59 protein-coding genes and 1 pseudogene (1 of these 60 running past the window's edge) are annotated in these 55,571 nt (G+C 63.5%); 15 read left to right on the top strand and 45 right to left on the bottom strand.

What is annotated here, in order from left to right; genetic code table 11:
- Positions 1–507, top strand: partial view of a M20 aminoacylase family protein gene (locus RUH75_RS10985; protein WP_313805740.1) — the 3' end only. The gene continues 639 nt to the left of window position 1, outside the view; the window shows 507 of its 1,146 coding nt (coding positions 640–1,146); its start codon lies off the left edge, out of view; the stop codon is at positions 505–507.
- 159 nt (positions 508–666) lie between these two features.
- Here RUH75_RS10985 and RUH75_RS10980 read toward each other — a convergent pair whose 3' ends face one another.
- The 6 genes from RUH75_RS10980 to RUH75_RS10955 all read right to left on the bottom strand — a co-directional run bounded on the left by RUH75_RS10980 (position 667) and on the right by RUH75_RS10955 (position 5,534).
- Positions 667–1,374, bottom strand: a complete 708-nt coding sequence (locus RUH75_RS10980) for a copper resistance protein B (protein WP_313805738.1) — start codon at positions 1,372–1,374, stop codon at positions 667–669.
- Between the two features lie 137 nt (positions 1,375–1,511).
- The gene (locus RUH75_RS10975) at positions 1,512–2,426 is read right to left on the bottom strand and encodes a copper resistance protein B (protein WP_313805736.1); all 915 of its coding nucleotides are present in this window, start codon (positions 2,424–2,426) and stop codon (positions 1,512–1,514) included.
- Positions 2,423–4,168: a copper resistance system multicopper oxidase gene (locus tag RUH75_RS10970; protein WP_313805734.1), complete on the bottom strand. Its 1,746-nt coding sequence runs from the start codon at positions 4,166–4,168 to the stop codon at positions 2,423–2,425. Before RUH75_RS10970 ends, RUH75_RS10975 begins: the two co-directional genes overlap by 4 nt.
- 62 nt (positions 4,169–4,230) lie before the next feature.
- On the bottom strand, positions 4,231–4,800 hold the full coding sequence (locus tag RUH75_RS10965) for an RNA polymerase sigma factor (protein WP_313805732.1): 570 nt from the start codon (positions 4,798–4,800) through the stop codon (positions 4,231–4,233).
- Entirely contained in the window at positions 4,797–5,252 is a 456-nt protein-coding gene (locus RUH75_RS10960) for a periplasmic heavy metal sensor (RefSeq protein WP_313805730.1), read from the bottom strand. Before RUH75_RS10960 ends, RUH75_RS10965 begins: the two co-directional genes overlap by 4 nt.
- A 3-nt stretch (positions 5,253–5,255) precedes the next feature.
- The gene (locus RUH75_RS10955; protein ID WP_313805728.1) at positions 5,256–5,534 is read right to left on the bottom strand and encodes a hypothetical protein; all 279 of its coding nucleotides are present in this window, start codon (positions 5,532–5,534) and stop codon (positions 5,256–5,258) included.
- Positions 5,535–5,675: 141 nt separating this feature from the next.
- Between RUH75_RS10955 and copC the strand changes: the two genes are divergently transcribed.
- Together copC and copD are read left to right on the top strand one after the other, a co-directional pair.
- Positions 5,676–6,050 carry a copper homeostasis periplasmic binding protein CopC gene (copC, locus tag RUH75_RS10950; protein WP_313805726.1) on the top strand — a complete coding sequence of 125 codons (375 nt, stop codon included), beginning with the start codon at positions 5,676–5,678 and terminating at the stop codon, positions 6,048–6,050.
- Positions 6,051–6,054: 4 nt separating this feature from the next.
- Complete coding sequence (copD, locus tag RUH75_RS10945) at positions 6,055–6,912, top strand: copper homeostasis membrane protein CopD (protein ID WP_313805724.1); 858 nt, start codon at positions 6,055–6,057, stop codon at positions 6,910–6,912.
- 15 nt (positions 6,913–6,927) lie between these two features.
- Here copD and RUH75_RS10940 read toward each other — a convergent pair whose 3' ends face one another.
- Positions 6,928–7,926, bottom strand: a complete 999-nt coding sequence (locus tag RUH75_RS10940) for a D-glycerate dehydrogenase (protein ID WP_313805722.1) — start codon at positions 7,924–7,926, stop codon at positions 6,928–6,930.
- A 123-nt stretch (positions 7,927–8,049) separates the two neighbouring features.
- On the opposite strand from RUH75_RS10940, the gene RUH75_RS10935 reads away from it, so the two are divergent.
- A complete protein-coding gene (locus tag RUH75_RS10935) occupies positions 8,050–8,514 on the top strand; it encodes an SH3 domain-containing protein (protein ID WP_313805754.1) in 465 nt (154 codons plus the stop codon).
- Position 8,515: 1 nt separating this feature from the next.
- Here the strand turns inward: RUH75_RS10935 and RUH75_RS10930 are convergent, their stop codons facing one another.
- The gene (locus RUH75_RS10930) at positions 8,516–10,021 is read right to left on the bottom strand and encodes a peptide MFS transporter (RefSeq protein WP_313805720.1); all 1,506 of its coding nucleotides are present in this window, start codon (positions 10,019–10,021) and stop codon (positions 8,516–8,518) included.
- A 112-nt stretch (positions 10,022–10,133) separates the two neighbouring features.
- Between RUH75_RS10930 and RUH75_RS10925 the strand changes: the two genes are divergently transcribed.
- Together RUH75_RS10925 and RUH75_RS10920 are read left to right on the top strand one after the other, a co-directional pair.
- On the top strand, positions 10,134–10,712 hold the full coding sequence (locus tag RUH75_RS10925) for a nitroreductase (protein WP_313805752.1): 579 nt from the start codon (positions 10,134–10,136) through the stop codon (positions 10,710–10,712).
- 72 nt (positions 10,713–10,784) lie between these two features.
- The gene (locus tag RUH75_RS10920) at positions 10,785–11,129 is read left to right on the top strand and encodes a GntR family transcriptional regulator (RefSeq protein WP_313805718.1); all 345 of its coding nucleotides are present in this window, start codon (positions 10,785–10,787) and stop codon (positions 11,127–11,129) included.
- A gap of 61 nt (positions 11,130–11,190) precedes the next feature.
- On the opposite strand, the gene prsR is transcribed toward RUH75_RS10920, so the two are convergent.
- The 7 genes from prsR to RUH75_RS10885 form a co-directional block, all read right to left on the bottom strand.
- Positions 11,191–12,555: a PEP-CTERM-box response regulator transcription factor gene (gene prsR / locus RUH75_RS10915; RefSeq protein ID WP_313805715.1), complete on the bottom strand. Its 1,365-nt coding sequence runs from the start codon at positions 12,553–12,555 to the stop codon at positions 11,191–11,193.
- On the bottom strand, positions 12,555–14,624 hold the full coding sequence (gene prsK, locus RUH75_RS10910; protein WP_313805713.1) for an XrtA/PEP-CTERM system histidine kinase PrsK: 2,070 nt from the start codon (positions 14,622–14,624) through the stop codon (positions 12,555–12,557). Before prsK ends, prsR begins: the two co-directional genes overlap by 1 nt.
- 10 nt (positions 14,625–14,634) lie before the next feature.
- Positions 14,635–16,023 (bottom strand): TIGR03013 family XrtA/PEP-CTERM system glycosyltransferase, encoded by a 1,389-nt coding sequence (locus tag RUH75_RS10905; protein WP_313805711.1) that lies wholly within the window; start codon positions 16,021–16,023, stop codon positions 14,635–14,637.
- A gap of 149 nt (positions 16,024–16,172) precedes the next feature.
- Positions 16,173–16,445, bottom strand: a complete 273-nt coding sequence (locus tag RUH75_RS10900) for a hypothetical protein (protein WP_313805709.1) — start codon at positions 16,443–16,445, stop codon at positions 16,173–16,175.
- 48 nt (positions 16,446–16,493) lie between these two features.
- Positions 16,494–17,150 carry a sigma-70 family RNA polymerase sigma factor gene (locus RUH75_RS10895; protein WP_313805707.1) on the bottom strand — a complete coding sequence of 219 codons (657 nt, stop codon included), beginning with the start codon at positions 17,148–17,150 and terminating at the stop codon, positions 16,494–16,496.
- A 115-nt stretch (positions 17,151–17,265) separates the two neighbouring features.
- Positions 17,266–17,400 (bottom strand): hypothetical protein, encoded by a 135-nt coding sequence (locus RUH75_RS10890; protein ID WP_313805705.1) that lies wholly within the window; start codon positions 17,398–17,400, stop codon positions 17,266–17,268.
- 149 nt (positions 17,401–17,549) lie between these two features.
- Positions 17,550–18,344: a response regulator gene (locus RUH75_RS10885; RefSeq protein ID WP_313805703.1), complete on the bottom strand. Its 795-nt coding sequence runs from the start codon at positions 18,342–18,344 to the stop codon at positions 17,550–17,552.
- A gap of 99 nt (positions 18,345–18,443) precedes the next feature.
- Between RUH75_RS10885 and RUH75_RS10880 the strand changes: the two genes are divergently transcribed.
- The 3 genes from RUH75_RS10880 to RUH75_RS10870 all read left to right on the top strand — a co-directional run bounded on the left by RUH75_RS10880 (position 18,444) and on the right by RUH75_RS10870 (position 20,660).
- The gene (locus RUH75_RS10880) at positions 18,444–18,614 is read left to right on the top strand and encodes a hypothetical protein (protein WP_313805701.1); all 171 of its coding nucleotides are present in this window, start codon (positions 18,444–18,446) and stop codon (positions 18,612–18,614) included.
- 36 nt (positions 18,615–18,650) lie between these two features.
- Complete coding sequence (locus RUH75_RS10875; protein ID WP_313805699.1) at positions 18,651–18,905, top strand: NepR family anti-sigma factor; 255 nt, start codon at positions 18,651–18,653, stop codon at positions 18,903–18,905.
- A 246-nt stretch (positions 18,906–19,151) separates the two neighbouring features.
- Complete coding sequence (locus RUH75_RS10870; protein WP_313805750.1) at positions 19,152–20,660, top strand: sensor histidine kinase; 1,509 nt, start codon at positions 19,152–19,154, stop codon at positions 20,658–20,660.
- A gap of 48 nt (positions 20,661–20,708) precedes the next feature.
- On the opposite strand, the gene tgt is transcribed toward RUH75_RS10870, so the two are convergent.
- Together tgt and RUH75_RS10860 are read right to left on the bottom strand one after the other, a co-directional pair.
- On the bottom strand, positions 20,709–21,839 hold the full coding sequence (tgt, locus tag RUH75_RS10865; RefSeq protein WP_313805697.1) for a tRNA guanosine(34) transglycosylase Tgt: 1,131 nt from the start codon (positions 21,837–21,839) through the stop codon (positions 20,709–20,711).
- 53 nt (positions 21,840–21,892) lie between these two features.
- Positions 21,893–22,072, bottom strand: a complete 180-nt coding sequence (locus RUH75_RS10860) for a hypothetical protein (protein WP_313805695.1) — start codon at positions 22,070–22,072, stop codon at positions 21,893–21,895.
- 276 nt (positions 22,073–22,348) lie between these two features.
- Between RUH75_RS10860 and RUH75_RS10855 the strand changes: the two genes are divergently transcribed.
- Complete coding sequence (locus RUH75_RS10855) at positions 22,349–23,269, top strand: crotonase/enoyl-CoA hydratase family protein (protein ID WP_409592346.1); 921 nt, start codon at positions 22,349–22,351, stop codon at positions 23,267–23,269.
- Positions 23,270–23,290: 21 nt separating this feature from the next.
- Here the strand turns inward: RUH75_RS10855 and RUH75_RS10850 are convergent, their stop codons facing one another.
- Complete coding sequence (locus RUH75_RS10850; protein ID WP_313805691.1) at positions 23,291–25,258, bottom strand: putative bifunctional diguanylate cyclase/phosphodiesterase; 1,968 nt, start codon at positions 25,256–25,258, stop codon at positions 23,291–23,293.
- 190 nt (positions 25,259–25,448) lie between these two features.
- Between RUH75_RS10850 and RUH75_RS10845 the strand changes: the two genes are divergently transcribed.
- On the top strand, positions 25,449–26,129 hold the full coding sequence (locus tag RUH75_RS10845) for a GNAT family N-acetyltransferase (RefSeq protein ID WP_313805689.1): 681 nt from the start codon (positions 25,449–25,451) through the stop codon (positions 26,127–26,129).
- 55 nt (positions 26,130–26,184) lie between these two features.
- On the opposite strand, the gene RUH75_RS10840 is transcribed toward RUH75_RS10845, so the two are convergent.
- The 27 genes and pseudogenes from RUH75_RS10840 to tkt form a co-directional block, all read right to left on the bottom strand.
- Complete coding sequence (locus tag RUH75_RS10840) at positions 26,185–26,445, bottom strand: DUF1467 family protein (RefSeq protein WP_313805687.1); 261 nt, start codon at positions 26,443–26,445, stop codon at positions 26,185–26,187.
- Positions 26,446–26,456: 11 nt separating this feature from the next.
- Positions 26,457–28,094 carry a ribonuclease J gene (locus RUH75_RS10835; protein ID WP_313805685.1) on the bottom strand — a complete coding sequence of 546 codons (1,638 nt, stop codon included), beginning with the start codon at positions 28,092–28,094 and terminating at the stop codon, positions 26,457–26,459.
- A complete protein-coding gene (locus tag RUH75_RS10830) occupies positions 28,091–28,873 on the bottom strand; it encodes a type III pantothenate kinase (protein ID WP_313805683.1) in 783 nt (260 codons plus the stop codon). Before RUH75_RS10830 ends, RUH75_RS10835 begins: the two co-directional genes overlap by 4 nt.
- Before the next feature lie 16 nt (positions 28,874–28,889).
- Positions 28,890–29,597: a biotin--[acetyl-CoA-carboxylase] ligase gene (locus RUH75_RS10825; protein WP_313805748.1), complete on the bottom strand. Its 708-nt coding sequence runs from the start codon at positions 29,595–29,597 to the stop codon at positions 28,890–28,892.
- Positions 29,594–31,030 carry an NADH-quinone oxidoreductase subunit NuoN gene (nuoN, locus tag RUH75_RS10820; protein ID WP_313805681.1) on the bottom strand — a complete coding sequence of 479 codons (1,437 nt, stop codon included), beginning with the start codon at positions 31,028–31,030 and terminating at the stop codon, positions 29,594–29,596. The genes RUH75_RS10825 and nuoN overlap by 4 nt, the downstream gene beginning before the upstream one ends.
- Complete coding sequence (locus tag RUH75_RS10815; protein ID WP_313805679.1) at positions 31,030–32,601, bottom strand: NADH-quinone oxidoreductase subunit M; 1,572 nt, start codon at positions 32,599–32,601, stop codon at positions 31,030–31,032. The genes nuoN and RUH75_RS10815 overlap by 1 nt, the downstream gene beginning before the upstream one ends.
- Positions 32,601–34,646 (bottom strand): NADH-quinone oxidoreductase subunit L, encoded by a 2,046-nt coding sequence (gene nuoL / locus RUH75_RS10810; protein ID WP_313805677.1) that lies wholly within the window; start codon positions 34,644–34,646, stop codon positions 32,601–32,603. The genes RUH75_RS10815 and nuoL overlap by 1 nt, the downstream gene beginning before the upstream one ends.
- Before the next feature lie 8 nt (positions 34,647–34,654).
- Positions 34,655–34,960 (bottom strand): NADH-quinone oxidoreductase subunit NuoK, encoded by a 306-nt coding sequence (gene nuoK / locus RUH75_RS10805; protein WP_046764479.1) that lies wholly within the window; start codon positions 34,958–34,960, stop codon positions 34,655–34,657.
- Entirely contained in the window at positions 34,957–35,583 is a 627-nt protein-coding gene (locus tag RUH75_RS10800; protein WP_313805674.1) for an NADH-quinone oxidoreductase subunit J, read from the bottom strand. Before RUH75_RS10800 ends, nuoK begins: the two co-directional genes overlap by 4 nt.
- Positions 35,584–35,613: 30 nt before the next feature.
- A complete protein-coding gene (gene nuoI, locus RUH75_RS10795) occupies positions 35,614–36,099 on the bottom strand; it encodes an NADH-quinone oxidoreductase subunit NuoI (protein WP_037463273.1) in 486 nt (161 codons plus the stop codon).
- Entirely contained in the window at positions 36,096–37,145 is a 1,050-nt protein-coding gene (nuoH, locus tag RUH75_RS10790; RefSeq protein WP_313805669.1) for an NADH-quinone oxidoreductase subunit NuoH, read from the bottom strand. Before nuoH ends, nuoI begins: the two co-directional genes overlap by 4 nt.
- On the bottom strand, positions 37,142–39,148 hold the full coding sequence (gene nuoG, locus RUH75_RS10785; protein ID WP_313805667.1) for an NADH-quinone oxidoreductase subunit NuoG: 2,007 nt from the start codon (positions 39,146–39,148) through the stop codon (positions 37,142–37,144). The genes nuoH and nuoG overlap by 4 nt, the downstream gene beginning before the upstream one ends.
- A gap of 2 nt (positions 39,149–39,150) precedes the next feature.
- Positions 39,151–40,467: an NADH-quinone oxidoreductase subunit NuoF gene (gene nuoF / locus RUH75_RS10780; protein WP_313805665.1), complete on the bottom strand. Its 1,317-nt coding sequence runs from the start codon at positions 40,465–40,467 to the stop codon at positions 39,151–39,153.
- Positions 40,464–41,132 (bottom strand): NADH-quinone oxidoreductase subunit NuoE, encoded by a 669-nt coding sequence (gene nuoE, locus RUH75_RS10775; protein ID WP_313805663.1) that lies wholly within the window; start codon positions 41,130–41,132, stop codon positions 40,464–40,466. The genes nuoF and nuoE overlap by 4 nt, the downstream gene beginning before the upstream one ends.
- Positions 41,132–42,367 (bottom strand): NADH-quinone oxidoreductase subunit D, encoded by a 1,236-nt coding sequence (locus tag RUH75_RS10770; RefSeq protein ID WP_313805661.1) that lies wholly within the window; start codon positions 42,365–42,367, stop codon positions 41,132–41,134. The genes nuoE and RUH75_RS10770 overlap by 1 nt, the downstream gene beginning before the upstream one ends.
- An 11-nt stretch (positions 42,368–42,378) precedes the next feature.
- Positions 42,379–42,990: pseudogene (locus RUH75_RS10765) on the bottom strand (NADH-quinone oxidoreductase subunit C); the annotation flags it as partial.
- A gap of 1 nt (position 42,991) precedes the next feature.
- Positions 42,992–43,546 carry a NuoB/complex I 20 kDa subunit family protein gene (locus RUH75_RS10760; RefSeq protein WP_409592345.1) on the bottom strand — a complete coding sequence of 185 codons (555 nt, stop codon included), beginning with the start codon at positions 43,544–43,546 and terminating at the stop codon, positions 42,992–42,994.
- A complete protein-coding gene (locus RUH75_RS10755; RefSeq protein ID WP_025549542.1) occupies positions 43,537–43,911 on the bottom strand; it encodes an NADH-quinone oxidoreductase subunit A in 375 nt (124 codons plus the stop codon). The genes RUH75_RS10760 and RUH75_RS10755 overlap by 10 nt, the downstream gene beginning before the upstream one ends.
- A 124-nt stretch (positions 43,912–44,035) precedes the next feature.
- On the bottom strand, positions 44,036–44,848 hold the full coding sequence (locus RUH75_RS10750; RefSeq protein ID WP_313805656.1) for an inositol monophosphatase family protein: 813 nt from the start codon (positions 44,846–44,848) through the stop codon (positions 44,036–44,038).
- 180 nt (positions 44,849–45,028) lie between these two features.
- Positions 45,029–45,592: an elongation factor P gene (efp, locus tag RUH75_RS10745; RefSeq protein ID WP_313805654.1), complete on the bottom strand. Its 564-nt coding sequence runs from the start codon at positions 45,590–45,592 to the stop codon at positions 45,029–45,031.
- 101 nt (positions 45,593–45,693) lie between these two features.
- Positions 45,694–46,263 carry a M23 family metallopeptidase gene (locus tag RUH75_RS10740; protein WP_313805652.1) on the bottom strand — a complete coding sequence of 190 codons (570 nt, stop codon included), beginning with the start codon at positions 46,261–46,263 and terminating at the stop codon, positions 45,694–45,696.
- Positions 46,260–47,360 (bottom strand): L,D-transpeptidase family protein, encoded by a 1,101-nt coding sequence (locus tag RUH75_RS10735; RefSeq protein ID WP_313805650.1) that lies wholly within the window; start codon positions 47,358–47,360, stop codon positions 46,260–46,262. Before RUH75_RS10735 ends, RUH75_RS10740 begins: the two co-directional genes overlap by 4 nt.
- A gap of 66 nt (positions 47,361–47,426) precedes the next feature.
- Positions 47,427–48,113: a thiamine phosphate synthase gene (gene thiE / locus RUH75_RS10730; protein WP_313805648.1), complete on the bottom strand. Its 687-nt coding sequence runs from the start codon at positions 48,111–48,113 to the stop codon at positions 47,427–47,429.
- Positions 48,114–48,251: 138 nt separating this feature from the next.
- A complete protein-coding gene (locus RUH75_RS10725) occupies positions 48,252–49,148 on the bottom strand; it encodes a fructose bisphosphate aldolase (RefSeq protein ID WP_313805646.1) in 897 nt (298 codons plus the stop codon).
- A gap of 125 nt (positions 49,149–49,273) precedes the next feature.
- Positions 49,274–50,476 carry a phosphoglycerate kinase gene (locus RUH75_RS10720; protein WP_313805644.1) on the bottom strand — a complete coding sequence of 401 codons (1,203 nt, stop codon included), beginning with the start codon at positions 50,474–50,476 and terminating at the stop codon, positions 49,274–49,276.
- Positions 50,477–50,548: 72 nt separating this feature from the next.
- Positions 50,549–51,559, bottom strand: a complete 1,011-nt coding sequence (gene gap, locus RUH75_RS10715; protein WP_313805642.1) for a type I glyceraldehyde-3-phosphate dehydrogenase — start codon at positions 51,557–51,559, stop codon at positions 50,549–50,551.
- Positions 51,560–51,596: 37 nt separating this feature from the next.
- On the bottom strand, positions 51,597–53,561 hold the full coding sequence (gene tkt / locus RUH75_RS10710) for a transketolase (protein WP_313805640.1): 1,965 nt from the start codon (positions 53,559–53,561) through the stop codon (positions 51,597–51,599).
- A gap of 173 nt (positions 53,562–53,734) precedes the next feature.
- Between tkt and RUH75_RS10705 the strand changes: the two genes are divergently transcribed.
- The 4 genes from RUH75_RS10705 to RUH75_RS10690 all read left to right on the top strand — a co-directional run bounded on the left by RUH75_RS10705 (position 53,735) and on the right by RUH75_RS10690 (position 55,287).
- Positions 53,735–53,944, top strand: a complete 210-nt coding sequence (locus RUH75_RS10705) for a hypothetical protein (protein ID WP_313805638.1) — start codon at positions 53,735–53,737, stop codon at positions 53,942–53,944.
- On the top strand, positions 53,937–54,272 hold the full coding sequence (locus RUH75_RS10700) for a cell division protein ZapA (RefSeq protein WP_313805636.1): 336 nt from the start codon (positions 53,937–53,939) through the stop codon (positions 54,270–54,272). The genes RUH75_RS10705 and RUH75_RS10700 overlap by 8 nt, the downstream gene beginning before the upstream one ends.
- Before the next feature lie 197 nt (positions 54,273–54,469).
- A complete protein-coding gene (locus tag RUH75_RS10695; RefSeq protein ID WP_313805634.1) occupies positions 54,470–55,048 on the top strand; it encodes a 5-formyltetrahydrofolate cyclo-ligase in 579 nt (192 codons plus the stop codon).
- Positions 55,045–55,287, top strand: a complete 243-nt coding sequence (locus tag RUH75_RS10690) for a DUF2842 domain-containing protein (RefSeq protein WP_313805632.1) — start codon at positions 55,045–55,047, stop codon at positions 55,285–55,287. The genes RUH75_RS10695 and RUH75_RS10690 overlap by 4 nt, the downstream gene beginning before the upstream one ends.
- Positions 55,288–55,571: the final 284 nt, after the last annotated feature.

Raw genomic sequence — 55,571 nt, 5'->3', positions numbered from 1 at the left:
AGCATCGTCGCGCGGCGCATTGCGGCAACCTCTTCGGCGGTGCTGTCAGTCACCCAGATCCATGGCGGCCATGCGCATAATGTGATCCCGGCGGTGGTGACGATCGTCGGGACGGTTCGCACCTTCGACCCCAAGGTGCAGGATGTGATCGAGAAGGCGATCCGCCAGATCACGGCGGGCGTGGCGCTGGCCCATGACCTGACGGCGAATGTTGATTATGACCGCTATTATCCCGCGACGATCAACGATGACGAGGCCGCGCAGGAAGCCCTTGCCGCGGCCGCGACGGTGGGCAATGCCCAACTCGCGCCGGAGCCCGCCTTCACGTCGGAGGATTTCGCCTTCATGCTCCAGGCGTGCAAGGGCGCCTATATCTGGCTTGGACAGGCCCGGCCGCAAGGCTCCGTGCCGCTGCACAACCCGCATTATGACTTCAACGACGATGTGCTCGGGCTTGGCGTCCGTCTGCATGTCGCGCTTGTCGAGCAACAGCTCGCGCTAGCCTGACGGCTGCTACCGGCCATTTGTAGCCGTTCAACAGTTCGTCATTCCCGCGAAAGCGGGAACCCATCTCCCAACCTTGCATCAGGCAGTTCGCTCAGGAGATGGGTCCCCGCTTTCGCGGGGATGACGGATAAGCGGACCGTCCGACATCCACCCATTGCATCACAAACTGAACCCAAAGCCGATCACCGCCATGGTCGACTTCACCGCCTCCCCCTGCGACCGCGCCAGAGCCCGCGTATCCCCCAGCAGCCTTTCATGCACCACGCCCGCATAGGCGTTGATCCTGTCCGTCAGCCGATAGCGCAACCGCACCGTCGCCTCCCCTTCGGTAAAGCCGGGCCGCACCGCTTCCATGTCGATGCCCTGCGCGGACCAGCCGACCGCCACGCGCGGTTCCAGATAGAGCCGCCGCGTGATCGGCAGGGCATAGATGACCTGCCCTTCGCCCGTGAGATTCCCCTTGTCCGACAGGAATGCATAGGTTTCCCAGTTCAGGCGCGATCCGATCTGCCCCAGAATCCCAAGGGCTGCATGGGCATCACGCGGATGCGGCTTGAAATCCTTGCGCACCCCCGCAAGCAGCACGGTGTTTCCGCTTATGGTCCGGCCGTAGAAAAGCCGCGCCTGCACCTCATCGATCTGCCCGCCCAGCGCGCCACCGCCCTGGAGCACCAGCATCGCCTGATCGGTGGAATCTCCATAGGAAAAGGTGCCATCCCAGAGGAAGGCGTCGCCCTCCCTCCCCGTGCGCAGTTCGACAAGATCGAAGCCACCGCTGAGCGATGCCGCATCATCGTCCCGTGCCAGGGCAGGGCCGCCCGCCAGCAACGCGCAGACACAAAAAAGAAGGCCTGATAAGGCGCGCACAAATCTACCCAGAATATTTTCGTTATTCAGAGGAGACTATGAGACGCCAGACGGCGCATGCGCGCGAAGGGGCCACATCACGCCGCCAATCATGACAAACTGTTACCGGACGGCAGCAGATCGTGCCGCATTGATAATCAAAACCAGAAGCGCACGCCCATCACCAGACTGGTGGCCGAAGCCCTCTCCCCCCCGGCCCGGGCAAACCGCGCCGTATCCCCCAGCTTCCGTTCCCAATTCACGCCGACATAAGGCGCGAACTCCCGCGCAAACTCATAGCGCAGACGCAGGCCCAGCTCGATATCGGAAATACCCGACCCAATGCCCAGCTCCGGCACGTCCTGCGCGGCGATGTTCACCTCCGCCGCTGGTTGCAGGATCAGGCGCTGGGTGATGCGCTGATCATAGCTCCCTTCCAGCCGCAGATGCGCGTCGCCCTTGTTGGACAGGAAGGCCTGCGCGCTAACCTCGAACCAATAGGGCGCAAGCCCCTCGATCCCGACCACCGCATAGGTCCGCTGCGGGTCGGGACGGATATCGTGGCGCACCCCTGCTTCCAGATTGAACCAGGGGTCGATCGCGCGGCTGTAAAGCGCCTGGATCTCGGCACTTTCCAGACGCCCACCGACTTCGCCCTCGCCCTCGCTCTTGAAGGCGAAGCGGTTGATGTCCCCGCCGATCCAGCCCTCGCCTTCCCAATGATAGCCGTCCGCGCCCTTGCCCAACCGATATTCCAGCCGGTCGAGCATGATCTGGGAGAAGCTCATCCCACCGCTCTCCTTGAGCATTGCAGCGCGGGCGCGGGCCATTGCGGCAGGGCTGTAAAAGGCTTCGGCGGCATGATCGGACGGGACTGGCGGCGCCTCACCCTTGGGAATGCCGTCGTCAGCCGCGGGCTGACCATGACCGGCATGCGGATCGTCGGCGGCGGGCGCCTCCTCAGCCGGCTCCATGGCGCCATGATCCATATGGCCATGGTCCATCTCCTGCGCCAGCGCGGGCGCCGCAACGGAAGCCAGCAACAGTGCGGCGGCGGAAACAAGCATCCTCATGCCACCTCTCCCCCATGGCGCACGGTCACGACGCGCATCATCCCCGCGTGCATGTGCATCAGCATGTGGCAGTGAAACGCCCAGTCGCCCAGCGCATCGGCGGTCAGGTCGAAGCTGACCTTCCCCCCCGGCAGCACATTGACGGTATGTTTCATGGGATTATGCTCGCCCGCGCCCGTTACCAGTTCAAAAAAATGACCATGCAGGTGGATGGGATGGGGCATCATCGTATCGTTGATCAGGTTCACCCGCACCCGCTCCATATGGCGGAAGGGGATCGGATCGGCGCCGTCGGACAGCTTCACCCCGTCGAAGGACCACATATAGCGCTCCATGTTCGCGGTCAGGTGGATGTCCAGCGTTCGCGTGGGCGTTCGCCTGTCCCGGTTCGGATCAAGCGATTTCAGGTCCGCATAGGTCAGCACCCGGTGATCGACATTCTCCAGCCCCGTCGGCCTGTCCCCAGTCCGATCCGCGGGCATGGGCGAAAGGGTGGCGACCCCCGGCCCCATCTTCACCTGCGGCGCGACGGACGGATCGCGCATCTTCATCGAATGGCCGGACATGCTCTCATTGGCAGGCTGGCTGAGGTCGATGACGCCGCCCTGCCCCATGGCCATGCCCGACATGGCCCTGCCCATGTCCTTCCTGCCCAGCAGCGGCCGTTCGCGCACCGCCGGCACCTCCGCAGCCATGCCGATGCGCGGCGCCAGCGTCGCGCGGACAAGGCCGGACCGGTCGATGGCCTCCGCGATCAAGCCATAGGGCTTCGCCTCGGTCGGCTGCACCACCACGTCATAGGTTTCCGCAATGCCGATCTGGAACTCATCCGTCTCGACCGGCTGCACATGCTGGCCGTCGCACTGCACCACCGTCATCGGCAGGCCGGGCAGGCGCACGTTGAAATTGGTCATCGCCGAAGCGTTGATGATCCGCAGCCGCACCCGCTCGCCCGGCGTGAACAGGCCGGTCCAGTTCTCCGCCGTCCCATGGCCGTTGACAAGAAAGCTGTAGGTGGAACCGGTGACATCCGAAATATCGGTCGGGTCCATCCGCATCGCCCCCCATTCGCGGCGATCCCCGGCGCTCTGGTCCTTGCCCTCCAGCAATCCGGCCAGCGTCTGCTTCTGCATGTTGAAATAGCCGCCCGCCTGCTTGAGGCGCTTCAGCAGCACATGCGGATGGATCGGGCTCCAGTCGGACAGGATGATCACATGCTCGCGCGTGGATTCCACCGGATCGGCGCCAGCGGGGTCGATGACGATGGGGCCATAATGGCCCATCGCTTCCTGCATCCCCGAATGGCTGTGATACCAGTAGGTCCCCGATTGCCGGATCGGGAATTCATAGGTGAAGGTTTCGCCCGGCCTTATGCCCGGAAAGCTGACGCCCGGCACGCCGTCCATCTGGAAAGGCACGATCAGTCCGTGCCAGTGGATCGATGTATCTTCCCTGAGGCTGTTGGTGACGGACAGGCGGACATTCTGCCCCTCCCTGAGCCGGATCAGCGGCGCGGGCAGCGTCCCGTTGATCGTCACCGCATGGGCCGAGCGCCCCCCTGTCGAGAAATGGCTTTCCCCCACGGTGAGCGCGATATCCTCGCCGCTCAGCACCGCGGGAAGACCCGCCGTGCCGCTCTGCGCCCATGCGGGAAAGGCGCGGCTCAGGGCAAGCGCGCCGCCAAGGCCGCCCAGATTGCGGATCAGGCTGCGGCGATCGATGTCGGGAAAGTGAGTGGGCATGAGGATGCAAGTCTCTGCTTGAAGGACCGTTTCCCTCTATACGCGCCCAACCCCTCCACCCCTCACCCGTCATCCCTCAATTGTTCGGCCAATTTGTTGCGGGCGCGATAGAGCCGCGTTTCGACGGCCTTCTCGCTGATGCCCAATATCTGCGCGGCTTCGGCCTGGCTGGTGCCTTCGATCGCGCGCAGGACAAGCACATCCTTGAGATTGGCGGGCAGGGCAGTGATGGCGGCATTGATACGCTGCAATTCCGCCCGGCTATGCGCCGCCTCTTCCGGCGTCGGCGCGACATCGGCCACCGCGCCCGCCTCCTCGATCGGCCGGGCAAAGGCGAAGAAGCGCCGCACCGCCCGCCGCCGCGCCCAGTCATGGCATTTGTTTATCGCGATCCGCGCGATCCACAACCGGAACGGCCGCGCGCCGTCATAGCGGGCCAGCGCCGCGAAGGCGGAAATGAACGTCTCCTGCGTGATGTCCAGCGCCTCGGTCGCATCCCCCGCATGCCCCCGCGCCAGCCGGAACACGCCGTCGCGATGCCGCCGCATCAACTCGCCGTAGGCGCCCTGCTGCCCGGCGAGGGCGAGCGCGGCCAGTTCCGGGTCGCTGCGATCGGTGAGCGAGGGGCTCACTTTTCCGGCGCGGTCCGGGCCGGTTCGGTCAAAACCTTGACGACGGCAGCGTCGAACTGCGCCGCCTGATCAGGCCGCAGCACGGCGCGCATCGCAAAAATATGTTTCAGCGTCTCCTTTTGCAGCATTCCCATGACATGGTGGGAGCGATCCACGGCTTCGCCGACCTGGGGGCCATAGCCATGCTCGGCGGCGATCGCCTGCGCCAGCCGGGCATTGTCGGCGCGCATTTCCGCCTCCATGGCCTCCCGCCGCTTGGCGAAATCAGCCTCCAGCGCATGGATGCGCTGCTCCTGACGCTCGTCGAGCTTCAGCTTCTCGTGAAGAAGGGCATGGACCTCGCTCTCGACGCGCGGTTCCGGCGCGATCCAGACCCGCGCGACCAGTACCGCCGCCAGCGCCGCCGCGAAAGCCACCAGCGCGACCAGCCCATAACGCGCCGCTCCCTTCATCTCCTACTGCCCCAGCAGGCGCGACGGCGCATAGTCGGACATGCCGATCATCACCGGCCGCGACGCCGCCTGCGCCGGCGCGCCCGGCCCAACGCTGCCGATCCAGCCGATGCCGATCGCGACGATCCCCGCCAGCGCCAGACTGCGTCGGGCGACGGCGCGTTCGCGTCGCGATGCCACGCCCGCCATCACCGTTCCTTCCATGTCCAACAGGCGCGGATCGGTCGGGCAATCCCGTATCTGGGCGCGGACATGGCCCAATAGCTGATCGAGATCGCTCATCATTCACACTCCATAGGGTCGTCCAAGGATACGCGCGGCATCGCTCAACCCCTCATGCAAAAATTCATGGGGTCTAGTCGAGGGGTTGGAAAAAACGATGCGTAATATCCCTTAATCGCAACCCGATTGGAGATTAGTGCCATGCGTCGCATCCTGTTTGCCGCCCTTGCCCTCGCCGCCCTGCCTTCCGTGGCGATGGCGCATCCCAAGCTGCTCTCGTCGACCCCGGCCGCCAACGCCACGGTCGCCAAGCCCACGAAGCTGACCCTCACCTTTTCCGAAAAGATGCTCGCTCCCCTGAGCGGCGTCGAACTCACCATGACCGGCATGCCGGGCATGGCCGATCACGCGCCTATGCCGATCAAGGGTTTCAAGACCTCGGTCGAAGGCGACGGCAAAACCATGGTCGTCACCCTGCCGCGCGCGCTGCCCGCGGGCAATTATGACATCGACTGGCATCTGGTCGGCGCCGATCAGCACAAGATTTCGGGCAAGTACAGCTTTTCGGTGAAATAAGCGCATGCCGCTGGACGGGGTTCTCGTCGCCACCCGCTTCGCGCTCTACGCCGATCTTGCCGCGCTCGCGGGCCTGCCGCTCTTCTGGTGGAGCATGGCGGAAGGCGGCAGGCGCCGGGGCGTGATCGCGGCTCTGGCGCTGGGAGGATTGGTCCTCTCGGCGCTATGGCTGCTCGCCAGCGCGGCGGGCATGGCGGGAACCCCGCTCCTTTCACCGGACTGGAGCGTCCTCGACATTTTGCTCCGGGAAACGCCGGTCGGCATGGTGCTGGGGGTACGCCTGGCAGCGCTGCTGCTGATCCTTCCGCTGCTGTTCCGGCGCGGCGCGGGCTGGAACGCCACGATTGCCCTGCCCGCCGCGATCGCCGCCGCGACGCTGGCATGGTCGGGTCATGCCGCCGCCAGCGAAGGACTGGCCGGCAGCGCGCACCGCATCGCCGACGCGCTCCATATATTCGCCGCCGCCGGATGGTGGGGCGCCCTGCTGGCCCTGCTGCATGCTGTGTTTTCGGGGCAGGAAATCGGCCGGACCGCCCGGATGCTGGAGCGTTTTTCCCTGTTCGGCACGATCTTCGTCGCAACGCTGATCGTGACGGGGGCCTTCAACGTCGTGATGATCATGGGCATCGCCCAGTTGCCCGTCCTTCTGCACAGCCTCTACGGCTGGTTGCTTCTGGCCAAGCTGGCGCTGTTCGGGGGGATGTTGCTGCTCGCCGCCGCCAATCGCTGGTGGCTGACGCCCAGGCTGGCGGACGGGGATGCCGTCGCCCATCTGCGCCTGTCGCTGCTCCTAGAAACAACGCTGGCGCTGACGATACTCGGCCTGGTCGCTGCGCTCGGAACGCTCGATCCGATGGCCTGAAGCCTGCCGACCGGCTCAGACCCAGCCTTCCAGCACCTGATTGGGCGGCCGATGCCCATCGACCCAACTGCGGATATTGGCGATCACCCGCGCGCCGGTCGCATCGCGGCCTTCAATCGTCGCGGACCCCATATGCGGCAACAGCACGACATTGGACAGCGCGAGCAGTCGCGGATCGATCGCCGGCTCATGGGCATAGACGTCCAACCCCGCCCCGGCGAGCCGCCCGTCCGAAAGCGCGGCGATCAACGTCGGTTCGTCCGTGATCTCCGCGCGGGAGGTGTTGATGAGATAGGCGTCGGGCCGCATCAGCGCGATCCGCCGCGCGTCGATCATGCCCCGGCTGTCGGCGTTGAGCGGACAGTGGATCGAGACGATCTCGCTCGCCTTTAGCAGCGAATCCACATCCGGATGCCAATGGGCCTGCAATTCCTGCTCCACTTCGAATGGCAGGCGGTGGCGATTGTGATAGGCGATGGACAGACCGAAGGCGGCAGCGCGGCGGGCGACGGCACGGCCGATGCGGCCCATGCCGATAATGCCCAGCTTCTTGCCGCCGATGCGATGCCCCAGCATGCTCGATGGGCTCCAGCCGGTCCAGGCGCCGGATCGCACCAGCTTCTCCCCTTCGGCCAGCCGGCGCGGCACGGACAGGATCAGCGCCATGGTCATGTCGGCGGTATCCTCGGTCAGGACGCCGGGCGTGTTGGTGACGATGATCCCCTTGGCCCGGGCGGCAGCCAGGTCGATATGGTCGACGCCGCTGCCGAAGCTGGCGATCAGCTGCAACCGATCCGGCGCGGCCTCGATCAGGCCTGCGTCGAGCTGGTCGGTGACGGAGGGCACCAGCACGTCGCACTGCGCCATGGCCCGCGTCAGCGCGGCGCGGTCCATCTGCACATCGCCGATATTGAAGGCGGTGTCGAACAGTTCGGCCATGCGCGCCTCCACATTGGGGGGCAGGCGGCGCGTGACAATGACGCGCGGCTTGGCGGGGCGCGGTTTCTTGGCCATATCCGGCCGCTATTCCCCGCAGGCACGATGGTCAAGCACTTATCCCGAATGCGCAAGAGAGCAGTTTCGCTGATGACCGCCAGCGGCTATGGTCGCGCATCGCATGTTGGGGAAGACAAGGGCATGAAGGGCTATCTGGGCGCAGGCATCGTCGCGATGCTATGCTGGACGGGCGGAGCATGGGCCGCGCCTGCGAAGCCGGTTCCCTATTGGGCTTCGCTGACCCAGGACGAAGCACGCATGCGCGTCGGGCCAAGCCTGGATTACCCGTCCAGCTGGGTTTATCGCCGCCGCGACCTGCCGGTGAAGGTGGTGCAGGTGCTGGGCCTGTGGCGCAAGGTGGAGGATTCGAGCGGCACCCAGGGCTGGATGCATGTCCGCCTGCTGAGCGATACGCCCACCGCCATCGTCACAGCCGATATCGCGTCCATGCGGAATTCCCCGCAGGATGATGCCCGCGCCATCTACCGCGCGCAAAGGGGCGTGGTGGGGCGGCTGTCTTCCTGCGGCAAGGGCTGGTGCGCTTTCGAGGTGGGTGGGCAGAAGGGCTTCGTCCGCGCTAACGATGTCTGGGGCGCGACGGAATAAGCTACTCCTTGGCCGGTGCGTCATGCATCAGCCGCTTCACCAACGGCGCCAACAGCATGACCACTACACCCGCGCCGACCGACCACCAGCCGATCTGGCCATAAACCGCCAGCACGGCGTCGCGGGAAGCCGCGCCCCGCTCTCCGCCCGTGGCGGCCGCGATCAGCCCGGCGGCATATTCGCCCAGCGCCATGGCCAGGAACCAGATGCCCATCATCAGCCCGATCATGCGGGAGGGCGCCAGCTTCGACATGGCGGACAGGCCCACCGGCGACAGGCAAAGCTCCCCGATGGTGTGGCAGAGATAGAGCAGAAAGATGAACAGCACCGGCGTCAGCGTTCCCGGCGCGCCCGTCCCCGCCACCAGGATCAGGAAACCCGCGCCGACCAACGCCAGCGCCATGCCGAACTTGGCCGGGGTAGAGGGTTCCCGGCCCCGCTTCGCCAGCCATATCCACAGCGCGGCGACGACCGGCCCGAACATCAGTATATAGGCGGCATTGACCGACTGGAACATCGACGCCGGAACGTCGAAACCCAGAATATGCCGATCCGCATAGCGATCAGTGAACAGGCTGAGCGACGACCCGGTCTGCTCATAGAGGCCCCAGAAGATCGGGTTGATGACCAGCAGGAACAGCGCCGCCAGCATCCGGTCGCGCCCAACCCGCTCCAACCGGCCAAAGGCTTCCCAGAGGATGTAGAGCACCACCGCCACGCTCGCCGCCGCCAGCATCCAGCCGACGATGACATGCTGCTGGATCAGGAACCAGCAAAGCGCGATCGCGGCGAGGCTGGAGAGGTAGACCAGCCATTCGCGGCTGATGATGCCGCCCACGCGCTGCGCCAGACGCGCGGGATCGGGGGCTTCGCCCCTGCCCTGCAACAGCGGCTTGCACAGCATGAAGCCGATGACGCCCGCGATCATGCCGACCGATGCCGCGCCGAAACCCCAGTGCCAGCCCCAGGCCTGCCCCAGATAGCCGCAGATCACCGGCCCGATGGTCGCGCCCAGATTGATGCCCATGTAGAAGATCGTATAGGCCGGGTCGCGCCGCATGTCGTCGCGCGGATAGAGCTGCCCCACCAGCGCCGACACGCTCGACTTGAGGAAGCCCGTGCCGGTGATGACGGTCGCCAGGCCCAGCCAGAAGAGGCCAAGGCCCATCGCCCCCGCATCGTCGCTTTCCAGCCCCAGGATCAGATGCCCCGCGGCGATCACGATGCCGCCGAACAGCACCGCCTTGCGCTGGCCCAGATAGCGGTCGGCAAGATAACCGCCCATCAGCGGCGAGATGTAGATCAGCGACATATAGGCGCCATAGACATAAGCGGCGTCGCGATCGGCGAAGAGGAAATGCTGCGTCAGATAGAAGATCAGCAGCGCGCGCATGCCGTAGAAGGAGAAGCGTTCCCACATCTCCACGAAAAACAGCAGGAACAGTCCGCGCGGATGGCCGAGCCATGTCTTGCCGGCCACGGCGGCAGTTGAAACGGAGGTCGCCATTCGGCCCCTTGTCCTATCTTGTTGAGGCGCCAGCCTAGAACCGAAATTATTCACCTGTCAAAGAAGGGCGATGCCCTTGCGTCACGGCGGTCCACAGGCCATCTGGGGCGCCATGTTCAATGACCGCAGCTCTCCGCTCTCGCTTCTCCAGACCCGCCGATCCGGCAAGCCCCGCGACCTGATCGCGCCGGGGCCGGACGCCGGGCAGCTCCGCACCCTGCTGGAGGTTGCGCTGCGCACGCCCGATCATGGCAAGCTGTCACCCTGGCGCTTCGTGATCGTGCCCCTTGAGAAACGGGAAGCCCTCGCGGCATTGCTGGAAGCTGCCTATCGCGCGGAAAAGCCGGAGGCGGGCCGTCTGGAAATAGAGGCGATGCACCAGTTCGCGCATCAGGCGCCCATGTTGGTCGTGGCGCTTTCCGCCCCGGTGGAAAGCAGCAAGATTCCGCTTTGGGAACAGGAACTGTCAGCGGGCGCGGCGATCATGAACCTGCTTCACGCGACCCATGCGCTCGGTTTCGCAGGCGGCTGGCTGACCGGCTGGCCCTGCTATAACGAGGATGTCCGAACAGCCTTCGCGCAGGGCAATGAGCGCATCGCCGGCTTCGTCTTCATCGGCACGCCCGGCAAGGAACAGGAAGAACGGCCCCGGCCGGAATATGATAATATAGTTTCCGTTTGGGACAGATAATTACACGATCCCCTTGGTTACGCGCAAGAGCATGGCTTGACCTGCACGGCTGTATTATGGCACTGATGCACCATGGCCGACGACTCCAAACCCGTTTATCTCCGCCTGCGGGAGATCATCGCCGCCTCCATATTGGACGGGGATTTTCGCGACGGCGATCTGCTGCCTTCGGTGCGGGCACTGGCCGCGCGACAGGGTGCGAATCCGTTGACGGTGGCCAAGGCCTATCAATGTTTTCAGGATGATGGACTGGTCGTGGTGAAGCGCGGGGTCGGCATGTTCGTCGCGGATGGCGCCACGCGGCGACTGCGGGACATGGAGCGGGCGCGGTTTCTGGATGCGGTCTGGCCTCCGGTTGCGGAACAGATCAAGCGGCTGGGCATCAATGTCGAGGATTTGTGGATAGAGCGGGTCTAACCTTTCCGTCATTCCTGCCTTCGCGGGGATGATGTGAATATTGAATCGGCACGTCAGCCCCTCAATTCTGCATCTGATATTGCTTCAATAGATCATAAAGCGTCGGCCGGCTGATCCCCAACATCTTCGCCGCGCCTGAAATATTGCCGTCCGTGCGTGCAATGGCACGGCGGATCGCGCGACGATCGGCCATTTCCCGCGCCGCCTTGAGGTTCACGACATCGCCTCCGCCCGAATGCTCGCCGTCAAGATCCAGATCGGCGGCCGTGACATGCTTTCCATCAGCCATGATGACCGCGCGCTTCATCCGGTTTTCCAGCTCGCGCACATTGCCCGGCCAGCCCCAGCCATCCAGCGCCGCAAGCGCATCGGGCGCCAGACCCTTGACCAGCGGATTCATGTCCTTGGCAAAGCGATTGAGGAAATGCCGCGCGAGCAGCGCCGGATCGCCAGGCCGCTCCCTGAGCGCCGGTATGCGCACGACGATCTCCGCCAGCCGATAATAGAGATCCTCGCGGAACGTGCCCGCCGCGATCATCTCCTCCAGATTCTGATGCGTTGCACAAACGATCCGCGTGTCCACCGATATGGGCTGACGCCCGCCGATCCGCTCGATCATCCGCTCTTGCAGGAAGCGCAGCAGTTTCACCTGCAATGCCAGCGGAATATCACCCACTTCGTCGAGGAACAGCGTGCCGCCCTGCGCCAGTTCGATCTTGCCGGGCGTGGTCTTGATGGCTCCCGTAAAGGCGCCCTTCTCATGCCCGAACAATTCCGCTTCCAGCAGGGTTTCCGGGATCGCCGCGCAATTGATCGCGACGAAGGCGCCGTCGCGCCTTGGACTGGCATCATGCAGGCCCTGCGCCAGCAATTCCTTGCCTGTGCCGCTCGCCCCCAGCAGCAGCACGGAAACGTCCGCCCCCGCCACGCGCTCGATGGTGCGGGCGACCTTCATCATTTCCGGCGCCGCGGTGATCAGCCGCCCCAACACCCGCCCGCCTTCCGGCGCGGTTTCGGCAAGCCGCGCATTTTCCTTTTCCAGCGCATGGACATGAAAGGCGCGACGAACGATCAGGCCCAGTTCGTCGATGTCGACCGGCTTCTGGTAGAAATCATAGGCGCCACCCGAAATGGCATTCAGCGCGCTTTCCCGCGCGCCATGGCCGGAGGCGACGATGACCTTGGTATCCGGCTTGATGCGCAGGATTTCCGCCAGCGTCGCAAAACCCTCGCTGGTCCCGTCTGGATCGGGCGGCAGGCCCAGGTCCAGCGTCACCACATCAGGCGCCTGCTCGCGCAGCATTTCAATCGCCTCCTCGCGGTCGCCGGCGATGAAGAGCTGATATTCCTCATAGGCCCAGCGCAATTGCCGCTGTAACCCCGGATCATCCTCCACGATCAGCAATTTCGGTCGCGTGTCGCTCATCAGGCGGCCTTCCCCTTGAAATCCCCCGGCGCCAGCGGCAGGCGCAGCGTGAAACGGCTCCCTGCTCCCGGCTTGCTTTCCACATCGATCCGACCGCCCATGGCTTGCGCCAGCGCCCGCGCCTCGAACGCGCCAATGCCGAAGCCGCCCGCCTTGCTGGACGAAAAGGGCTTGAACAGCTCGCGGCGGATAAACTCCGCGGTCATGCCCCGGCCATGGTCGATCACCTCCAGCAGCACGCCGTGACCGTCGGCAGACAGCCCCAGTTCCACCGGGCTGTCGGACGCACTGGCGTCGATCGCGTTCTGAAGCAGGTGGATCACGATTTGCTCGACCCGCGCCGGATCGGCCAGCACCAGCGGCGCGTCGCCGGTGAGGCGTATCTCATGCTGGCGCGCACGGGTACGCGCGACCTGCTGCAACACGTCGCGCAACGCCAGGGGACGCGGCTCCTCCGCCCGCCCCTTGTTATGCTGCGACAGGCGGGCGAGCATGTCGTTCATCTTGCCCACCGATTCCTTGAGGGTCAGCACCATGTCGGCGCGAAAATCGGGATTGTCGGCATGCCGCTCAGCATTGCGAGCGAGCAGAGAAAGCTGGCTCACCAGATTCTTGACGTCATGGATGATGAAGGCAAAGCGGCGGTTGAACTCCTCGAAGCGCTGCGCGTCATCCAGCGCCTGCTGCCCCTGCGCCTCGCTCAAATAGCTGGCCGCCTGCCGTCCGGCGGCGCGCAGCATGTCGAAATCCTCCCAGTCGAGCCGCCGGTCGATCGGCGGGCGGGCCAGCAGGATCGCGCCGATCAACCGCCCGAAATGGATCAGCGGCACCAGCGCCCAGGCCCGGCGGTCAAGGCTCATCCAGCCGGGGGCGCTGACCTCTCCCGCGCCGGTCGGCGGACGATCAATATCGATGATCCAGCCGCTCTGTTCGATCAGCGCGGCAAGCGGAGCCGGCACGACCGCACCGTCCGGCAGATCGCCGGCCCAGTTCCAATGCGTCTCGAAGGACAGCGCGCCATCCTCGGCCCGCAGCATCAGCAATGCGGCCGGGGAGTCAGTGATGTCAGCCACCGCCTTCGCCACGCGTTCGCCCAGCGGCAGGCCATTATCGCCCGCCCGCCCGATCGTATCGCCAAAGCGCATCCATTCGGTGCGGTAATCATAGCGGTGCTGGAAGAAATGCTTGGCGACCTGCACTTTCCAGAAGGCGCGCATCCGGCGGGAGGGCAGCAGCACCAGCGCGCTCACCGCCATGAAGAAAACACAGCCGATTTCGACGACCCGCGCATAAGGGCCGGCCACCAGTTCCACCAGCACCGCCGCCGCCGCCAGCACGACGACATAGAGCGCCACCGCCGCCAGCGAGAGCGATTGCAGCGTCAGCGCGCGCGACAGTTGCAGCCGGCCCGCCATGTCGTTGCGCATCCCTATCGCAATGACCGGCGCCAGCAACGCCATCATCGGCCCGCGCAACGCATAAAGCTCGTTCGCGCGATGCATCGCAAAAGTGCCGATGGCGTAAAGATTGAGGTCATAGGTCCACATCGCCGCCAGCGCGCCGAGCAACAAGGCAACCCGCCCCCGCTCTCGCGTCGGCCAACTGATGTAGAGATGGTGGACCAGCATCAGGCTGCCGATCGCAGTCATCATGTGCAGCACCAGCGAGACGTGGATGAGCGCACGATGCAGTTCGCTGCCGCTCGGCAATTGCCGCCAGATGAGATCGGTGAAGGTCTGGAGCAGAATCAGCCCCGCCACCGCCGCATAGACCGAGCCGATGGCTATCAGCGACCCGCCGCGCGCCACTCCGCCTCGCCGCAGCATCGCGAACAGCAGCAGCAGCCAGGCCGCGTTGCGGATATTCTCGCCAATGCCGGTCAGCGGCTTGTCCACCCCGCCGAAGGAAACATAAAGCGACCAGCAGGAAGTCAGCAACAATGCGGCCGCCAGCAGGCGCTGTTCGGCCGCCTCGTCCCGGCGACGCAGGATGAAGATGCCCAGCGCCGCGAACAGCACGGCGGCCAGCGCATGGCCCCAGTCTCCGATGAATTGCAGCAGCATGCTCATCGCCCCTCCTTCACCGAGCCCCTTCCGGCCAGAGGACGACCCGCAGCGTCTGGATCAGGATCAGCAGATCAAGGAAGGGCGTGTAATTCTTGGCGTAATAAAGGTCATATTCCAGCTTGTGCCGGGCGTCCTCGATCGACGCGCCATAGGGATAGTTGATCTGCGCCCAGCCGGTGATGCCGGGCTTTACCATATGCCGCTCGGCATAATAGCGCAGATGCTGCTCCAGATCCTCGACGAACTGGCGGCGTTCCGGGCGCGGGCCGACGAAGCTCATCTCCCCTTTCAGCACCGTCCAGGTCTGCGGCAATTCATCGATGCGCAGCTTGCGCAGCCAAAGCCCAAGCCGGGTGATGCGCGGATCGTCCCGCTCTGCCCAGATCGCCTGGCCCGCGACTTCGGCATCCTGCCGCATGGTGCGCAGCTTCACGATCCAGAATTCCTCGCCGAACAGGCCAACGCGCTGCTGGCGGTAAAAAGCGGGACCCTTGCTGTCGAGCTTCACCAATATCGCCGCAAGCAGGATGACCGGACCTGTCAGGAGCAGCAGGATCGAACTGGCGATGAGGTCGAACAGCCGCTTGGCGATGCTGGAAATGCGGCGGCCGGCGGAAAAGCCGTCGGAGAAGATCAGCCAGCTCGGGTTGACGCTGTCCAGGTCGACCCGGCCCGTCTCGCGCTCCAGGAAAGTGGATATCTCGTTCACATGAACGCCCGTGGTCTTGATGCGCAGCAGGTCCGCCAGCGGCAGGGCATTGCGCCGCTCCTCCAGCGCCAGCACCACCTCGCTCGCGCCCAGCCGCACCACGAAATCGGCCAGATTGTAGATGGCGCCGCGGTTGATCGCTTCGGGGATCATCTGCGTGCCGTCGTTCATCGCGATATAGCCCACGACGAGGAAGCCCGATCCCTTGCGCTGCTCGATCTCCCGGATGCGGTTCGCGCGATTGCCTGCCCCCAGCACCACCAGCCGCCGCTTGAAGGCCTCCCCGCCCAGCATCGACCCCAGCAGGATGCGGATGGCCAGCAGCAGCGCGATCGCCAGCCCCATGGCGTAGAGCGAATTGGACCGCCAAAGCGTGATATACGGCAGCGCGAAATGCATGACCGACAGGAACAGCACGCCCAGCGAGATCGCCACCAGCAGGCGGGCGAGCGCATAGCGGATCGATTGCAGCGCCTCCGTGCCATAAACGCCCACGGCGATCATCGCAGTCTGGATCGCGATGCCAAAGCTCAACAGCGGCCCGGTTCGGGTGGAGACATGGGCGACATCCATGCCGATCTGATGAGCGCGCAATATCCACCCACCCTCGGCCGCGCCCAGCAGCAGCATGAAGTCCAGCACGCCCAGCAGCAGCACGGCGTGCGGAATATAATGTTTGAACAATCTTATCATTCGTCGCGCGTATCCCGCTGCGCCCCGCGGGCAAGTCAGAGGGCCGGATCAGCTTACAGCGACTGTAAGGAAATCCGACACTGACGACATAGTGCACGACAATCACAAAGAATTTCTGAACAGCCACGCGGGGACATCATCCCCCGCCCTCAATCATGATTGCGAAGCGCATCTGCTGCATTTTTGGCAGCGTCGCCCACCACATAGGCCGCGCTATCAGCGGACTCGCCCGCCTGCGTCGGGGCATCTGCCCGACGATCGTTGCGATCCTTGGTGATGTAGAAAAAGCCGATCGCCAGGATCAGCGCGATGGCGACCAGAACAAAGATGATCAAGCTGCCACGCGACCGGCGCGATATGGCATCCGGTTCATCCGAAGCCCTGCGTGGAATGGAGGATTCGGTCCTTCGATCCTCATCCATTCTCCTTCTCCCGATCCTGACATCCAGAGGCGGAGATAATAGCACAGATCATTCCAGGTCCGAGTCGGTATCTTCCCTGTTTTCCTTGGCGCTGCGGCCCCGGCTCAGCCGATCGACATCGTCCATGATCTCGTCCAGCACCGCCACATCTCTGGTTTCCTGGCTGCGGCGCGAGGGCAGTTCGCCATTTTCCAATATCTGCTCCAGCGCTGCCCGGCCGCGCGCGACCCGGCTCTTGATAGTGCCGACGGCCACGCCGCAGATCTCCGCCGCCTCCTCATAGGCAAAGCCCCCCGCGCCGACGAGAATCAGCGCTTCGCGCTGGGGCTGCGGCAATTGCAGCAGGGCTCGCTGCATGTCGGACAATTCGACATATTTGTCCTGACCGGCAGGCGCGGCAAGCAGGCGATCCGCCGCCAGATCGTCCCAATCCCCGCGAAAGCGCGACCGGCGCATCTGCGAGAGATAATGGTTGCGCAGGATGATGAAGGTCCAGGCACGCATATTGGTGCCCGCCTGGAAGCGCGACCGCGCGGCCCAGGCCTTGAGCAGGGTTTCCTGCACCAGATCGTCGGCCACGTCCCGATTGCCCGACAGGGATCGGCCAAATGCGCGCAGATGCGGGATCACCGCGGCCAGTTCGCTCTTGAAATCGGCGTCAGACAGGGTTTCGCGCTCCACATCCTGGCTCACGCCCTCGCTCATGGAAACAACCCCCTCATTGGCTGTCGTCCTCGCCGCATGAACCGAAGTCGTCAAAGCCATATGTGCGTCCGCATCCTAATCTTTTTCTTCTGAAGGACCAATTGCCGCAGCAGATTTAATAGCCCCACAATATCACGATCATCACGATAATCGCGAGCGTCAGCGAAACTCCCAGGACATAACGCACGATATGCGGCGTCGAGCCTGCCCGGGCTTCCTCGGTCGCAATGTGCCGTTCCTGTCCGGCCATGAGGCTTCTCCCGATCGTTACGCATGAATAACGCGAGTCGCAGATCGGAGTTCCCCTTTTCTGGCCTAATTTTCGTTGCATGAACCATTTGCGAATTGACCGCCTCTCGTTCACGGCCCCGGAAATCCGGCGAAAAACAGGCGCGAAGGTCAGGCCGGCGCGGTCGCTTCATCGAAGAACAGCGCCTGGGAAATCGCAGCCTTGACCGTGGAACGCTGGAACGGCTTGGTGATCAGGAAGGTCGGCTCGGGCCGTTCCCCAGTCAGCAAGCGTTCCGGGAAAGCGGTGATGAAGATCACCGGCACGGAGAATTCGGCAAGTATATCCTTCACCGCATCGATCCCGCTGGAATCATCGGCCAGCTGGATATCGGCCAGCACCAGCCCCGGCCGCTCCGCCATGGCTTCGCGCACGGCATCCTCCCGCGTGACGGCGATCGCGGTGACCTCATGACCCAGATCGCGGACGATGGTTTCGATATCCATGGCGATGATCGGCTCATCCTCGATGATCAGCACCTTCGCGCGGGTCTGCGCCTCGATCTCGCTCAACGCCTCCTTGACCAGCGCTTCCACGTCATCGCTGTCGAGGCCGATCAGATAGCCGACATCGTCCACCGTGAAGCCCTCCAGCGCGGTCAGCAGCAGCGCCTGGCGCGGCAACGGGGTCAGGCGGGCCAGCCGCGCCTGCGCGATCGCCTCCTGCCCGTCAGCGCCGGTCAGCACCGGCACGTCCTCCAGATGGGAGGACGACCAGATCGCATGAAAGATCTTGTAAAGGCCAAGGCGCGGATCGACAGCGGACGGGAATTCCTCCGGGGCTGCCACGATCGCTTCCAGCGTGGCGCGGACATAGGCATCGCCATGCGCCTGACTGCCGGTCAGCGCACGCGCATAACGACGCAGAAAAGGAAGGTGGGGGTGCAGTTGCTGACCAAGCGACATCAGTGAAAATTCTCCCAGCCCATCGGGCGCCCTGCCATGTCCCGGTGGGGACATGTTCGAAACGACTATATCAAAACATTCGCCGAACCGGGAGGATGGATGGACGATGCCGATGTGGCAAGCCCCTTCCCCCTTCTCTCCGCCAGTGGGCCGGCGGGCAAAAAATGCTTCGCCAAGGGAACCAACAACCGACGGATTTGTTTCACTGCCGTTCGGTTTTTTCAAAAATCCTTGGAATTTTGTGTTTTGATTTCCCGGGCGCTGAATTGACGCCATAGAGGAAAGCCGCAAGAAGAGCAGGCTGGCATGATATTGATGGCTGCAGAGGGGCGTGTTTTGGTTGCTTCAACGACGGAACGGGATGTGACGGGAGGGGACAGGAAAGATGTCGGCACCGGCACTCCAGCTTCTGGCGTGAAAAGCGGTGCCGGCCGCAGGAAACGCACCACAGTGGCGAAGGATGACGGCCAGGTCGCCAACGCGCTGCGATCCGTGTATCAACGGGCCGTGGACGAAGATATTCCCGCGGAGATGCTTGACCTTCTCAACAAGCTGGACTGAAATCTCCCTGATCGGCCGCGCGGAAGCAAGGCCGCAACGGGCGGAGGGGATATGGCGCTTCTGAAAAAATGCAGCGTCATATCGGACGGGCAGGCGATGCCCTCCCGGAAAAATCGGCGTTCGATGCCCAGCGTCAGGTAAATGGACACAAGCCCCGCAACGACGCCGATCGAAGGCATGCATCCGCCGCCCGCACCCTCCTTCATGCGCAGGTTGAACGCCGCGTCCCATTCCACCGGCGTCAAGATGTTCCTGATACTGACGCTGGCGCTGCTGCCGCTCGGCCTGATCGCGTTGGTGGCGTCCCTTCAGGCCATCCGCACGACCGATCTGGAAAAGGAAGCCCTGCTGCGCATCGCCGTCACGCAAAGCGCACGCAAATTGTCGGCTGACCTCGCATCGGACCGCACGGCGCTGATGCTGACCGCGAACAGCTTCGCCACCTCCGGTCCGGACAGGAATATGTGCGACCGGCTGTCGCTGTTCCTGACCGCCCATGATCGCGGCGGCGGCCGCTATTATATTTACGACCGGGGGGGGCGGCGCCTGTGTAGCTCTCCCCTGCCTGAGCCGGCGGGCCTGTCCCCTTCGATGCGCTTCGCCGGCGCGCCCGCGCAGTTGCTGCCGGGTTCGGCTTATCTGATCAGCCGCGCCCAAAGCGACAATGGCGCGATCGCCGCGATCGCCTATTATTCGCGCCCCTATCTGGAGGCGATGACCAGTTCCGCCGGCGCGTTGCAAAACCGGCAGATCACGCTCCAGCAGGGCCGTGCCAACTTGCTCATCACCCGCCCCGCCGGCCATTCGGGCGGCCACAGCACGACCCTGTCGGCGCGGCTCGACCCGCCCGACATCATATTGACCATGACGTTGCGTGATCCGCCCGTCACGGTCGCGCGCATGCTGTCGCTATTCCTGCCGCTGGTCATGTGGTTCGCGGCGGCGGCCATCGGCTGGTTCGTCGTCAATCGTCTACTCATCCGTCCGCTGGTCCTGCTGCGCCGCACGGTTGCCGCCTATCAGCCGGGCGAGGTTCTGGAACCGCTGCGCCGCATCCGCACCCCCGCGCAGGAAATCGTCGCGCTGGGCAACACCTTCCGCGAGATCAGCGAGGATGTCGCGACGCATGAAGCCGAAATGGCGGAGGGACTGGAAACCCAGCGCAAGCTGACGCGCGAAGTCCATCACCGGGTCAAGAACAACCTGCAAATCATCGCCAGCCTCATCAACCTGCATGCCCGATCGGCGCATGACGCCGAAGCGGTCGAGGCTTATGCGACGATCCAGCGCAGGGTCGATGCGCTTTCGGTCGTGCACCGCAACCATTATGCGGAACTGGAGGAACATCGCGGCGTCGGCGTGCGGTCGCTGATCAGCGAATTGTCGGCCAGCCTGCGCGGCACCGCCCCGGTCGACGCGCGGCGTTTCGGCATCCAGATCGATAGCGACAATCTGCATATCAGCCAGGATGTCGCCGTGCCGATCGCCTTTCTGCTGACGGAACTGGTTGAACTGGCCATGCTGTCCGACCCGCGCACCGCCATGCAGATATCGGTGCGATCGGAATCCGGCCGGAGCGACCGGGCCATATTGCACATCGTCTCGCCCGCTCTACGTGGATCGCCGGACATGACCGCCCGGCTGGAAGAGCGCTATGGCCGCATCCTCACCGGACTGTCGCGCCAGTTGCGCGCGCCGCTGGAGCATGACCCGGAAACCGGTGATTATGCGATCGCCATCACGGTGCTCCCATAGACAGGGTTTCCGGCATAGACAGGGCCTCCGGAAGTCGGCTGCGTTCCGTCAGGCGCGCCGATAATCACGGCGAAAATCAGCCGCAAAGCTCGCAAAACGGCTTTCGGCTATGCTGTCCCGGATTTCCTGCATCAGCGCCTGGTAGAAATGGATGTTATGCTGCGTCATCAGCATCGCGCCCAGCATCTCGCCCGCCTTCACCAGATGATGCAGATAGGCGCGGCCCCAGGTCGAGCAGACGGGACAGCCGCAACCCGGATCGAGCGGCCCCATATCCTCGGCAAAGCGCGCGTTGCGGATGTTGAGCGGCCCGGCCCAGGTAAAGGCCTGCCCATTACGCCCGCTGCGCGTCGGCAGCACGCAATCGAACATGTCGATGCCGCGCTCGACCGCACCGACGATGTCGTCGGGCTTGCCCACGCCCATCAGGTAGCGCGGCCGGTCCGCCGGCAGCATGCCGGGCGCGAAATCGAGCGTGGCGAACATCGCCTCCTGTCCCTCGCCCACGGCAAGGCCGCCCACCGCATAGCCGTCAAAGCCGATCTCGATCAGCTTTTCCGCTGAAATCCGCCGCAGCCCTTCATCCAGCGATCCCTGCTGGATGCCGAACAACGCGGCCCGCCCGGCATGTTCGCCGCCCGCGTCGAAGCCATCGCGCGAGCGCTTCGCCCAGCGCATGGAGCGCTCCATGGACCTGGCCGCCTCGTCACGCGTGCAGCCATTTTTGGTGCATTCGTCAAAAGCCATGACGATGTCGCTGTCGAGCAGACGCTGGATCTCCATCGACCGTTCGGGCGTCAGCATATGCTTCGACCCGTCGATATGGCTGGAAAAGGCGACGCCCTCCTCGCTCATCTTCGTCAATGCGCTGAGGCTCATCACCTGATAGCCGCCGCTGTCGGTCAGGATCGGCCGTTCCCATCGCATGAAGCCATGCAGGCCGCCCAGCCGCGCCATGCGCTCAGCGCCCGGACGCAGCATCAGATGATAGGTATTGCCCAATATGATGTCCGCGCCGGTCGCGCGCACCTCTGTCGGGCGCATTGCCTTGACGGTGGCGGCAGTGCCCACCGGCATGAAAGCGGGCGTGCGGATTTCACCGCGGCGCATCCGGATCGCGCCGGTGCGCGCCTTGCCGTCGGTCGCGGCGATCGAAAAGGAGAAGCGGGGATTGGTCACGATCCGCGCTCTAGGGTGGAAAACCGTGCCCGACAAGGCCCGCGAAGCGCGGTTCAGCCGTTCTTTCGCAGCCCGTCAAGGGCCACGACGGCGTCGATATTGAATCCCTCTACCCGGCGATAATTGCCGATGAAGCAAAGACAATCCGCAGACAGGCTGAGCCGCCATGACTCACCTTGCGCATCGTGCAGCAGCAGCGTCACAAGCTGCGTATCGGTTCGGGGCGTGTTCATGCCCCCGGTCGTAATTAATAAAGGTTAACAAAGGCCTGCGCCAAATTGGCATTGATTTCCAAACTCCCATTTTGTGGCATTAATACAACATTAACTCTGACAAGTCCCGCTTTTGGGCGACTCGCGCGCAACAGTCCGTAACAAAAATGGTTAATTCGGCAGCCATGCGCGCGGGGGTAGTTGCATAAGCCCCGCAACACTGTTCTCCTCACTCCCTGTCGCAATTTGGGGGCTCAGATGATTGATTCCGGGCGATTTAGTTCCGCGCGTGAACATATGGACGACCTGACCCCGGGCCATCTGGCGCCGGACGAAGATGCGACCCTTGTTGCCGTTACGGAAAGCATGGCTTCCGTCCCGGATATCGGCAAGTCGACGATGTTCGATCTGGGCCAGATCGACGTCAGCTGGGACCCGGCGGCGGCCACTCTATGGGCATTCATGACGCCTGCGAATCGGCCCAACTTCAGCCCTGCCATGCTGCGCGACGTCCGTTACTGGTATGTGGAAGCCAAGCGGCTGTTCGACGCCGGCCGGCTGCCCGTCAAATATATGGTGGCGGGATCGCGTTTTCCCGGCGTTTTCAACCTGGGCGGCGATCTGGAGCTGTTCGCCGGGTGCATAGAACGCGGCGACCTGCCCGGCCTGGTCGATTATGGCCATGCCTGCATCGACGTGGTGCACCGCACCTGGCGCAATGGCGACCTGCCGGTGATCTCGATCGCGCTGGCGCAGGGCGATGCGCTGGGCGGCGGGTTCGAAGCGCTGCTCTGCTTCGACGTGGTGATCGCCGAACGCAGTGCCCGCTTCGGCCTGCCGGAGATGCTCTTCGGCCTGTTCCCGGGGATGGGCGCCTATTCGATCCTCGCGCGCAGGCTGGGACGGCTGATGGCCGAACGCATGATCCTGTCGGGCAAAGTCTATACCGCGCAGGAGATGCACGACATGGGCATCGTCCATACGCTGGTGGAGGATGGCGAGGGCGAGCAGGCAGTGCGCGACTATGTCGCAGCCAGCCAGCCCCGTCATGCTGGCCATGTGGGCGTGTTCGAAGCGGGCCGGCGGGTTGACCCGCTCGATTATGAGGAACTCAAGGACATTGTGGAGAACTGGGCCGCCACCGCGCTCAAGCTCGATCCAAAGAATGTCCGGATGATGCGGCGTCTGGCTTCCGCCCAAACCCGCCTTCACAAGTAGGTCCCGCCTTCACAAACAGGATCAGGCGCGCCGTCGATCCTGCATCACGGCAACGGCGCCGCTATCGCGGTCCATTCCACGCATCATCTCCAGCACCTCGGCTGCCGGCACCGGCCGGCTCAGCACGAAACCCTGGACATTGGTGAAGCCCATTTCACGCGCGCAACGCAGCTGATCCTCCGTCTCTATGCCTTCCGCCACCGTCTCCACGTCCAGCGCATGGGCCAGATACGCGACCGACTGGGCAATCGCGCGATGGCGTGAATTACCCTCTACGCCGCGCATGAAGCTCTGATCGACCTTGATCGTATCGAACGCATAGTCACGCAGATAGCCGAGCGAGGAATAGCCCGTCCCGAAATCGTCCAGCGCCAGCCGCAGGCCGATGCGTTGCAGGTCGGACAGGATCAGGTTGGTCCGCCCGCTATCCTCCAGGAAGATCGATTCGGTCACTTCCAGTTCCAGCCGGCACGCCTTCAGGCCCGATTGCATCAGCGCCGCGATCACCGCGCGGGGCAGGCCATCGCTCTTGATCAGCACGGGCGAGATATTGACGGCGACGCGAACATTCTCATCCCATTCCATCGCGTCCTGGCAGGCGCGTTCCAGTGCCCAGGCCGTGATCGGCTCGATCATCGAACAGCTTTCCGCGATCGGGATGAACTCCGCCGGCGAAATGCGACCAAGCGTCGGATGATCCCAACGCATCAGCGCTTCGCAGATCGCGATCTTCCCTGTCTCCGTATCGAAGATCGGCTGGTAATGCAGCATCAGCTCATCATTGGCCATGGCGCTGCGCAGGCCCATTTCCAGGTCGTAGGTACGGTTCTGCCGCTCCTTCATCGACCAGGTGAAGCGCGCATGGCGGTTCCGCCCCGCATGTTTCGCCTGATAGAGCGCCATGTCGGCATGCTGGAGCAGTTCCTCGCTGTCCTGCCCATCCTCCGGCGCGACGGCGATGCCCATGGAGGCTGTCACGCCCAGACGATAACCGCCGACATCGAAATCATGCCCGAATTCGGCCATCACGTCCCCGGCGATCTGCTCTGCCGCCTCCCGATCGGCGGCGGGGCAGATCAGGATGAACTCATCCCCGCCGAAGCGCGCGACATGGCCTCGTCCGTCCAGCGCATGGGACAGCCTTTCAGCGACCCCGCACAACAGCTGGTCGCCGATGATATGCCCCAGGGAGTCGTTGATTTCCTTGAACCGGTCCAGATCCATCCAGAACACCGCCATCGGATCCTGATCGGATCGTCGCCCATCGAACAGTTCGCGCAGCCGCATCTGCATCGCCATGCGGTTTTCCACGCCGGTCAGGCTGTCGAACCGGGCCAGCCGCTCAAACTTGATGGCGAGCTGGGACTTTTCATAAGTGCCCTGCAACGCCTCCACGACGATGCGGTGGGTGGTCTTCGTGATCTCGGCCATGGCGAAGATCATCAGGAAACAGAGGATGCCCAGCACCGTATAGCCCAGCCCTCCCGCAAGGATCAGGCCAAGCGATGTGGGCAGCAGCGAGAAGCAGGTCTGCCCCACCGCCACATGGATGCGCCCCGCGTTGCGGCCGGAAATGCCGCCGGCATAGGACGCCACCATGCCCACCGCCAATACGTGCAACGCCGGGTCGTGCGCCATGAGCAGCGTCGCGAAAGCCAGAATTCCCAACAGCGCCGCATAGCACCAGGCACCGAGTTCATAGGCCAGGCCCCAGATCGGCTGGGTCACGCCATGCTGATGGGCCAGCTGGCGCTGGAAATAGACGGCGGAGATGGACCGGCTAAGCCCGACCAGACAGATCAGGGCAGAGATGACGGTGATGGCGGCGATCCGCGCGTGCCAGGCGACGACCAACCCTAGCGCTCCGCCCGCCACCGCGCCGATCATCAGCGATGCCGGGGAGGCATAGAGCGATTTGACGAGATTCGCCTGCACTTCAGCGCTCTGCTGAGTGTCCGGCGCCAGGCGCCCGCACAGGATGGCGATCAAGTTTCGGTCAGGGCGTGGCACGTCATTGCCACCTTTGCCGAAACATGATTTCCATTTGGTAAATCATGTCCAGCAAAGATGCCCGGAAAAAGCGGATTGTTACGGCATCGATCGCATTCTCCGCCCAGGTCCCCGACGGGAGAGAGGAAAGACTTGCTTTCCCCGGTCGCGGGCGGAAAATGCGGGCATCGTGTCACCCCATCCCTTGCACCGCCCGGTCTGGAATGCGCTCGACAGCAGCTGGTCGCCACTGGCCCAGGGGGATTCGCGCGCGATGCGGATCGACCCGCGTTACGGCCCCTTCGCTGCCGCCGCGGATCACAGCGCGGCAGCGCAGGCTGCGCTCGCAGCCCTGGTGCCGAAGGAGGGCGAGGCATGGATCGTCGAACCCGATCCGCCGACGCCGCCGCCCGGCACCCGCCTGATCCGCGAAGCGATGCTGGTGCAGATGGTGGCAGAGGATATCTCCGGCGATGCCTCATCCTTCGCATCCGTCATCCTCACCGAAGAGGATGCCGCGGAAATGCGCGCCCTCGCCTTGATGACGAAACCCGGCCCGTTTCTGCCCCTCACCCACCGGCTTGGCCGTTTCATCGGCATCAGGGAACAGGGCAGGCTGATCGCCATGGCAGGAGAACGGATGCGCATGCCCGGCTTCGCCGAAGTCAGCGGGGTCTGCACCCACCCCGACCATCGCGGACGCGGCCATGCCAGGCGATTAATGCAGACGGTCGCCAGAACCATGCTGGAGCGAGGCGAAACGCCCTTCCTCCATGCCTATGCCGCGCATGAGGCGACGGTCGCGCTTTACCGGACGCTCGGCTTCCGCTTACGGGCGCCGATGCACATGATGGTGATCGCTGCCGCCTGATCAGGGGAAGACGCGGCCGCCAGATGACCTGTTCATTGCAATTCCATTCAAGCGTTCAGCCGATATGCGTCCACCGCTCCAGCGTGATCCAGCCTTCGACATAATTGGCATAATAAACGCCGAAGAGGACCGCCGACACGATCGTTGCCCGGATGGCGACGACCCCCGGTCGGAAATTGCTGGGCGCGCTGTCTGCCTGCCCCTTCAGCAGCGCCTCCCCCGTCTCATCGGGCGTGCGAATGCCGAAGGGTAGCACGATGAACGCGCTGATCACCCAGAACAGCACGTAAATGGCAAAGATCGCATACCAGTTCATGGGCGTCAGACTTAGGCCCGAATCAGCAGCACGTCCACCACCGGCTTCTTGCCCGTCCAGCGCGTCGCCGTGCGCCGCACCGCCAGCCGCAACCGCTCGCGCAAGGCTTCTTCTTCCTGCGATCCCTTGGCAACCGCGCGGACGGCTTCTTCGGCAGCCTCATCCAGGAAGGCCGCCTTGTCCTCCTCGACCGGCACGCCCTGCATGCGCAAGGCCGGAGCGCCGATCACCCGCCCCTTGCCATCCAACGCGACCGCGACGCTGATCTGTCCATGCAGCGCAACCTTGCGCCGTTCGTTCATGGTCGATCCGTCCGCCGGCAGGATGACATCACCGTCCAGCACCAACCGCCCGGTCGATTCGTGGCCGATGATTTCGGGTCCATTGGGCGCCAGCCGCAATACGTCGCCATTGGACTGCACCACGGCTGAAGGCACCCCGCTCGCAAGACCCAGCCGCGCCTGTTCCGCCATATGGCGCCTTTCGCCATGCACCGGCAAAAGGATCTGCGGCCTCACCCAACCATACATGGCCTCCAGCTCAGGCCGCCCCGGATGGCCGGAGACATGCACCTCCGCCTGACGATCCGTCACCATCAGCACGCCCTTGGCCGCCAGCGCATTCTGGATACGGCCGATCGCGATCTCATTGCCGGGTATCTGCTTGGAGGAAAAGACGACCAGATCGCCCTCATCCAGCTTGATCGGATGACTGTCAAAGGCGATACGGGACAGCGCGGCCCGCGCCTCCCCCTGCCCGCCCGTGGCGATGATCATCACCTCATTGTGCGGCAGCGCCATCACATCGTCCCAATCGACGGTCGGCGGAAAGTCCTTCAGATAACCCGCTGTCCGCGCTGTCGCGATGATCCGGTCGAGCGATCGCCCAGCCACGCAAAGCTTGCGCCCCACGGCATTGGCAACCTCGCCCAAAGTCTGCAACCGGGCGGCATTGGACGCGAAGGTGGTGACCAGCACCCGCCCCTTCGCGCCCTTGATGGTTTCCATCAGCCCTGCGCGCACATCGCCCTCGGAGCCGCTCGCTTCGGCATTGAAGACATTGGTGCTGTCGCACACCAGCGCCAGCACGCCCTCATCCCCGATCGCCGCCAGTTCTTCCGGCGTCGAGGGCTGGCCGAGCAACGGCGTCTCATCCAGCTTCCAGTCGCCGGTATGGAACACCCGCCCATAAGGCGTGTCGATCAGCACCGCATTGCCCTCGGGGATCGAATGGGCCAGCGGCACATAGCGGAAACCGAATGGCCCCAGCGCAAAGCTGCCCTCATTGTCGATGACGTTCAGCTCGACCTCCCGGGTCAGCCCTTCCTCCTCCAGCTTCAGCCGAATCAATCCCGCGGTGAAGGGTGTCGCATAGAGCGGCACGCCCAGATCAGCGGCGAGATAGGGAATGGCGCCGATATGGTCCTCATGCCCATGGGTCAGGACGATGCCGAGCAGGTCGTCCTTGTGTTCCTCGATAAAGCCAAGGTCGGGCAGCACCAGTTCCACGCCCGGATAGGCGGGATCGGCAAAGGTCAGGCCCAGATCGACCATCACCCATTTGCCCTGGCAGCCATAGAGATTGACATTCATGCCGATCTCCCCCGACCCGCCAAGGGCCAGGAAGATCAACTCATTACCGGGTGTCATTCTGTTTTCAAACTCCGTTCATACAATAATGCGAGGCCCAGGATCGTGAGATCGGGCGCGATCGCATCGAAAATATCGCTATTGTCATCAAAGAGGACCGCCAGGCCCCCCGTCGAAATCACCTTGGCAGGACGGCCAATCTCCGCACGGATACGGGCGACCAGCCCCTCCATCATCGCCACATAGCCCCAGAAGACGCCGATATGCATCTGCGCTTCGGTGGTGCGACCGATAACCGACCGGTTCTCCGGCGGCGCGATCGCGATCTTCGGCAGCTTCGCGGCGGCGGCCACGAGAGCATCCAGCGACAGGTTGATGCCCGGCGCGATGATGCCGCCCTTATAGGCGCCATGATAATCGATCACGTCGAAGGTGGTCGCCGTGCCGAAATCGATGACGATGAGGTCGCCTTCATAAAGATGGTGGGCGGCAATCGCGTTTACAACCCGATCCGCGCCGACCGATCCCGGCTCGTCCACGTCCAGCCCGATGCCCCATTCCACCGGCGCCTGTCCCGCGATGAGCGCGGTCGTCCTGAAATATTTCTCCGCGAGCACCTGAAGATTGTGCAGCGCGCGCGGCACGACGGTCGCGACGATCACCGCCTCGATATCCGCGATCTTATAGCCCTCCAGCATCAGAAGCTGGTTCAGCCACACCGCATATTCATCCGCCGTGCGCCGGGGATCGGTCGCGATCCGCCATCGCGCGCGGATGTCCCGCCCGTCAAGCAGCGCAAAAACCACATTGGTGTTACCCGCGTCGATCGCGAGAAGCATGGCCCGTCCCCGGATGTCAGATGAGAAGGATGTCGCCGGCATGAATGGCACGGCTCTCGCCATTCGCCAAGCGCAGGATCAGCATGCCATGCCGGTCGAGCGTATCGAACGCCCCTTCGATCGTCTCGCCATCGGGCTGCACCACCCGTATCGGCGTGCCGGTGGGATGGGCATTGAGCAACCAGTGCGTCCGCACCGGCTCCAGCCCCTGCGCGCGCCAGATCGCCAGCCAATGGGCGAACAATTCCGCCAGCCGCGCTTGCAAGGATGCCGCGTCGGCGTCCAATGCCCCCTGCGCGAAGAGGCTCGTCACCGGCCGATCCAGCCCGACCGGATGGCCCGTCACATTGATGCCTATGCCCGCGACGATGGCGTCGCCCGCACGTTCCAGCAGGATGCCGGCGATCTTCGCGCCATCGACCAGAACGTCATTGGGCCATTTGATCCGTGCCTGCCCCCCGCACAGCGGCGCCACAAGCGCATGCACCGCGTTGGCCGCCACCAGAGCCAGCGTATGCGGCAACGGATCGCCGTCGCGCAGGCGGATCAGGGTCGAACAATAGAGATTGCCGTCGGGGCTTTCCCAATTGCGCCCCATGCGTCCCCGCCCGCCGGTCTGGCGCCCTGCGCGCAGCCAGCAACCCTCGGAAACGCCTTGCTCCACCAGCGCCAGCATATCGGCATTGGTGGAGCCAGTCTCCTCAACGAAGCGAAGCTCGGTCAGAACAGCGACGCCGCGGCTGCAGCGCTCGCCTTGTCGAGCAGCGGATTGAGGAAGTAGCCGAAGACGATCACAGCCGCGCAAGCCGTCAGGATGACATTTTCGACCGCCCCGCCGCGCGCTTCATAGGGCGCCGCCGGTTCGTCGAAATACATCGTCTTGATGACCTTGAGATAATAAAAGGCGCCGATCACCGAAGCCGCGATACCGAAGGCCGCCAGAGCCGTCAGCCCCGCCGCCACCGCCGCATCGAACACCAGGAACTTCGCCCAGAAACCGAAGAGCGGCGGGATGCCAGCCATGGAGAACATGAAGATCGCCAAAGCGGCGGCCAGCCCCTTGCGCGAACGCGAAAGGCCGGCAAGGCTGGCGATCGTCTCGACCGGCTTGCCATCGGCATCGCGCATCTGAAGGATGCAGGCAAAGCCGCCGATGGTCATGACGACATAGATCGCCATATAGCTCATCGTCGCCGCCGCGCCCGCAGGCGTGCCCGCTGCAAGGCCGATCAGCGCGAAGCCGACATTGTTGATCGATGAATAGGCCATCAGGCGCTTGATGTTCGTCTGCCCGATCGCCGCCACCGCACCGAAGAGGATCGAAGCCAGCGCCACGAAGATCACGATCTGTTGCCAGTCCAGCCCCGCCGGACCCAGCGCCTCGATCGCCACGCGGACGGTCAGGCCCATGGCCGCGACCTTAGGCGCGCTGGCGAAGAAGGTGGTAACCGGGGTCGGCGCGCCTTCATAGACATCCGGCGTCCACATGTGGAAGGGCACGGCGCTGATCTTGAACGCAAGGCCCGCCAGCACGAACACCAGGCCGAACAGCTCGCCCTTCGACACGCCGTCGCCCAGCGCAACCGCAATGCCGTCAAACGCCGTGCTGCCGGTGAAACCATAAAGCAGCGCGGTGCCGTAGAGCAGGATGCCGCTCGCCAACGACCCCAGGACGAAATATTTAAGGCCCGCTTCGGAGGACCGCTCGTCCTGCCGCATGAAGCTCGCCAGCACATAGGAGGCAAGGCTGTTCATCTCCAGGCCGACGTAGAGCGTCAGCATGTCGCCCGCCGACACCATCATCCCCATGCCGATGGCGGCGAAGAGGATGAGGATCGGATATTCGGGACGCAGCGCCCCGCCGGCAAGGAAATAACGGGGCGCCAGCAGGATCGCCGCCGCGGCCGCGCCATAGATCAGCGCCTTGGCGAAGACCGAGAAGGCATCGGCCCGCACCAGCCCGTCAAAGGCCACCGGCCCATGGGCGAGCGAGCAGGACAGCGCCACGCCAGCCACTGCGAGCGTCAGCACCGACAACCAGTTGACCGCGCGGGTCGTCGCATCGCCGCCATAGGCCGCGATCAGCATCAGCGCCAGGCCACCGGCCGTCAGGATCAGCTCCGGCAGGACGGCCAGAAGGGAAGCGGTATCAATCATCAGTGCGCCTCCCCCGACGCTTCACCATGGGACATTGCGGGTGCTTCTTCATGATGGGCCTCCGCAGCCGGGATGGCCGGACCCATTTTGATCCTGGAATCTCCCGCCGGAGCGGCAGAGGCGATGCGCGCTTCAAGCGCACGAATATCGGACCGCATAGGCGCCAGGAAGCTCTCCGGATAAATGCCCATCCACAGCACGGCGGCGGCAATCGGCGCCAGCAGCCACATTTCCCGGATCGACAGATCGGGCATGGCGGCCGCATCGGCATTCTTCTGATCGCCATAGCAAATGCGGCGATAGAGATAGAGCATGTAAGCCGCACCCAATATGATGCCCGTGGTGCAGACCAGCGCCACCCAGCTCGACGCCTGATAAATGCCCATCAGCGACAGGAATTCTCCGACGAAGTTGCTGGTGCCGGGCAGACCGACCGACGCCATTGTGAACAGCATGAACAGCACCGCATATTTCGGCATGTTGATGCTGAGGCCGCCATAGCGAGCAATCTCGCGGGTGTGCAAACGGTCATAGATGACGCCGACACACAGAAACAGCGCGCCCGACACCAGACCATGACCCAGCATCACCATCATCGCCCCCTCAATGCCCGCCTGATTGAAGGCGAACAGGCCGACGGTGACGATGGCCATATGCGCGACCGATGAATAAGCGATTAGCTTCTTCATGTCCGACTGAACCAGCGCGACAAGGCTGGTATAGACCACCGCGACCATCGACAACCCCCAGACCAACGGCGCCAACTGCGCCGAGGCTTCCGGGAACATCGGCAGCGAGAAGCGGATGAAGCCATAACCACCCATCTTCAGCAACACGCCCGCCAGAATGACCGAACCAGCCGTCGGCGCCTGAACGTGCGCGTCGGGAAGCCAGGTGTGGACCGGCCACATCGGCATCTTGACGGCAAAGCTGGCGAAAAAGGCCAGCCACAGCCAGGTCTGGATATGCGGATCGAAATTATACGCCATCAACGTCGGGATGTCGGTCGTGCCAGCTTCATGCACCATCCACATCATCGCGATCAGCATCAGGACCGAGCCGAGCAGCGTGTAGAGGAAGAATTTGTACGAAGCGTAGATGCGATCCGCGCCACCCCAGATGCCGATGATCAGATACATCGGGATCAGGCCGGCTTCGAACATGATGTAGAAGAGGTAGAGATCCTGCGCCGTGAAGACGCCGATCATCAGCACCTCCATGAACAGGAACGCCGCCATATATTCGCCGACGCGCTTCTCGATCGCGAGCCAGCTCGCCCCGATGCAGATCGGCATCAGGAACACCGTCAGCATGATTAGCACCAGCGCGATGCCGTCAATCCCCAGCGCCCAGGCGAAACGGCCGAAAATCGGCGCATATTCCTGGAACTGCCATTGGGCTGCGGTGCCCGACTGGTCGAAATGGGCCCAGAGCACGACGCCCAGCACCAGATCGACCAGCGTCGCCACCAGTGCGATCAGGCGCGCCTGACTGGCACCTGCATAGAGACAGGCGATGGCCCCCGCCATCGGCACTGCCATCATCAGGGAAAGGATGGGGAAGCCGTCCATTATCGTGTCATCGCCCAGGTTGCGGCCGCGGCGAGGCCAATCAGCATCACCAGCGCGTAAGTGTAGAGGTAGCCGGACTGAAGCCGACGGGTGACTTTGTTGCCCTGCACGACCAGCGCCGCCAGCCCATTGGGCCCGAAGCGGTCGATGAAGCCGACGTCACCGGACTTCCACAAGAAGCGGCCGATGACGAAGGCAGGCTTGACGAAGAGGAAGTGATACAGCTCGTCGAAATACCATTTGTTGAGCAGGAACTGGTAGAGAGCCCCGAAGGTGGCGACGAAACGCCGCGGCCAGTCGGTGTTCCTGATGTAACTCAGCCAGGCGATCACGAGGCCGGTCAGCATCACCGCGAAGGGACCGAACTTGACCCAGGTCGGCACTTCATGGCTCGCATGCATCAGGTGGCTGTCGAACGCGAGCGCGCCCTTCCAGAACTCGACGCCGCCTTCCGGCCCTATGAACTGGTCGTGGAAGGCAAAGCCGGCGAACACCGCGCCAAGGCTCAGCATCACCAGCGGCACCAGCATGACCCAGGGGCTTTCATGCGGATGATAACCCGCCGTGCCCGTCAACTCATGACCGTGCGCGTCATGATGACCATGACCGTCATGCTCGGTTTCTTCTTCCGGCGATTCATGATGGCCGTGCACCGCGTGCTGGATGTGCTCCGAAGCCGCCCAGCGGGCTTTTCCGAAGAAGGTCAGGAACACCAGACGCCACGAATAGAAGCTGGTGAGCAACGCCGCGAACACGCCGACCAGATAGGCGCCGACGCCCGCACCGCCCGAAGCATAGGCCGCTTCGAGAATGCCGTCCTTCGAATAAAAGCCCGCGAAACCAACGCCGACGATGGGCAAGCCGACACCGGTGATCGCCAGCGTGCCCAGCGTCATCGTCCAGAAAGTGATCGGAATCTCCTTCCGCAGCGCGCCATAGTAACGCATGTCCTGCTCATGGTGCATCGCATGGATGACCGAGCCGGCGCCGAGGAACAGCAGCGCCTTGAAAAAGGCGTGGGTGAAGAGGTGGAACATCGCCGCGCCATAGGCGCCGACGCCCGCCGCGAAGAACATATATCCCAGCTGCGAACAGGTCGAATAGGCGATGACCCGCTTGATGTCGTTCTGCACCGTGCCCACGGTCGCCGCGAACAGACAGGTGGCCGCGCCGATGAAGGTCACGAAGCCCAGCGCCGTTGGCGAGGTTTCGAACATCGGCGACAGGCGGCACACCATGAACACGCCCGCAGTCACCATCGTCGCTGCGTGGATCAGCGCCGACACCGGAGTCGGACCTTCCATCGCGTCCGGCAGCCAGGTGTGAAGGCCAAGCTGCGCCGACTTACCCATCGCGCCGATGAACAGCAGCATGCAGAGTACGGTCATGGTGTCGAAACGATGGCCGAGGAAGCCGATGGTCGAACCGGCCATCGAAGGCGCGGCGGCGAGAATTTCCGGGATCGAAATGGTGTTGAACACCAGATAGGTGCCGAAAATGCCCATCATGAAGCCAAGGTCGCCGACGCGATTAACGACGAACGCCTTGATCGCGGCCGCATTGGCCGAGGGCTTACGGAACCAGAAGCCGATCAGCAGATAGGACGCCAGACCGACGCCTTCCCAGCCGAAGAACATCTGAAGCAGGTTGTTCGCGGTGACCAGCATCAGCATGGCGAAGGTGAACAGCGACAGATAGGCGAAGAAGCGCGGCTGATCCGGCTCCTCCTCCATATAGCCCCAGCTGTAGAGGTGGACGAGGCTCGACACGCTGGTGATGACCACCAGCATGACCGCCGTCATGGTGTCGACGCGCAGCGCCCATTGGGCGTCGAAGCTGCCCGACTGAATCCAGGTGAAGGCCGGAGCGACATAGGGTTCGGCATGGCCGGTCACGAAGGACAGGAAGATCGGCCAGCTCATGGCGCAGGAGGCAAAGAGCGCGCCGGTGGTGACGATCTTCGCGGGCAGCTTGCCAAGGGCCTTGTTGCCAAGACCGGCGATGGCAGCAGCCAGCAGCGGGAGAAGGACGATAAGCTGAATCATGACGAAGCTTAGCCCTTCATCCGGTTGACATCGTCGACGGCGATGGTGCCGCGACCACGGAAGTAAATGACGAGGATGGCAAGGCCAATGGCCGCCTCACCCGCCGCGACGGTCAGCACGAACATCGAAAACACCTGCCCCACCAGATCGCCCAGATAGGCGCTGAAGGCGACAAGGTTGATGTTCACGCTAAGCAGGATCAGCTCGATCGCCATCAGGATGATGATGACATTCTTGCGATTGATGAAGATGCCCAGCACCCCCATCACGAACAGGATCGCGCTGACCACCATATAGTGCTGAAGGCCGATCACAGCTCCACCCCCCCTAAATCCACACCTTGGCCGACGGGCTGATTGATATTACGCACGGCATCCTGCGGACGGCGGCGGTTCTGACGGGCGACATTCTGGCCGCGCACGCCACCGCGGGCACGATGGGTCAGCACGATGGCGCCGATCATCGCGACCAGCAGGATGATGCCCGCCGCTTCGAACAGGAAGATGTAACGGGTATAAAGCAGCCCGCCGATCGCCTGGATGTTGGAAATCTCCGGATTGGCGGGCGCGGCGCGCTGCGCCAGCTCGATCGGACCGGCGCTCCACAAGCCGATGCCCAGCACGATCTCGGCCAGCAGCACCAGCGCGATCAGCATGCCGAAGGGCAGATAATCGACGAAACCAGCGCGCAGTTCGGCAAAATCGATGTCGAGCATCATGACGACGAACAGGAACAGCACAGCGACCGCCCCCACATAGACGATGACCAGAAGCATCGCGATGAATTCGGCGCCCAGCAGGACCATCAGGCCCGCCGCGTTGAAGAAGGCGAGGATCAGCCACAGCACCGAATGAACCGGATTGCGCGACAGGATCGTCAGCGCGCCGCTGCACACCACGATCGTGGCAAACAGGTAAAAGGCGATTACGTGAATCACAGGATCATATTCCCCTTTGACGCGCGCGGCTTAACGATAGGGTGCATCGGCGGCAAGGTTCGCGGCAATCGCGCGTTCCCACTTGTCACCATTTTCGAGGAGCTTGGCCTTGTCGTAGATCAGCTCCTCACGGGTTTCGGTCGCGAACTCGAAATTCGGCCCCTCGACCACCGCATCCACCGGGCAGGCTTCCTGACAGAAGCCGCAATAGATGCACTTGGTCATGTCGATGTCGTAGCGCGTCGTGCGACGGCTGCCATCCTCGCGCGGCTGCGCCTCGATGGTGATCGCCTGCGCCGGACAGATCGCCTCACACAGCTTGCACGCGATGCAGCGTTCTTCCCCATTGGGATAACGGCGCAGCGCATGCTCGCCCCGGAAACGCGGCGAAATCGGGTTCTTTTCGTACGGGTAGTTGATCGTCGCCTTGGGCTTGAAGAAATATTTCAAGGTCAGCCAATGCGCCTTCACAAACTCCCAGAGGGTGAAGCTTTTGACGTAGTAACCGAGGCTCATTGTGCGCCTCCATAGCGCGTCAGCATGAGGAAGCCCGAAACCAGGAAGACGAACAGCAGCGAGGTCGGCAGGAAGATCTTCCAGCCCAGCCGCATCAGCTGGTCGTAACGGTAACGGGGCACCGTCGCCTTCACCCAGGAGAAGACGAAGAAGAAGAAGAGGATCTTGGCGAACAGCCAGAGGATGCCCGGCACATAATAGAGCGGCGCCCAGTCGACCGGAGGCAGATAGCCACCCCAGAAGAGGATCGCGTTCAGCGCGCACATCAGAATGACGTTCGCATATTCGCCGAGCCAGAACAGCGCGAAAGCCATGGACGAATATTCGGTCTGATAGCCCGCGACGAGTTCGGATTCCGCCTCAGTCAGATCGAAGGGCGCACGCGCCGTTTCCGCCATGGCCGAGATCAGGAACATGATCGCCATCGGGAAGAGCAGCGGGTTGAAGCCGTTGCCGTTCAGGAACCCATAATAACCCTTCTGACTTTCCACGATGGCCGAGATGTTGAAGCTGCCCGCCCACAGGACCACGGTGATCAGGATGAAGCCGATCGAGACTTCATAGCTGATCATCTGCGCGCTGGCGCGGATCGCCGAATAGAAGGGATATTTGGAGTTGGACGCCCAGCCCGACAGCACCACGCCATAGACGCCGAGCGACGAGATGGCGAGGATGTAGAGCAGGCCGACGTTGATGTTCGCCAGCACCACGCCAACCTGGAACGGGATCACCGCCCAGGCCATCAAAGCGACGGTGAAGGTGATGATCGGCGCGATCAGGAACAAGGTGCGGTTGGCCGCCGACGGGATGATGGTTTCCTGAAGGAACACCTTCAGACCATCCGCGAAGGACTGGAGCAGACCGAAGGGGCCGACGACGTTGGGACCACGGCGCAGCGCCATCGCGGCCCAGATCTTGCGGTCGGCATAGATGATCATCGCCACCGCCAGCATCAGCGGCAGGGCGATCACCAATATCCCGATGATCGTCGACAGCAGCCATGCGCCTTCGAAGGGCAGGCCGAAATTTTGGAAGAAAGCGGTCACTCTGCGGCCTCCGCGAAACTCTCACCGTGGACCAGTTCGGCCGAGCATTGCTGCATCGTCGGGCTGGCGCGGCAGATGGCGTTGGTCAGGTAGAAATCCTTGATCGGCGAACCGAATTCGCCGCTCGCGCCGGTAGCCAGCGACGGAGCGGACCAACCATAATCGGCCAGACCCTCGACGCCCAGGGCCGGAACCGCCTTCGCCATTTCGGCGCGCAGAGCCTCGAAGCTGTCGAAGGGCAAGGTCGCACCCAGCGCTTCGGACAGAGCGCGCAGGATCGACCAGTCCTCACGGGCGTCGCCCGGCGCGAACACGGCCTTTTCACCGCGCTGTACCCGGCCTTCCAGATTGACATAGGTGCCCGCCTTTTCGGCATAGCTCGCGCCCGGCAGGATCACGTCCGCCGCATGGGCGCCCTTATCGCCATGGTGGCCGACATAGACTTTGAAGCTGTCCGGGAAGGCCGAATAGTCGACCTCATCCGCCCCCAGCGAGAAGAGCAGCTTGGGCTTGGCCGCCGCCACCGCCTTAACGCCGCCGTCGGTCGCATAGCCGAGCATCAGCCCACCCATCCGCGCCGCCGCGAAGTGCAACACGTTATAACCGTTCCAGCCGTCCTTGATCAGGCCGAGCGTCTCGACCAGCGCCAGCGTATCGCCATGCGCGCCGTCCTTCACCAGCACGCCGCCACCGACGATCATCGCGGGACGCGACGCCTTGCCGAAAGCCTCAGCCACCGCTTGCGGCAGCTTGGCGAGCAGCGATGCATCATTGCCCAGCCATTCGACCTTGTAGGTCAGATCGACCTGCGGGCCGACCGCAAAAACCGTCGCGCCCTTCTTGATCGCCTTGCGAATGCGGGTATTCACCAGCGGCGCTTCCCAGCGCAGATTGGTGCCGACCAGCAGGATCACGTCAGCGGTTTCAAGCCCGTTCAGCGTGGTGTTGAAGTTCACCGCCGACAGGCTCGACACGTCATAGGCCAGACCGGTCTGACGCCCTTCGAGCATCGAACCGCCCAGCTTCTCGACCAGCGCGCGCCCTGCGAACATCGTCTCGCAATCGAGCAGATCGCCCGCCAGCGCCGCGACCGAGCCGCCATGCTTCACCGCAGCCACCGCCGCGAAAGCCTCGGCCCAACTCGCCTCGACCAGCTTGCCGTCCTTGCGCACGAAGGGCTTGTCGAGCCGCTTGCGCACCAGACCGTCCACATTGTGACGGGTTTTATCCGACGCCCATTCCTCGTTCACATCATCGTTGATACGCGGCACCGCACGCAGCACCTGACGACCCCGGCTGTCGAGACGGATATTGGTGCCGACCGCGTCCATCACGTCGATGGCATGGGTTTTCTTCAGCTCCCACGGCCGCGCCTCGAACGCATAGGGCTTGGACGTCAACGCACCCACCGGGCAGAGATCGACCACATTGCCCGAAAGCTCGCTCTTGGCGGCCTTTTCGAGATAGGTGGTGATCTGCATATTCTCGCCGCGATAGATGGCGCCGATTTCCGGCACACCCGCGACTTCCTCGGCAAAGCGCACGCAGCGGGTGCACTGGATGCAGCGGGTCATGACCGTCTTGACGATCGGCCCCATATATTTCTCGGTGACGGCGCGCTTATTTTCGTCGTAGCGGCTGGTACCCTTACCATAGGCCACCGACTGGTCCTGAAGATCGCATTCACCGCCCTGATCGCAGATCGGGCAGTCGAGCGGGTGGTTGATGAGGAGGAACTCCATCACCCCTTCCCGCGCCTTCTTCACCATCTCGCTGTCGGTGCGGATTTCCTGCCCTTCGCTCGCCGGAAGCGCGCAGCTTGCCTGCGGCTTGGGCGGTCCGGGCTTCACCTCGACCAGACACATGCGGCAATTGCCCGCGATGCTCAGCCGCTCATGATAGCAGAAACGCGGGATTTCCTTCCCCGCCAGTTCGCAGGCCTGAAGAACCGTCGCCCCGGCCGGGACTTCCAGTTCTACGCCGTCTACTTTGACCTTCGGCATGGTTACTCCGCTGCCTCCATGACGGGGGCGCTACCCTTGTTCTCATTGATCCGCCGCTCAATCTCGGGACGGAAGTGCCGGATCAGCCCCTGAATCGGCCAGGCCGCCGCGTCGCCGAGCGCGCAGATGGTGTGGCCTTCGACCTGCTTGGTGACCTGCTGGAGCATGTCGATTTCGCTGAGATCGGCATCGCCCGAACGCAGACGCTCCATCACCCGCCACATCCAGCCGGTGCCTTCGCGGCAGGGCGTGCACTGGCCGCAGCTCTCATGCTTGTAGAAATAGGAGAGCCGCGAAATGGCACGGACGATGTCGGTCGACTTGTCCATGACGATGACGGCGGCAGTGCCAAGGCCGGAACCGAGGGCGCGCAGCCCGTCGAAATCCATCGGTGCGTCCATGATCTCCTTGGCCGGCACCAACGGAACCGAGGAGCCGCCGGGGATCACCGCCAGCAGATTGTCCCAGCCGCCGCGAATGCCGCCGCAATGCCGGTCGATCAGTTCCTTGAAGCCGATGCCCATCGATTCCTCGACGACGCAAGGCTTGTTCACATGGCCGCTGATCTGGAAAAGCTTGGTGCCTTTGTTGTTCTCCCGGCCGAAGCTGGCGAACCATTCGGAACCACGGCGCAGGATCGTCGGCCCCACGGCGATGGATTCGACATTGTTCACCGTCGTCGGGCAGCCATAGAGGCCCGCACCCGCCGGGAAAGGCGGCTTCAGGCGCGGCTGCCCCTTCTTGCCCTCGATGCTTTCGATCTGCGCGGTTTCCTCGCCGCAGATATAGGCGCCCGCGCCGCGATGGACGAAGACGTCGAAATCATAGCCCGAACCGCAGGCATTCTTGCCGAGAAAGCCCTTTTCATAGGCTTGCTCGACGGCGGCGAAGAGTACCTTCGCCTCATAGATGAACTCGCCGCGAATGTAGATATAGGCGGCGCGCGCCCGCATCGCGAAACCGGCGATCAGCGCGCCTTCGATCAGCTTGTGCGGATCGTGGCGGACGATTTCGCGGTCCTTGCACGAACCCGGCTCGGATTCGTCGGCGTTGATGACCAGGAAGCTGGGACGGCCATCCTTGCTTTCCTTGGGCATGAAGCTCCACTTCATGCCGGTTGGGAAGCCGGCGCCGCCGCGACCGCGCAGGCCGGACGCCTTGATCCGCTCGATGATCTCGTCCTGGCCGATTTCCATCAGCTTCTTGGTATTGTCCCAATCGCCGCGCTTCATCGCCGCGTCGATCCCCCAATCCTGGAAGCCATAGACGTTGGTGAAGATGCGGTCCTTGTCGGCAAGGGGTGCGATGACGTCGCTCATGCCCAATCCCCCCGATAGTCGTGATTTTCGCTGACCATCTCTTTCAGAGTGGTCGGCCCGCCTTCGGGGCAGCTCGTCTGACGCTCGATCTGCGGCCCGATCTTGGGGCTTTTGCCAGCGACGAGATCGTCAAGGATCGCGCTCATGCTGTCATAGGTCAGGTCTTCGAAATTATCGTCGTTGATCTGCACCATCGGTGCATTGGTGCAGGCGCCCAAGCACTCGACCTCGCTCAGCGTGAACAGACCGTCAGGCGTCGTGCCGCCCTTGACCAGACCCTTGTTCTTGCAGGCCGAGAACACATCGTCGGAGCCGCGCAGCATGCAGGGCGTCGTGCCGCAAACCTGCACATGATAGCGGCCCACCGGCGCGAGATTGTACATGGTGTAGAAGGTCGCGACCTCGTAAACGCGCATATAGGGCATTTCGAGTTGGTCGGCGATATATTCCATCACCGGCACAGGCAGCCAGCCGTTCGTCTGCGTTTCCGCAGCCACCTGACGCTGGGCCAGATCGAGCAGCGGCATCACCGCCGACTGCTGGCGACCGGCGGGATAGCGGGCGATGACCGTCTTCGCCTGTTCGGCATTCTCAGCCGTCCACGCGAACGCGCCCCAGCGCGCACGGGTTTCGGCCTCGTCCGGGATATGAACTGCGTCAGCCATTAGCGGTCACATTCTCCAAACACGATGTCCATGGCGCCCAGGACAGCGGTGGTATCGGCCAGCATGTGGCCCTTCATCATGAAATCCATCGCCTGAAGGTGCGAGAAGGCGGTCGGCCGTATCTTGCAGCGGTAAGGCTTGTTGGAGCCGTCGCTGACCAGATAGACGCCGAATTCGCCCTTGGGGCTTTCGGTGGCCACATAGACCTCACCCGCCGGGACGTGGAAACCCTCGGTATAGAGCTTGAAGTGATGAATCAGCGCTTCCATCGACCGCTTCATCTCGCCACGCTTGGGCGGTGAAACCTTGCGATCAAAGCTGGCGATCGGCCCTTCCGGCATTTCGCTCAAACACTGCTTCATGATCCGCGCAGACTGGCGCACTTCCTCAACGCGGACCATGAACCGGTCATAGCAGTCATAGTTGGTGCCGACCGGAACGTCGAATTCCATCCGGTCATAGACATCGTAAGGCTGCGCCTTGCGGATGTCCCAGGGGATGCCCGAACCCCGGATCATCGGCCCGGAGAAGCCCCACTTGAGAGCATCTTCCTTGCTCACCACGGCAATATCGACATTGCGCTGCTTGAAGATGCGGTTGTCGACCACCAGGCTCATCGCATCCTCGAACAGGCGCGGCAGGCGGGTGTCGAGCCAGTCGGCAATGTCGGTCAGCAGCTTCAGCGGCACATCCTGATGCACGCCGCCCGGCCGGAACCAGGCCGCATGCATGCGGGCGCCCGAAGCGCGCTCGAAGAAGTTGAGGCAATCCTCGCGGATTTCGAACAGCCACAGGTTCGGCGTCATTGCACCGACGTCCATGACGTGCGAACCTAGGTTCAGCATGTGATTGCAGATGCGCGTCAGTTCCGCGAAGAACACGCGCAGATATTGCGCGCGCAGCGGCACTTCGAGGTTCAGCAGCTTCTCGATCGCCAGCACATAGCTATGCTCCATGCCGAGCGGCGAACAATAGTCCAGCCGGTCGAAATAGGGCAGCGCCTGCATATAGGTCTTATACTCGATCAGCTTCTCGGTGCCGCGATGCAGCAGGCCGACATGCGGATCGCAACGCTCGACGATTTCGCCGTCCAGCTCCATGACCAGACGCAGAACACCGTGCGCAGCAGGGTGCTGCGGACCGAAGTTGATCGTGTAGTTCTGGATTTCCGTATCGCCGAGCGTCGGGTCCGCCGCGTCGGTCAGATGGTCCAGCTTTTCGAGATAATCGGACATCAGGCTTTCCCTTCCGATGCCTTTTCGTCCCCGGGCAGCACATATTGCGCGCCTTCCCATGGGCTCATGAAGTCAAAGCTACGGAAATCCTGTGCCAACTTCACCGGCTCATAGACCACGCGCTTATCCTCTTCGGAATAGCGCAGCTCGACATAGCCGGTCAGCGGGAAGTCCTTGCGTTGCGGATGCCCCTTGAAGCCATAGTCGGTCAGGATGCGGCGCAGGTCGGCATTGCCTTCGAAGATGACGCCATACATGTCGAACACCTCGCGCTCCAGCCAGCCGGCGACCGGCCAGATGTGCGTGACCGTGGGAACGGGCGTGTCCTCGTCGGCCGAAACCTTGATGCGAACGCGATGATTCCGCGTGACCGAGAGCAGATGATAGCAGACCTCGAACCGGTCCGGACGTTCCGGATAATCGACGCCCGCCACTTCCATCAGCTGCTGATATTGCGCCCTGTCGCGCAGCAGCAGCATGACATCGGCCAGCTTTTCACGAACGACAGTGAAGCTCAGTTCATCGGCATGGTCGACCGTTTCGACCAGCATCGATCCCAGCAGCTCGGCGATTTCCTGCGCGATGCCATCAATGGCCGCGATCTTAGGAGCAGAATGACCCATATCAGCGCTCAACCGTCCCGATCCGGCGGATTTTCCGCTGCAACTGCATGATGCCATAGAGCAGCGCCTCGGCGGTCGGGGGGCAGCCCGGCACGTAGATGTCGACCGGCACGATCCGGTCGCAGCCACGTACCACCGAATAGCTGTAGTGATAATAGCCGCCACCATTGGCGCAGCTGCCCATCGAAATCACATATTTCGGGTTGGACATCTGATCGTAAACCTTGCGCAGCGCCGGAGCCATTTTGTTGCAGAGGGTTCCCGCGACGATCATGACGTCCGACTGGCGCGGCGATGCGCGCGGCGCAGCGCCGAAACGCTCCATGTCGTAACGGGGCATGTTGACGTGGATCATCTCCACCGCGCAGCAGGCCAGACCGAAGGTCATCCACCACAGCGAGCCGGTGCGCGCCCACTGGAACAACTCTTCCGTCGAGGTGACGAGGAAACCCTTGTCACTGACTTCGCTGTTCAGCGCGTTGAAGAAATGCTGGTCGGGCTGCGTTCCTACCGGCGGCATGGTGCCGGGAATGGGCCGCTCAAGTTCTACTCCCAATCGAGTGCTCCCTTCTTCCACGCATAAACGAGGCCGAGCACCAGCTCCGCTATGAAGATCATCATCGTCGCCCAGCCGGCCCAGCCGATCTGGTCGAGGCTGACCGCCCAGGGGTAAAGGAACGCCGCTTCCAGATCGAAGATGATGAACAGGATGGCGACGAGGTAGAAACGCACGTCGAACTGACTGCGCGGCTCTTCGAAAGCCGGGAAGCCGCACTCATATTCGCTGAGCTTGGCCGGGTCGGGCTGGTGCGCGCCGGTCAGGCGGCCCACCAGCATCGGCAGGAACACAAATGCGCTCGAAAGCAGCAAGGCGATCCCGAGAAAGATCAGGATCGGCAGATATTGGGCTAGATCGACCAACGGAATCCCCTGGGCGAAAATGATTTACGGGCGCGCTTTAGGCCTGCCGCATAGGCGAAGCAAGGCCCGGAGGCATGAGAATGATTCGCAACACAGCCATGTGTTGGACAAAGGGCCAACAAGCTTAGCGAAGCGCGCCCGCAACCAGCTTATGCAGCTTGCTGTGAATCGCGTCGTTGCCGGCAATGACTTCCTTGCGCTCGATCGGCTGGTCGCCGCCGCGGAAGTCGGAGACGAAGCCGCCCGCCTCCCGCACCATCAACAGGCCCGCCGCGACGTCCCATGGTTGCAGGCCGCTTTCCCAGAAGCCGTCATATCGGCCGGAAGCGACATGGGCGAGATCGAGCGAAGCCGCGCCGAAGCGCCGGATTCCCGCCACCGAAGGCCCCACCGCACCAAAGATGCGCGTCCACTGGGCGAAATCGCCATGCCCCATGAAGGGAATGCCCGTCGCGATCAGGCAATCACCCAGGTCGCGCCGCGCGGACACACGCAGCCGCTGGTCATGACGCCAGGCGCCCCGGCTCTTTTCCGCCCAATAGCTTTCGTCGGTGACGGGTTGGTAGATAAGGCCCGTCGTCACCTCCCGCTTGCCGCCGTAAAGCGGTTCTTCCACCGCGATCGAAATCGCGAAATGCGGGATGCCGTGGAGAAAATTGCTGGTGCCGTCCAGTGGGTCGATGATCCAGCGCGGCTTGCTGGGATCGCCGGCGATCTCGCCCCCCTCCTCCAGCAGGAAACCCCAGTCGGGCCGGGCCTTCTGCAATTCCTCCACCAGGGTCTTTTCCGCCTGCTGGTCGGCCTTGGACACGAAGTCCGCCGGCCCTTTGCGGGACACCTGCAAATGCTCGACCTCGCCAAAGTCGCGACGCAGCTTGGAGCCGGCTTTGCGCGCAGCGCGTTCCATGACGGTCAAAAGGCCCGAGTGCGATACCATTTTTCTTAACTCCCCCCCTCCCGTAAGCGGGAGGGGGTCGGGGGGGGGGGGGGGGCGGCCGCGCCAGCGGCCCTGAAAAGGAAGGGGCGGAAAGGCTCGCTTATCGCTGGCCGCCCACCCTCGAACGAAATCACGCGTCTCCGTTCGATCCCTCCCGCCTGCGGGAGGGTGAATGTTCGCTTAGTCCGCGCGCTTCACATATTCGCGCTCATACACGTCGACGACGATGCGCGTGCCGGTGACGATATGCGGCGGCACCATGACGCGCACGCCATTGTCGAGGATGGCGGGCTTATAGCTGGCCGAGGCGGTCTGGCCCTTCACCACGGCGTCGGCCTCCACGACCGTCGCCTCGATGGTTTCGGGCAGCTGCACCGAAATCGGGCGCTCTTCATACATTTCAAGGATGACCATCATGCCGTCCTGAAGGAAGGCGGCGGCGTCGCCGATCAGGTCGGTGGCCAAGTTGATCTGCTCATAGGTTTCCGTATCCATGAAGACGAGCATGTCGCCCTCGGCATAGAGATACTGGAAATCCTTGGTGTCGAGCCGGATGCGCTCGACCGTTTCAGCCGAGCGGAAACGCACGTTGTTCTTACGCCCGTCGATCAGGTTCTTCAGCTCCACCTGCATATAGGCGCCGCCCTTGCCGGGCTGCGTGTGCTGGATCTTCACGGCGCGCCACAGGCTGCCGTCATATTCGATGTTGTTGCCGGGACGAATCTCGACGCCGCTGATCTTCATGGGAAGAGCCTGCCTATATGTCTGAGGGTGAAAAGAGCCGGCCTGTTTGAGGCTGCGCGCGCCCTTACATGGAAGAGCCCGAAAGGGCAAGGGGAAGCCACCTATCGCGGTTTCGCCAACAGGGGATAGGGATTGATCGCCCGCCCGCCATACCATGGTTCGCGCGGCCCCATCTCATGCACCGCGAAATGCAGATGGGGCGCGGCCGGATCAGCATTGCCCGTGCTGCCGACGCTGCCGATCCGCTGCCCGCGCCGCACCGCCTGCCCCTCCGCCAATCCCGGCGCATAGCCATCCAGATGCGCATAATAGTAGATCCGCCGCCCGTCCGTGGAGCGCTCGTAAAGAGTCCGCCCTCCCTCCTCGCTCCAGAACAGCTTGTCAATCCGCCCGTCCGCCGCCGCGACCACGGCCCGGCCTCGCGCCGCCATGATGTCGATCGCATCATGCGCCCGCGCCCCGCTGGCCCGTGCCCGGGTAAAGCTGTCCGTGAGCGCCGTCGGCGGCACCCCTTCGACCGGGATCAGCAGCAGCCCCTCTTCCGCCGCAGCAGGCCGCGCAGGAACGAGCGGCAGCGGCGCATCCGCCGGCACGATCCGTACGCACATCTTCAGAAAAGCCACGCTGAGCAGAACGGCCAGCCCGATCCCTGCCCAGCCGCGCGCCCTCATGGCTGGAACACTGCCTTGACGCCGGATTGCACCATCTGCGCCAGCCGCGCCGCATCCCAGTTGGTGAGCCGAATGCAGCCATGGCTTTCCGTCCGCCCGATCGTCTGCGGTTCCGGCGTGCCGTGAATGCCGTAATGCGGCTTGGACAGGTCAATCCATACCACGCCCACCGGCCCATTGGGACCGGGCTTCAACACCGCTTTCTGGTCCGTCGACGATGCATCCCAAAACAGATCGGGGTTATAATGAAAATCAGGATTTTGGCTCAACCCTTTGATTTCCCATGATCCTATCGGCAAAGGATCATGCTGCGATCCCATGGTCGCGGGAAATTGCGCGATCAGCCGGTTCTGCGCATCATAGGCTCTGAGCACCCCATCCGAGCTGTCGACGACGATATGATCGGCCTGCGGCTGATCCTTCGCGACGCCCAGGCTGGCGAGCGTCTCGCCCCAGCCACGCTCATCCCCCTCGATCCGCGCGACCGGCTGGTTCGCGATCGCGGGCACGCGGATGGTCGTACCTGCTCCGACGCGCATGTCAGGCCGGTTGAGCGCCATCAACACCTCCGGCTTCGTATGAAACCGCTCCGCCAGCTTCTCCAGCAGATTGCGGTAGCCCAGCGCTGGCAGCTTCGCCTGTTCGCTCAAATCCCTGGGCACGGCAAAGAACGGCCCCCTGGCAAAGCCCGCCGGTATCCTCACCAGCCATGTCGCGGGCTGCGGCCTGTCGCCCAGCAGCGCCCTTGCGGTCGCCTCATCATATTGCCCGCTCACGGGCAGCCCCCGCGCCTCCTGAAACCCCTTCAGGGCGCTGGTGAAGGACATGCCCTCCTTCCCGTCCAGCACGCCGGGTGAAAAGCCCGCCCGGTCCAGCGCCACCTGCGCCTGAAGCGCGGTCTCCACCCGAGCTGGCACGCCGGCCGGTTCCGGCACGACGACGAAGGCATAGGGATCGGCGGCAGGTGCCGCAGGCCGCGCGGCCGGTTCCCGTGCCTGATTGGAGACAGTATTTGACTGGGCGCTTTCATTCGCCTCCGTCACCGTCATGTTGCAGGCCGCGCAGAGCAGCGACAGGATCAACGGATATGTTTTCACGGGCCATTCTCTCCTTATTACAGGCGAGAAACGCTCGGAACTGAAGAAAGCTGCGAACCGCCGGCGCTAGAGGCCCGCGGCCTTGAAAGCCGCCACGCCTGCCTGCGGGCCGTCCGGATGGTTCCACACCGCGCTGCTTACGGCGAGAAAATCGGCCCCCGCCTTCACCAGCGGCGCGGCGTTATCCGCCGTCACCCCGCCAATGGCGACGCAGGGCAGTTCGAACAGCGCTGTCCACCAGCTCAGGATCGACGGATCGGGGCGATGATGGGTTTCCTTGGTCATCGTCGGATGAAAGGCGCCAAAGGCGACATAGTCCGCCCCAGCCTCTCCCGCTTCCATCGCCAGATGGCGGCTGTCATGGCAGGTGACGCCGATCTGCACCTTCGGCCCAAGCAGCTTGCGCGCCTCCCTGGGATCGCCGTCCCCCTGTCCCAGATGCACGCCGTCCGCGCCCAGCCGCTTGGCCAGCGCAGCGCTGTCGTTGATGATGAAAGCGACGTCGCGTTCGGCACAGAGTGCCTGGATCGGTTCGGCGGCGCGGGCGATGGCATCTTCATCGATGTCCTTCAACCGCAGCTGAAAGGCCGCAATGCTGCCTCCATCAAAGGCGGCAGCAAGGCTGTCGACAAAGCGCGCCTCGATCTTTGGCGGCGAAATGAGATAGAGCTGGCAGGCAGGCCGGAAGCCCGGCTCGAAACGGTCAGCGAAATGCGGATCGAGGGCCAGTTCCTCGTCGGTGAAATCGGTCATCACCGCGCACTAAAGCATTTTGAAGTCGGCTGGAACAGTCGACGGCTCGCAAAATGCGGCAAATAGGGAACGCATTTTGCCGTTCGCGGGAACAGCTGACCACCGGCGCTCTGCGCGCCGGTGGTCCCGAATGCCGGATCAGGCAGCCTTCCGGGTGGAGGCGCCGTGGATTTCGTCGATCGCTTCACCCAGCGACGCGTTGAATTCGGCGTCGCTCATCGGGTGGCGCAGATCGTTCAGCAGCGCGCGGCTGAAGCTGGCGATGATGCCGCGATTCTTGGCCAGTTCGACACAGGCTTCGGCGCGCGAGAAGCCGCCCGACAGGGCCACGACGCGCAACACGCGCGGATGATCGACCAGCGGATCGAACAGCCCGGCCCTGGTCGGCAGCGACAGCTTCAGCATCACCTTGTCGTCGCCCGGCATCGCGTCGAGATTCTTGAGGATCTCTTCCAGCAGGATCTGATCGGCCTCGGTCCGCTCGGGGCTCTTGATGTTGACTTCCGGCTCGATGATCGGGACGAGGCCAGCAGCCAGAACCTGCTGCCCGACCTCGAACTGCTGTCTGACGACAGCGGCAATGCCCTCGCGATTGGCAAGGTTGATGACCGAACGCTCCTTGGTGCCGAACACGCCCAGCGCCTTGGCGCGGTGCAGCAGCGTGTCGAGGCCCGGATTGGGCTTCATCAGCTGCACGCCATTGGCTTCATCCTCCAGGCCCTTGTCGATCTTGATGAAGGGCACGACGCCGCGCTCGATCAGCGCCTGCGGCACCGGCTTGCCACCGGCTTCGCCGTCCATGGTGCGCTCGAACAGGATCGCGCCCAGCACCTTCTCGCCCGAAAAGACCGGCGAGGTGATGATGCGGCTGCGCATCGCGTGGATCAGGCCGAACATCTCTTCCTCGGAGCCCCAAGCGCCTTCTTCGATGCCATAGCCCTTGAGCGCCTTGGGCGTCGACCCGCCGCTCTGGTCGAGCGCCGCGATGAAGCCGTTGCCGCCCTCGATCTTCGCCTTCATGTCCTCGAACTGCATCTGCACATACCTTTTCTGTTGGATGCGCCGCTTGTATCAGCAGCGCGCCTATGGGAAGGACGCCTTGCACGGCGTCCACGGTCGAGCGAGACGCGCCACTCTCCAAGGCGCATCCCGCAATATCATCAGGCCATCAGAGCCTTCACGCCGGGCAGTTCCTTGCCTTCCATCCACTCCAGGAAAGCACCGCCAGCGGTGGAAACGAAGCTGAAATCGCCCGCCACGCCCGCATGGTTGAGCGCCGCGACGGTATCGCCACCGCCCGCGACGGAGGTGAGGCCGCCTTCCTTGGTCAGCGCCGCCGCCGTCTTGGCCAGCGCCACGGTCGCCTTGTCGAAGGGCGCCATCTCGAACGCGCCCAGCGGCCCGTTCCACACCAGCGTCCGGCAGTTCTTGAGCGCATCGCCCAGCGCTTCCACCGCCGCCGGGCCGACATCGAGGATCATCTCATCCTCGGCTACCTCATGGACATTGCAGGTGCGCAGGGAAGCCGGATTCGCCGCGAATTCCTTCGACACCACCACATCATAGGGCAGATGGATGGTGCAGCCCGCCGCTTCCGCCTTGTCGAAAATGGCTTCCGCCGTCGCGGCCAGATCCTTCTCGCACAGCGACTTGCCGATATCGACGCCGCGCGCATAGAGGAAGGTGTTGGCCATGCCGCCGCCGATGATCAGATGATCGACCTTGGCGACGAGGTTGTTGAGCACGTCGAGCTTGGTCGAAACCTTCGCCCCACCGACGACCGCCGCGACCGGCTTCACCGGCTCGCCCAGCGCGGCCTGCAACGCATCCAGTTCCTTCTCCATCGAACGCCCCGCGAACGCAGGCAGCTTGTGCGCCAGCCCCTCGGTCGAAACATGGGCGCGGTGCGCGGCGGAGAAAGCGTCGTTGACATAGAGATCGCCGATCGCCGCCATGGCGTCGGCCAGCGCCGGATCATTCTTCTCCTCACCGGCATGGAAGCGGGTGTTCTCCAGGATCGCGATGTCGCCATTGCGCATCACCGCGATGCCGTCGGTCGCCGCTTCGCCCTGACAATCGGGAATGAACTGCACCTCGCGCCCCAGCACCGCGGTCAGCGGCCGGGTGATCTTGGACAGCGAATATTCCGGGTTCTTCTGCCCCTTGGGGCGGCCGAAATGGGCGAGGATCAACACCTTGGCGCCGCGATCGGCCAGTTCCAGCACGGTCGGCATGGCGGCGCGCAGGCGGGTGTCGTCGCTGACGGAGCCATCCTGCATCGGCACGTTCAGATCCTCGCGCACCAGCACCACCTTGCCCGTGATGTCCCCCATGTCGTCGAGTGTCTTGAACGGCTTGGCCATGATCGCTCCCTGTAGCGGTTTGTCGTCAGTGATTAAAAACCCCGCCGGATGGTCCGGCGGGGCTGTTGGCTTTTAGAGGAACTTCGCCACGACACCGGTGGTGTCGATCATGCGGTTCGAAAAGCCCCATTCATTGTCGTACCAGCTCAGCACGCGGACCAGCGTGCCGTCGATCACGGCCGTTTCCAGGCTGTCGACGGTCGAGCTGCGCGGATCGCTATTATAGTCGATCGACACCAGCGGCTCGTCCGAATAGCCGAGTACGCCCTTGAGCGGCCCCGCTTCCGAAGCCGCCTTCAGCAGCTCGTTGACTTCCTGAACGGTGGTCGGACGCTTGGCGTCGAACTTCAGGTCGACGACCGAGACGTTCGGGGTCGGCACGCGCACCGACGAACCGTCCAGCTTGCCCTTGAGTTCCGGCAGAACCTCACCCACGGCGCGAGCGGCGCCGGTGGTGGTCGGGATCATCGACAGGGCAGCGGCGCGGGCGCGGCGCATGTCGCTGTGCAGCTGGTCCAGCGTGTTCTGGTCGTTGGTGTAGCTGTGGATCGTGGTCATGAAGCCGCGTTCGATGCCGATGGCATCGTGCAGGACCTTCGCCAGCGGCGCGAGGCAGTTGGTGGTGCAGCTGGCGTTCGAGATCACCACATCGTCAGCGCTCAGCGCGTCATGGTTGACGCCGAATACGATGGTCTTGTCGACGCCCGACGCGGGGGCGGAGATGACGACGCGCTTGGCACCGGCGGTCAGATGCGCGCTCGCCTTTTCCTTGCTGGCGAAGATGCCGGTGCATTCCAGCGCAATGTCGACGCCCTGCGCGGCATGCGGCAGCTTGGCGGGGTCACGCTCGGCAGTGACGGCGATGCGCTTGCCGTTGACGACCAGGAAATCGCCGTCGACGCTGACGTCGCCCGGGAAATTGCCGTGGACGCTGTCACGCTTGAACAGCAGGGCATTGGACTTGGCGTCGCCCAGATCGTTGATGCTCACCAGTTCCAGATCATGATCGGTGCGTTCCAGAATGGCGCGCGCCACCAGACGGCCGATGCGGCCGAAACCGTTGATTGCTACCTTCGTTGCCACTGCTGTTATCTCCCGTTTTCCGATTGGTCTTGAATGTTCAGTCGAGCGCGGCCACGATCTTGGGCGCGATCTTGGCGGCGGTCAGGCCGAAATGATCGTAAAGCACTTCCGCCGGAGCCGAAGCACCGAAACTATCGAGGCCGAAGCGCAGGCCGGCAATGCCGACATAACGCTCCCAGCCGAAAGTCGTCCCTGCCTCGATCGAGCAGCGCAGGACATGGTGCGGAAGGAGATCATCCTTATACGCCTGCGGCTGCGCTTCGAAATGGGCCCAGCTCGGCATGGAGACGACGTCCGCGCCAATGCCCTGCTCTTCCAGCAGCGCGGCGGTGGCGACGGCGATCTCGACTTCCGAACCGGTGGCGACCAGCACCACCTTGCGCCCGGCCTGCGCCGCCTTCAGGCGATAGGCGCCCTTGGCCGACAGATTTTCGCTCTTCTCCGTACGAAGCTGCGCCAGATTCTGACGGGTCAACGCCAGCACCGACGGGCCGGTCGCGTCCTTCAGCGCCAATTCCCAGCATTCCGCCGTCTCGACGATATCCGCCGGACGATAGACATCGAGGTTCGGAATCATGCGCAGCGACATGACATGCTCGATCGGCTGGTGCGTCGGGCCGTCTTCGCCCAGACCGATGGAGTCATGGGTCAACACATGGATCGCGCGGGTTTGCTGGAGCGCCGCCAGACGAATGCCAGCACGCATATAGTCCGAGAAGACCAGGAAGGTGCCGCCATAAGGAATGACGCCGCCATGCAGCGCCATGCCGTTCATCGCGCAGGCCATACCGAACTCGCGAATGCCGTAATAGACGTAACGGCCCGCATAATCGTCCCTGGTCAGCGGCCCGGTCGATTTGGTCTTGGTGTTGTTGGAACCGGTCAGGTCCGCCGAACCGCCCAGCGTTTCAGGGAGCAGATCGTTGATCGCGCCCAGCGCCAGCTCGCTCGCCTTGCGGGTCGCGACCTTCTGCGGATTGGCGATTAGCGTGTCGATATAGGCTTCGAGCGAAAAACCTGCGGGCAATTCGCCAGCCATGCGGCGCTCGAACTCCGCCTTCTGCGCGCTGGAGCCAAGGCGATCCGCCCAAAGGGCATGGGCGTCCCCGCCCTTGGCGCCAATAGCGCGCCACGCAGCGGCGATATCCTCGGGGATCACGAAAGGCTCAGCCGTCCAGCCCAGGAACTCACGGGCCGCAGCCACTTCCGCTTCGCCCAGGGCCGAGCCATGAACGCCCGACGTGCCCGCCTTGTTCGGCGCGCCGTAACCGATCTTGGTGGCGCAGGCGACCAGCGACGGGCGCGGATCGGCCAGCGCCTCATCGATCGCCCGGCGCACATCGGCCACGTCATGCCCGTCGCACGACACGACATGCCAGCCGGTGGCCGCGAAACGCGCCCGCACATCCTCGCTGCTCGACAGGTCGATCGAACCGTCGATGGTGATCTTGTTATCGTCCCACAGCACGATCAGACGGCCCAGATTCAGATGCCCCGCCAGACCGATGGCTTCATGGTTGATGCCTTCCATCAGGCAACCGTCCCCGGCCAGCACCCAGGTGTGGTGATCGACCAGCTCATCCCCGAACTGCGCATTCAGATGCCGCTCGGCAATCGCCATGCCGACGGCGGTGGCGAGGCCCGAACCCAGCGGCCCGGTGGTCGCTTCCACGCCCGCCAGCTCGAAATTCTCCGGATGCCCGGCGCAGGGGCTGCCCAGCTGACGGAAGTTGGCGATGTCCTCCATCGTCGGCTTCGCATAGCCGGTCAGGTGCAGCAGCGAATAGATCAGCATCGACCCATGGCCCGCCGACAGCACGAAACGATCGCGGTCGGCCCATTTCGGCGCCTTCGGATCGAACTTCAGATAATCGCCGAACAACACGGTGGCGACGTCCGCCATGCCCATCGGCATGCCCGGATGGCCGCTATTGGCGGCCTGTACCGCATCCATGGAGAGCGCCCGGATGGCGTTGGCGAGCGACTTTTCGGAAACGGTCATCGAAGCGGCGTCTTTCCTGGCTTGCAAGCGGCCCCCTGTTAAGGCCGTCGAGTCGAGTTTGCGCTCCCTTTGTCGACTCAGCGACTAGGCGTCAACTGCGGGTGGCCCCTGGGGTGCGCCAAGCCGCCGAATGACGGCTTTTGCGCGGCGAAAACTTTGTCTATGCGTGGGACATGGCAAGTGACCGCATGATGCAGGCGATCCGCGCGCTGGAGCGTGCGATCGACCGGCTCGAACAGGATGGGGATGGCCTTTTATCGGCCGCCGCCGCCGAACCCTCCTCCGGCGTTGACGCTGCGGCTGCCCGCGCAGCACTTCGATCGCTGGACAGTCTCATCACCGAATTGAAGGGCCAGGATTTGAAGGAACAGGCCGGTGGCTGAAACCACATTGCATATCGCCGGGCGCGTCTACGACCTGCGCTGCCGCGACGGCGAGGAAGCGCATCTGGCGCATCTCGCCAACCTGATCGAGCGCAAGGCACGCCTCGCCCAGCAGAACACGCCCGGCCTGACCGAAGTGCGCACATTGCTGTTCGCCGCCCTCTTTCTGGCCGACGAACTCAATGACCTCAAGCGGGAGGCGATCGGCCGGCAACAGACCCTGGCGCTGGAGCCGGAGGACGAACCCGCCGTCCGCGCGCTCGAATCCCTCACCGACCGTATAGAAAAGCTGCGCGAGAGACTTGTCGCCGCCACGGCGCAAGCCTAGATAGGAAGGCGACGGGCACTGCGCGGTACGAGCTTTAGCGAACATCCCTGAGGCGATAATCACATCCACGGGGACTGTCCCTGGGCGGGCTCCGGCCCGATCTACATGGTTCCCACCTGACGTTGAGGCGTCAGAGGATATTCCAGCACACGGCCGAGGCGGTCCCGTCACCCTCCTCCCGCAACCCGGATCACATCATGAGCGACGACACCGAAAAGGCGGCCCTGCGCGCCATTGCCCGGCAAAGGCGCCGCGATTTCGTGGCCTCGCTCGATCCGCTGGCGCACCGGCTGGCGTTCAAGGTGCTCCCCTCGCCCCTCGCCCGGCGGCTGGCCGACGCGCGGGTGGTGGCGCTTTATATGGGCCTCGACGACGAAGCCCCCGCTCAACGGCTCGCGGCGCCGTTGCAAGCCATGGGCAAGACGGTCGCCCTGCCGCGCGTGATCGATCGCCTGGGCAGCATGGATTTCCTGGGCTGGAACCCCGAAGGCCAGCTTTTCCCTGGCCTGTTCGGCACCAGCCATCCCGAACCCGCTGGCGATCCGGTGACGCCGGACGTCATCATCGCGCCGCTCATCGGCTTCGACCGGGCGATGAACCGGCTGGGGCAGGGCGGCGGCTATTATGACCGGGTGTTCGCGCGCTATCCCGACGCCCTGCGCATCGGCCTCGCCTGGTCGGTGCAGGAACATGACGATCTGCCCGCCGACCCTTGGGATTTGCCGCTGCACCTGATCCTGACCGAAGTCGAACTGATCGAAGGGGGGGAGGCATGAGCATCGACCCTCGCCACACCTACAAGCCAAGCTGGCGCAAGCCCGCGGGCATGTTCATCATATTGGGGCTGATCGCGCTCTGGGCGGTGCTGATCGGCAGTCTGTCAGGCCTTATCGGCCGCCTGCCGATGATCGTGCAGGTGCCGATTTATCTCTTCCTCGGCCTGATCTGGATCTGGATTTTGCCGCTCAGGCGCCTGTTGGCATGGATGGAAACAGGGCGCTGGAGAAATTTCTAAGGGAGAGATTGGGGTGGAGAGCGGATGGTCGGCTTAGCCGCGCGTTCCTTGAAGCGCACCGTGTTCCTGCGCAGGCAGGAACCCAGTCCCGCCCTCACCTCATCACTGCAACGTCTGAACTGGGCTCCTGCCTGCGCAGGAGCACGTTTCGCTTAATGACCAGTATTGGTCGAAACCCGCCACATCGCCAATAAAGGGGAAATCCAGCAAAATCACTCGATCCGAAGAGAGTGGCGCGAGTGACGGGGCTCGAACCCGCGACCTCCGGCGTGACAGGCCGGCGC

This window comes from Sphingobium sp. (assembly GCF_032153725.1).
GTDB lineage: Bacteria > Pseudomonadota > Alphaproteobacteria > Sphingomonadales > Sphingomonadaceae > Sphingobium.
This window is presented reverse-complemented; position numbering and strand designations above follow the sequence as displayed.

Bases quoted from the DNA above. Each gene is read 5' to 3' on its own strand.
- prsR (WP_313805715.1), bottom strand. From the start codon at position 12,555: ATGAGCGACACGCGACCGAAATTGCTGATCGTGGAGGATGATCCGGGG.
- RUH75_RS10770 (WP_313805661.1), bottom strand. From the start codon at position 42,367: ATGTCCGATTATCTCGAAAAGCTGGACCATCTGACCGACGCGGCGGAC.
- RUH75_RS10930 (WP_313805720.1), bottom strand. From the start codon at position 10,021: ATGGCGACCTCCGTTTCAACTGCCGCCGTGGCCGGCAAGACATGGCTC.
- tkt (WP_313805640.1), bottom strand. From the start codon at position 53,561: ATGACCGTTTCCGAAAAGTCGCTCGCCAACGCCATCCGGGCGCTCTCC.
- RUH75_RS10695 (WP_313805634.1), top strand. From the start codon at position 54,470: ATGAGCGACGACACCGAAAAGGCGGCCCTGCGCGCCATTGCCCGGCAA.
- RUH75_RS10885 (WP_313805703.1), bottom strand. From the start codon at position 18,344: ATGTCGCTTGGTCAGCAACTGCACCCCCACCTTCCTTTTCTGCGTCGT.
- copD (WP_313805724.1), top strand. From the start codon at position 6,055: ATGCCGCTGGACGGGGTTCTCGTCGCCACCCGCTTCGCGCTCTACGCC.
- RUH75_RS10935 (WP_313805754.1), top strand. From the start codon at position 8,050: ATGAAGGGCTATCTGGGCGCAGGCATCGTCGCGATGCTATGCTGGACG.
- prsK (WP_313805713.1), bottom strand. From the start codon at position 14,624: ATGAGCATGCTGCTGCAATTCATCGGAGACTGGGGCCATGCGCTGGCC.
- nuoI (WP_037463273.1), bottom strand. From the start codon at position 36,099: ATGAGCCTCGGTTACTACGTCAAAAGCTTCACCCTCTGGGAGTTTGTG.
- RUH75_RS10925 (WP_313805752.1), top strand. From the start codon at position 10,134: ATGTTCAATGACCGCAGCTCTCCGCTCTCGCTTCTCCAGACCCGCCGA.
- RUH75_RS10720 (WP_313805644.1), bottom strand. From the start codon at position 50,476: ATGGCCAAGCCGTTCAAGACACTCGACGACATGGGGGACATCACGGGC.
- RUH75_RS10835 (WP_313805685.1), bottom strand. From the start codon at position 28,094: ATGACACCCGGTAATGAGTTGATCTTCCTGGCCCTTGGCGGGTCGGGG.
- RUH75_RS10955 (WP_313805728.1), bottom strand. From the start codon at position 5,534: ATGAGCGATCTCGATCAGCTATTGGGCCATGTCCGCGCCCAGATACGG.
- nuoG (WP_313805667.1), bottom strand. From the start codon at position 39,148: ATGCCGAAGGTCAAAGTAGACGGCGTAGAACTGGAAGTCCCGGCCGGG.
- RUH75_RS10750 (WP_313805656.1), bottom strand. From the start codon at position 44,848: ATGGTATCGCACTCGGGCCTTTTGACCGTCATGGAACGCGCTGCGCGC.
- thiE (WP_313805648.1), bottom strand. From the start codon at position 48,113: ATGACCGATTTCACCGACGAGGAACTGGCCCTCGATCCGCATTTCGCT.
- RUH75_RS10880 (WP_313805701.1), top strand. From the start codon at position 18,444: ATGGACGATGCCGATGTGGCAAGCCCCTTCCCCCTTCTCTCCGCCAGT.
- RUH75_RS10900 (WP_313805709.1), bottom strand. From the start codon at position 16,445: ATGGATGAGGATCGAAGGACCGAATCCTCCATTCCACGCAGGGCTTCG.
- RUH75_RS10905 (WP_313805711.1), bottom strand. From the start codon at position 16,023: ATGATAAGATTGTTCAAACATTATATTCCGCACGCCGTGCTGCTGCTG.
- RUH75_RS10975 (WP_313805736.1), bottom strand. From the start codon at position 2,426: ATGAGGATGCTTGTTTCCGCCGCCGCACTGTTGCTGGCTTCCGTTGCG.
- copC (WP_313805726.1), top strand. From the start codon at position 5,676: ATGCGTCGCATCCTGTTTGCCGCCCTTGCCCTCGCCGCCCTGCCTTCC.
- RUH75_RS10895 (WP_313805707.1), bottom strand. From the start codon at position 17,150: ATGAGCGAGGGCGTGAGCCAGGATGTGGAGCGCGAAACCCTGTCTGAC.
- RUH75_RS10875 (WP_313805699.1), top strand. From the start codon at position 18,651: ATGATATTGATGGCTGCAGAGGGGCGTGTTTTGGTTGCTTCAACGACG.
- nuoN (WP_313805681.1), bottom strand. From the start codon at position 31,030: ATGATTGATACCGCTTCCCTTCTGGCCGTCCTGCCGGAGCTGATCCTG.
- RUH75_RS10855 (WP_409592346.1), top strand. From the start codon at position 22,349: ATGGACGACCTGACCCCGGGCCATCTGGCGCCGGACGAAGATGCGACC.
- RUH75_RS10970 (WP_313805734.1), bottom strand. From the start codon at position 4,168: ATGCCCACTCACTTTCCCGACATCGATCGCCGCAGCCTGATCCGCAAT.
- RUH75_RS10920 (WP_313805718.1), top strand. From the start codon at position 10,785: ATGGCCGACGACTCCAAACCCGTTTATCTCCGCCTGCGGGAGATCATC.
- efp (WP_313805654.1), bottom strand. From the start codon at position 45,592: ATGAAGATCAGCGGCGTCGAGATTCGTCCCGGCAACAACATCGAATAT.
- RUH75_RS10740 (WP_313805652.1), bottom strand. From the start codon at position 46,263: ATGAGGGCGCGCGGCTGGGCAGGGATCGGGCTGGCCGTTCTGCTCAGC.
- RUH75_RS10840 (WP_313805687.1), bottom strand. From the start codon at position 26,445: ATGAACTGGTATGCGATCTTTGCCATTTACGTGCTGTTCTGGGTGATC.
- nuoL (WP_313805677.1), bottom strand. From the start codon at position 34,646: ATGATTCAGCTTATCGTCCTTCTCCCGCTGCTGGCTGCTGCCATCGCC.
- RUH75_RS10860 (WP_313805695.1), bottom strand. From the start codon at position 22,072: ATGAACACGCCCCGAACCGATACGCAGCTTGTGACGCTGCTGCTGCAC.
- RUH75_RS10940 (WP_313805722.1), bottom strand. From the start codon at position 7,926: ATGGCCAAGAAACCGCGCCCCGCCAAGCCGCGCGTCATTGTCACGCGC.
- RUH75_RS10870 (WP_313805750.1), top strand. From the start codon at position 19,152: ATGTTCCTGATACTGACGCTGGCGCTGCTGCCGCTCGGCCTGATCGCG.
- nuoF (WP_313805665.1), bottom strand. From the start codon at position 40,467: ATGAGCGACGTCATCGCACCCCTTGCCGACAAGGACCGCATCTTCACC.
- RUH75_RS10960 (WP_313805730.1), bottom strand. From the start codon at position 5,252: ATGAAGGGAGCGGCGCGTTATGGGCTGGTCGCGCTGGTGGCTTTCGCG.
- RUH75_RS10815 (WP_313805679.1), bottom strand. From the start codon at position 32,601: ATGGACGGCTTCCCCATCCTTTCCCTGATGATGGCAGTGCCGATGGCG.
- RUH75_RS10705 (WP_313805638.1), top strand. From the start codon at position 53,735: ATGGCAAGTGACCGCATGATGCAGGCGATCCGCGCGCTGGAGCGTGCG.
- nuoE (WP_313805663.1), bottom strand. From the start codon at position 41,132: ATGGCTGACGCAGTTCATATCCCGGACGAGGCCGAAACCCGTGCGCGC.
- RUH75_RS10830 (WP_313805683.1), bottom strand. From the start codon at position 28,873: ATGCTTCTCGCGATCGACGCGGGTAACACCAATGTGGTTTTTGCGCTG.
- RUH75_RS10725 (WP_313805646.1), bottom strand. From the start codon at position 49,148: ATGCAGTTCGAGGACATGAAGGCGAAGATCGAGGGCGGCAACGGCTTC.
- RUH75_RS10890 (WP_313805705.1), bottom strand. From the start codon at position 17,400: ATGGCCGGACAGGAACGGCACATTGCGACCGAGGAAGCCCGGGCAGGC.
- RUH75_RS10690 (WP_313805632.1), top strand. From the start codon at position 55,045: ATGAGCATCGACCCTCGCCACACCTACAAGCCAAGCTGGCGCAAGCCC.